Consider the following 57,671-nt stretch of genomic DNA (forward strand, 5'->3'; position numbering starts at 1 on the left):
TGGCCTTGCGCACCCGCCGGCCGATCAAACGCTCGCGCATGTCCGGGGGAAGCCCCGTGCCCGGCCGTCTGATCGCCAGCATATCCGCAGTAAGTAGGCTGCCAGAAGTAATGTCCCGCGCTGCGACGACGCTCTTCCTCGCAACCGCGGCGATCTCCGCCTCCGCGGGAGCCGGCCTCTTCGCGCCGTGTCCCAACGCCTGTTCGATGAGACGAATACCCTTCACCATCTGCGTAAGTTCCCCCGGTTCGAGCGAGGCTCGATGGTCGGGACCCGGCAGCGTCCGGTCGATCGTGATGTGCTTCTCGATCATGGCGGCCCCGAGCGCGACGGCGGCTAGAGCCACTTCGATCCCCTGCGTATGGTCGGAAAACCCGACCGGATAGGAGAAGGTTCGTCTCATCGTCTCCATCGCCCGCAAATTCACGTCACGGGGGTCCGTCGGATAGTTACTGACACAATGCAGCAGGACGATCTGCCGATTGCCCGTCTGTTCCACAGCCTGGACCGCCGCGGACACTTCGTCCATCGTGGCCATTCCCGTGGACAGGATCACGGGCCGTCCCATCCTCGCAACATGGGCAAGAAACGGCACATTCGTCAAATCGCCCGAAGAGATTTTGAAGGCCGGCAGACCCAATGACTGCAGATCATCCGCGCTGAGCTCATCGAACGGCGTCGAGAGAAAGAGAATATGCCGCAACCCGCACGCCGCCTGAAGTTCCGCATGGGCTTCGTCAGGCAATTCCAGGCGACGCAGCAGCTCCAATTGCGACGATTCCCCGCCCGTCGCCTCCCGCTGATACCGTGCCGTCGGGGCGCCGGCGGTCACGAGACGCTCGGCCCGAAAGGTCTGGAACTTGACGGCATCCACGCCGGCTTCGGCGGCGATGTCGATGAGACGTTTCGCCATATCCAAGTCGCCGTTGTGATTGACCCCGGCCTCGGCAATCACGAAACAAGGCTGTCCCGAACCGATCGAGCGGCCGGCGATTTCTACGGTGGTTACCACGCCGTCCATCCTCCGTCGACGACCAAATTCTGTCCCGTCACGTACGAAGATAGATCGCTGACCAAATAAGCCACCGCCCCTTTCATGTCTTCTTCCGTGGCCATCCGCCCGAGCGGTGTCCGAGCGTGATAGCGCTCGACGAACGCCTCTGCCTGATGCCGCCATACCCCGCCCGGCGAGAGGGCATTGACGCGGATGTTCGGAGCGCACACGGTCGACAGGTACCGCATCAATTGCAGGAGTCCCCCCTTTGAGACGCCATAGGCCGCAGGGTTCCCCATGGCGGTTCCCTCGTACAGCCTGGTATCGGGGCCCACCAGCCCGTAAATCGACGACACCAACAATACGCACCCCTTGCCCGAGGCCGCCAGCGACGGCTGAGCCTCCTGCACGATGGCGAAGGCTGCGGTGACATTCACCCGCATCACGGCATCCCACGGCTCATGGGACTGTTGTTCGAAGGGAACGGCCCACCCGGTCAAGCCGCTGGTTCCCACATAGGCTGCGGCATGAACGACGATGTCCAATCCCCCCAACCGCCCGATGACATCTTGCACCATGCGTCGCGTCGCGGACACATCGTTGAGATCGCATCCGAAAAACGCCGTTCGCCCTGTGCTTAACGCGGAGAGTTCCGTCGCCCGCCGTTCACAGGTTGCTGCCTCGCGGTCGCACAACGCGACGGTGGCACCGAGTTCCAACAACGTTTCCGTGATCGCCAGCCCGATATGTCCGGCCGCGCCGGTCACGAGCGCCCTCCGGCCTGTCAGGCTGCTCAATTCGCCGATCGACTTCATGGCCGGCGCTCCGCCCCGGCCAGCCAGGACAACGTCACCAGCTTGGCCTTGACCAACGCTTCCGCCGCCTCGAATTGCTGCAGGTCGTCGATCGACATGGCTCGAATTTCCGGGATCTCCAGCATGAGGTGTTTACCCTGTCCCCGCCAGCCTATTTCCTGCCGACGAACGAAATCGGCCCGCCAGATGTACAGTGCGCCGTTGATCCGATAGACCTTGGGCACATCCTGGCGTCGTGTAAACCCCGAACCGGTCTCCAGCAAATCTTCCATATACCCCCGGCGGTTGACGACACAATGCCAGATCGGATTGAACGGCGGCTCAGAGACGCTCACAATGCCCACGGCGTCGGCATCCTTCGACAGTTGCCGCAGGCCTTCGGTCACATCAGCCGGCTCTCTGGCCGGCGACGTGGGGTCCAGCAGCATGAGAAAGTCGAATGCGGGCGATTCCCGTTCCTCGATGAAGCGGAGCGCATGGCGCAGCACCGGCCACATGGGCGTCTCGCTTCGCGCCAAATCCGCGGGACGAATGAAAGGGACGTCTGCACCGTACGCTCGCGCCACCTGCGCGATCTCCAACGAATCGGTGGACACGACGACCCGATCGATCTCCGGACATTGCCTCGCAAACACAATGGAATGGGCGATCAGCGGCAGGCCGGCAAACAGACGGATGTTCTTGCCCGGCAACCCCTGGGAACCGCCCCTTGCCGGAATGACCGCCAGTACCCGCGCCGGCCTCGTCATGCATACTCCACGGGCTCTTCATGGTGCGACAGGTCCGCCTTGCGCGCCGCATCACACACGGCCAGCGCGTTGGCTCCTTCTTGCCCCGTAGCCAAGCGATCATCGATATCCCCGGCGGCGCAACGCAGAAACGCCTGAGCTTGCGCGGCGAACATCTCCTCACGCGATTGATCGGCCGTCCGTTCCTCGGTCTTGCCGTCCGCCAATTCCAGCCTCACGGACTGCCGAACGGCGTCCCAGTGGAGTGTTCCCCGCTCGCCGCACACAGTCATCCGTCGTCTCGCAGGCCGCGTCACGTAATCCAGCCTCATCGACACGATCGCTCCGGCCGCCGTCTGCCACAACAGATCCGCCGCCTCTTCAGCCTCGATCCCGAGTTTCCCCGAATTGTGCAAGCGGGCCTGCAGCGATGCCGGCCAGCCAAAGAGCCATCCGGCATAATCGATTTCATGGATCACATCGCGCAACACACCACCTTCTTCACGCCGAGCCGAGTAGGACTCGAGGTAGGAACGAGCCGGTCGCCAATCAGGCAAATAGGACTGGCACTCGATGCGAACGCTGGCAAGCGCTCCCAGTGTCGGCAGCCAGGAGCGAGCGATCTCCAGCGACTGGGCGAACCGCATGACGCAGGCCACCCAGAGACCGGCCTCCCCGGCGCGCGCCCGTTTCCGCAACTCCTTGGCCTCAGCCCCATCGACGCAGAGCGGCTTTTCCACCAACGTATGCAGTCCGGATGACAGAGCTGTGAATCCGTCGGCCAGATGGCGAGACGTATCGGACGCAATGATGCAGCTGGACAGGGTCCAAGACTTGATGGCATCGGCCAGGGTCGCGGCGGTCGCATACCCCATCTGTTGCAGATCGGCCTGACGCTCGTGCCGTTTGGGAATCGCGACGGGGACGACCCCGATGCGTTTCAATGCCGTCAGGTGTCGAAGCCCCGCGCTGCCTGTTCCGATAACCGCGACAACCCGGCTACCGTCGTGAATGGCTTGCATGCCTCCGTGTGGAACCCTTTCCGTGAGCCCTGCCCGAACATCGCGCACGGAGAGCCGACCGATCGTCCTGCCGGCATCCGCACCCAACCCCAGCGGGATCGCTCAGTGGCTGGGGCATCATACTCATTTTCCGAACTCAGGGCAAACCAGGAGGGACCGCGGATCGACCGCGCTAGGCTTTGACGGTGGAGCGGCGGACCGCACCACTGAAAGAGATGGAGACACCGAATGCCGCCAAGATCCAAAAAAGGTAGGACAGGCTTCCGGCAAACATATAATCGAAGATATTGCGCACGGCAAACCCCAGGATAGCCATCGCCGCTCCCAACAAGAGTACGCGTTCATCCCTTCCCACACCCTCTCCTCGGGGGATTAAGAACTGGCGCAGGATCGCGGCAAACAACCAGATGAACAGCACCAATGCCGGCACCCCGCCCCCTAACGCCACCATGATGAACGTGCTGTGCATGGCCGGGAGCACCCGTTCGCGTTCATTTCTCGCCCGCTGGACTTCCGGATCGTACTCCGGGTGTCGCTTCAAGAAACTGTTGTTTCCATACCCGATGCCGGTCAAGGGGTGCGCCAGCAATTCATCCGCTCCAAGCTTCCAAACGGCAATCCGAGACTCAAAGGTCCAGGGATCCATGGTCGGCGAGGGTCCCCCCACGCGGGTAAGCAGCATCAATCCGCCGCCGACCAGCGCCAAGCCGATCACCACGATCAGCATCATCCGACGCCCCCATCCCACCATCCCCACGGCGATCGCCTGGACGACATGGGCCAGCCACCCAGCCCTGGTGAGCGAAGCAACCTGTGCGAGCGTAGCGACCGCCGCCGTGCCGACGACGATGATCCGCTGCCGCCATTCACGATACACGAAGCCGGCGGCAATCAGCATGGGCAACGCCAGTACGATATAGGTGCTCAGCCAATTGTAATCCGATGAAGGCGCCCCGGCCCGAATCGCGCGACTCTGCCAGGACCCGCCACGGATCACGAACTCCCCGACCGCATAGACCGACATGCCGAGACACCCGGTCACGATCGCCGCGACCAACAAGGGCTTCCATCTGCCGTCGCGCTGCCGTCCGATGACAGCAGCGGTCCAATAAAACGCGAGCGCATGCGTCACGAACTTTCGCCACTCCGACAGGCTGTATCCGGGGTCGGTGGCAAAAGGCACAGTCCCGAGCACCCAGATCACAAACAGCCCGAGCGGCAGATCGACGGCCGACCGATGCAACGGAAGAGTCCTGTCGCGAATGGAGACGAAGACCACTGCGGCAAGGAGAGAGAACAGCAGATACTCTTGGAGATGGAACCAGCCAGGAAAGAAGCTGGTGAAGGTCACTGCGGCAAGCCCATAGAGTTGGACGTCCCAAAACGAAAGTCGTGCGGTCGAAGACGGAGGATCCTGGGAGGAAGGGATCAGTACCGAAGCGGCGGAAGATGGATTCTCGTCCCGCATCACGGCGAAGACTTACCCCGTCCTTCGAGCCAACGAACGTCGGCTTCGACCATTTCCGAGACGAGATCGTTGAAACTCAACCGGTACGACCAACCCAATGTTGCCTTCGCTTTGGCCGGATCGCCGAGCAACGTCTCCACATCAGCCGGCCGCAGGAACTGCGGATCGATCTGCACATAGTCCCGATAGTCCAATCCTAAATGCCCGAAGGCCGCTTCGGCGAACGCCCGTACCGTATGCTGTTCGCCGGTCGCGATGACGTAGTCGTCCGGTTCATTCTGCTGCAGCATCAGCCACATGGCCTTCACGTATTCACGGGCATGCCCCCAATCCCGTTTCGCCTCCAAATTTCCCAGTTTCAGTTCCTTTGCCAACCCTAACTTGATCCGCGCAGCATGGGACGTGATTTTTCGTGTCACAAACTCATAGCCGCGACGGGGCGATTCATGGTTGTACAAGATGCCCGAGCAGGCGAACAGCCCGTAGGCCTCCCGATAGTTCCTCGTCAGATCGAAGCCCGCAACTTTGGAAATGCCGTAGGCCGACCGGGGATGGAACGGCGTGCGCTCCGTCTGCGGAACTTCCTCCACTTTGCCGAACATCTCGCTGGATGCGGCGAAATAGAAGCGGCAGAGGGGAACCACGTCGCGGAGGGCCGCCAGCATATGGTGCGTGCCGTTGATATTCGCGTTGAGGGTCGAAAATTCGTCCTCGAAGGAATAGGCGACAAAGCTCTGGGCCGCCAGGTGGTAACATTCCTCCGGACGCACCACATTCAAGACCCTATAGAGGCTGGGCAGACTTTCCAGGGAGCCGGCATGCAAATGCAGGCGATCCTTCACATGGGCAATCCGCCACAGGCGGTGTTCAGGGTCCTCCAGCGCGACACGACGGACGATCCCGTGAACCTCATACCCCTTTTCCAGCAGATACTCGGCCAGGTACGATCCGTCTTGTCCCGTGATTCCCGTAATCAACGCTCGTTTCATGCCCTCGTTCCCCCTGAAAGTCCAAGACTGTACCGTTGCAGCCGACCACACCGCGTCCCGCGCTATGCAAACTTCTGCACCGCCTGAAGAATCAGGCCGACCGACTCGGCGGGCGATTCAATGCTGGTATTCACCACCACCTCCGCGCTGGTCGGCTCCTCATAGGGATCGGAAACCCCCGTGAACTGCTGAATCTCTCCACGCAAAGCCTTGGCATACATGCCTTTGACATCGCGCCGGATACATTCTTCGACCGCGCAACGAACCCACACTTCGATGAAGGCCCCCGGGCCTCCGACCTTCTCGATCATGGCCCGTACCTCGTTCCGGCTCTCCCGATAGGGAGAGACGGCCGCGACGATCGGGGTCACGCCATGTTTCGTCAGCACCTGACAGACCCATCCGATACGCAGGACGTTCGTGTCGCGATCCGATCGGGAGAAACCAAGGCCCTTGGAGAGGTGGGTACGCACCACATCACCGTCCAGAACTTCCAGGCGCTGATGTCCGCGTTCGAGTAAGTGGCGAAACAGATGGTTGGCAAGTGTGGTCTTTCCGGCACAGGGCAATCCGGTCAACCAGATGGTCATGGGCTTCATCGCGGCCCCTTCCGACTCAATCCATTACGACGCACGAACCCACCGGTCTTCCGCGGATGGTGATAGACAGAATGATGCGACGATGCAGGAGCAGGTGTGAATGTCGGGCTGCACGCCCGGAGTATAGAGAAAAGCCGAAGGTTCCACAAGAACGACATCATTCCGAGGCATGTCCTGCCGCATGCTTCAACGAGCGCCGATCGAGAAAAGAAACCGATCCGCTGATTAGGAGGCGGATACTCCGACCGATACCGGCTGGAGAAATCGCTTGAGCGCATCCTCCCATGTCGGCATACGCAGCCCCAACTCCAGATGACGATCCGACGCCAGCACGGAATAGGCCGGTCGCCTGGCGAGACGGCCTGCTTCGGCCGTCGTGATCGGCTCGACCGGCACGGACCGCCCGGAAAGGGAGACGATTGCAGCGGCAAATTCCCGCCAGGTGCAGGAGCCGGAGTTCGCCACGTGAAGAATCCCCGTCACCGGCCGATCCAGGAGTTGCCCGATGACGGCCGCCAAGTCCCCCGCGAACGTGGGACAACCGCGCTGGTCCGCAACGACCTTCAACACGGGCCGTTCGGAGGCCAGTTGCAGGATCGTCTTCACGAAATTCTTACCGTGACTCCCATACAGCCAGGCGGTACGGACGACCAACGCATTGCGGCACATCCCCAACACCCGTTCTTCTCCGGCCCGTTTCGAGGCTCCATAGACGCTGACCGGATTCGGAGCGTCCTTCTCCACATACGGACGGTGCGCCCGCCCGTCGAACACATAGTCGGTCGAGATATAGATCATTCGAGCACCGACCTGCTCTGCCGCTCGGGTCACCCGTTCGGTGCCCGAGGCATTGATCGCCATGGCCAACTCGGGATTCCGTTCCGCCCCGTCGACATCGGTATAGGCGCCGGCGTGCACGATGATCTCCGGTGCCGCATCCAGCATCGCGTCGGCGCAGTCCGGCTTGGTCAAGTCGAACGCCGGAAGATCAAGAGGAATGAGTTCGTGCTTTGCCAACACCCGCTGCAACTCATGACCCAGCTGTCCCTGTGCCCCCGTCAGCGCGATTCGCATGCCGTCCCCCGCTGCAAGCGCTGCTGGTACTGTCGCTGATAATATTCCTTAAACTCACCGGACTTAATGGGCTTCCACCACCGCTCATGCGTCCGGTACCATTCCACTGTCTGCCTGAGTCCTTCCTCGAACGGCACTTCAGGCCTCCAACCCAATCCCCGCAGACGGGTGCAGTCGATCGCATATCGCCGATCATGGCCCGGCCGGTCCTCGACGAAGCGAATGAGCGTCCGAGGCTTGTCGAGCGCCGCCAGAATCTGGTCGGCCACCGTCACGTTTTCCCGTTCGTTCCCGCCGCCGACGTTGTAGATCGTGCCCGGCGCTCCCTGTTCGAACGCGTGCTGGATGCCGGCGGCATGGTCATAGACCGACAGCCAGTCGCGGCGCTGTTTTCCGTCTCCGTACAGCGGGAGCGGTTCGTTCTCGATCGCATTGGTCACGAACAGCGGGATGAACTTTTCGGGATATTGGTTGGGCCCATAGGTGTTGCTGCCTCGCGTGATGACCACGGGAAAGCGATACGTCGTCCAATAGCTCAGGACCAACAGATCTCCGCCCGCCTTACTGGCGGAATAGGGACTTCTGGGCTCCAATCGGTCCTCTTCAGTGCTACTCCCCTGCTCGACGCTCCCATAGACCTCATCGGTACTCACCTGAAGGTAGCGCTGCACGCCCTGCTGACGCGCCTCCTCGAGCAAAATACCCGTCCCCACCACGTCGGTCCTGGCAAAGGCACCGGGATCGAGGATGGAGCGGTCGACATGGGTCTCCGCCGCCAAATTGATGATTCCCTCGATGCGATAATCCCGCAGCACCGCGCGCACGGCCGGCTGGTCGCAGATGTCCGCCTGCACGAACGTATACCGCGGATGCGCCGCGAGATCCGTCAGGTTGTTCAGGTTGCCCGAATACTTCAGCGCATCGAGATTGACCACGCTGTGCCCGCCGTTCTCGATCAACCGGCGCACGAGATGGGACCCGATGAAGCCGGCACCGCCTGTCACCAGAATTCTCATCTACACATCCATTCGGTTCGCGCCGGTCTGCGCGACCAGCTGGTTGGCTTGGTACAGGGACTCGATCGTGCCGGCGTCGGTCCACCAGCCCTCAAGCCCGCTCCACGTCAATTCTCCCCGTTCGATGTAGGCGTTATTGACGTCGGTGATTTCCAGTTCGCCGCGCCCGGATGGTTTCAACGTCCGCACGATGTCGAACACCTTGGCATCGTAAAAATAGATTCCGGTGACCGCATAGGAAGACTTAGGTTGGGCTGGCTTCTCCTCGATCTTCACCACCCGGTTTCCCTCCAACACCGGCACGCCGAATCGCTGGGGATCCTTGACCTCTTTGAGCAAAATCTTCGCGCCGGTTTTCTGGGCCCTGAACTCCGTGGTCGCCTTGGCGATGTTGCCCTGGATCAAATTATCCCCCAAGACCACGCACACCGGCCCCTGATCGGCGAAATGTTCGGCCAGGCGTAGGGCATCGGCAATTCCGCCTTCACCCTGCTGATAGGTGTAGCTCAAATGCTTGAGCCCAAACTCCCTTCCGTTCCCCAGGAGCTTGAGGAAATCTCCGGCGCTGTTGCCTCCCGTCACGATCATCACTTCCAGAATCCCTGCGTTGACCAGGCTCTGGATCGGGTAATAGATCATGGGCTGGTTATAGACCGGGAGCAGGTGCTTGTTCGTCACTTTGGTGAGGGGCAACAGACGGGTTCCCAATCCTCCCGCCAACACGACGCCTTTCATTTCGGCACCTCATCTCCTTGGTGCAGTCCGTTCGCCCTGGAGCCAGTGCCCGGCACCGGGCATGCGAACGAGCCCCTGCGCAATGTTCTTGAAGAAGGTTTTCGCATGAGACGGTCGCGTTGCATACAGACTGAAGACAGGACAGGGTCAGCGGTCGGCTGTATGTGGGTCATCCACTATGGGCAGACTTGGAACGACGAAGGATGGAACGTCGGGACAAGTTTCTGTAGGAGCGCCGTCGCGCGGTCTGCCTCACCGTTATGGCAAGACCGTTCCACCTCTCGCAGCAGTTCCTCATCCAGATTCGCAGTCTCCACTGACAGGCTGACCGCCCGTTTCACCTTCAGATGCACGGTATTTTCGACCACCTCGCCCTCGTCGTACAACTGTTCGGCGAGTTTTTCACCAGGCCGCAGACCGATAAAATCAATCTTAACGTCGCGCCCCGGTTGCAGACCAGACATTTCGATCATGCTGCAGGCAAGATCGACGATGCGGATCTGTTCGCCCATGTCGAGGACGAAGACCTCCCCGCCCTGCCCGAGTGTGCTGGCTTGCAGCACCAATTGCACGGCTTGAGAAATGGTCATGAAATACCGTTTGACCTCGGGGTGCGTCACGGTCACCGGACCGCCTCGCCGAATCTGCTCGGCGAACAGCGGGACCACGCTGCCGCTGCTGCCGAAGACATTTCCGAATCTCACGGCGGAGAGTCTGGTCTCAGCGCCATTCATGCTCTGGATGATGCGTTCCGCCACGCGCTTGGTGGCGCCCATCACGCTCGACGGATTGACCGCCTTGTCCGTGGAGAGCAGCACCACCCGCGCCGCCCCCACCGCCACAGCGGCCTCAGCCACGATACGGGTCCCGATGATGTTGTTTCTGACGGCCTCGAGAGGGAACTGCTCCATGAGCGGGACATGCTTATGGGCCGCCGCGTGAAACACCACATCAGGCCGAACTTGCTGAAACGCGGCCGCTACGGTGTGAGGCTGAGTGATGTCGCCGAGCAAGGGCACAACCGTCCCGCTCGAAAGTCGCTGGCGCAGATCACGTTCGAGATGGTAGAGCGCGTTCTCCGATCGCTCGAAGAGAACGAGGCGATCCGGAGCCTGTTGGGCAATCTGCCTGCAGAGCTCAGCCCCGATCGACCCTCCGGCTCCGGTCACCAGCACCCGCTTCCCCTGCAAAAACGATGGGGCAACTATTGCAGGCTTAGGCGAGAAGCTGGAGTCCAGCAAGGTGTCGGCACTAAGGGATGGAGTGCTCAGCGTGCTCGCCTCGGCCCGATGGCGGTCGATAAATTGCTGGACCTGTTGGAGAAGCGTGCTGTCCACGGAACGCTCGAGCCTCCGCCACATGTCGCTGGTTCAGGAATTGGAACGCGAGCGCGCCGTCGAGCCACGCAGCTCAGCAGAACTCCTGATCCTGTAGCAGATTGGAGGGAGAAAACTCAACACCCGCGGGCCAACCGTACGCGGCTACCGCGGCAGCCAGGCCTGGAACATCAGCACGTCCCAGAGGTGATACTGCCAATTGGCGGCACCGGACAGATGCTGAATCCACTTTTCCCTGATCGGAGCGGGATGGAAGTAGCCTTCGCGCCGCAACCGGCCCTCGTCGAGCAAGTCCTCGGCCCACTCCCGCAAGGGGCCGCGCAGCCAGGAATCCAACGGCACCCCAAACCCCATCTTCGGCCGTTCGAAGAGCGGCGGCGGAACATAGCGAGCCAGCATCCGTCGCAGCAGATATTTCCCCATATCGCCGGTGCGGATTTTGAGGGAGAGCGGGAGGCGCCAGGCGAATTCCACCAATTCGTGGTCGAGAAAGGGAATCCTCGCCTCCAAGCCCACCGCCATCGTGGCCCGATCCACCTTCACCAGCAGATCGTCCGGGAGGTAGGTAACCGAATCGAGATACATCATCCGCATCGTGAAATCAGGCAAGGTCGGCCAGCGGGTACGGTCAGTCAGCAGCGTGACAGGCTCCTTTCCGCCGATCACGATCTCCTCCGGATCCTTCCAATGGGACACAAACCCGAAATACAGCTGATCCAGATCGCCGACGTCCAATGTCTGGGCCAGTTTGTACAGCTTCTCCCCCGGCACCTGTACAGAGGGCAACAGGCCGGCAAATCGTTGGAACCATCGATCCCACCCTTGCGGCGAGATCATTCTGATTGCGCGGGCCCCCCACGGGCGGGCGGCCGACGGAATCCATCCAATGCGGTGCCTGAGTGTCCGTCCCCAGAAATACCGGTTGTACCCGCCGAACAGTTCATCCCCCCCATCGCCCGACAGCGCCACCGTAACGTGCTGCCGTGCCAGTTCCGCGACCAGCGTCGTCGGCACCTGGGATGCGTCCGCGAACGGCTCGTCGTACAGAGTCGGCAGCCGGGGAATGACGGCCAGGGCCTGTTCCGGCGTCACGTACAATTCGGTGTGTTCGGTTCCCAGATGACGGGCCACCTCTTGTGCGTAGGGCGCTTCGTTGTACTCGGGTTCCTGATAGCCGATGGAAAAGGTACGAACCGGCTGGGTGCTCTCTGCCTGCATCAACGCCACAACCGCCGAGGAATCAATGCCGCCGGACAAGAAAGCCCCCACCGGCACATCCGCCACCATCCGGTTCCGGACGGAGCGTCGAAGCCGATGGTCTAATTCCTCGACGGCCTCGGCTTCGCTGCCCTGGAATGGATGGCCAAGCCCGCGCTCGACACCGCTGTTCAGCGACCAATAGGCACGGGATGGCGGCATCGTTCCCGGACTCATCGTGGGCCGCGAAAGTGTCACCCAATGCGCAGGCGGAAGCTTTGCGATGCCTTCATAGATGGAATACGGTCCGGGGATACAGTTGTGGCGGAGCAGGAGCGTCAGGGCAGAACGGTCCACGGATCGATTGAAGCGCGGATGGGCTCGGAGGGCCTTCAACTCCGATCCGAACAGAAACTGCTTCCCCATCCAGCCGTAATAGAGCGGCTTCTCCCCCATCCGGTCCCTGGCGAGCATCAAGGCCTTCGCCTCGCGGTCCCACAGCGCCAGCGCAAACATACCGTTGCACCGAACGAGGGTCGGCTCCAGTCCCCACCGCTCGATACCAGCCAGAAGGACCTCGGTGTCGGAATGGCCTCGAAAGCGATGCCCTGCCGTTTCGAGGTCTTTTCTCAGCTCGGCAAAATTGTAGATCTCGCCGTTGTAGACAATGACATAGCGACCCGACGCAGAGCGCATGGGTTGATGGCCGTTGGGCGAGAGATCCAGGATCGAGAGCCTGGCATGTCCCAGGGCAATCCCGCTGGCCGGATCGCGCCAGACACCTGCATCGTCCGGCCCCCGATAGCGAATCGCCTGCACCATCCGATGGATGGTGTCTTCGGGTTCCGGTACATCCAGGCTGAGAAGGCCGACAATGCCGCACATGCAGCGGGAGCTCCGGATTCAGGTGTGAGGACGGGACCTATCCCAGCTTCATCATGCCGACCACGTGTTCGGCGAAGGGGAGCGAGGAGGTAAAGGCCGGCGAGACGGCATTGAGGACATGGGTTGATCGAGGGCCAGGCTCGATGACGAAGTCGCTCAGCAGATCGGCCGTGCGGGTATCGATCAGTTGGGCGCGGATGCCCGGCTCCTTCCCCGGCAACAGATCGGCCATTTCGAACCCCACGCCGAGCGCCTCGGCCTCGCGGTAAAAACCGCCCCTGGTCAGCTTCACCATTTCCGTCAACGCGATCGATCGGAAGTGGTCGCGGTTGCGGCCGAAAAGCCGGATCAAATACTTGAGCATGGTGAGTCCATCGTGTAGGGTCGCGCCGCCGAGTCCGCGGTATTGCTCTCGTCCCAGCAAGGGCAGCGCCGAGGGACCGATCGTCACCTCGCCTTCCGGTCTCCGCGTAAAGTGCACGCCGAGGAATGGGTTACGCAAATCAGGGACCGGATAAATATTCCCTCGCACTTGAAGTTTTGACTCCGGCCGTAGGCGATAGAACTGCCCCCGGAAAGGAAGGATCTGATAGTGAAGACCGACGCCGTAGACATGCGCGATGCGATCGGCAAAGAGCCCGCCGCAGTTGACGAAGTGGCCGTGGGACAGGATGCCTTGGGAAGTCCGAACAGCCCCGTCCCTATCACGTCCCTGCCAGGCACAGCCAAAACGGAACTGGACGCCCTCGTTCTGCGCATCGAGCACCATAGCTTCCATGACCCGCTGGGGATTCACCACCGCCGTATCCCTGACGTACAGCGCATGCTGCACGGTTTTCGCGCAAGGCTCAATTTCCTTCAGCGCCTGCTGATCGACCAAGTCCACGCGGACGCCGTTGGCTTGCGAACGCGCATACAACTCCTTCAGCGCCGGCAGTTCAGATTCGGTCCTCGCGACGATGACTTTACCGTAGGCGTTGAGCTGGATCGATTTGTCCTGGCAGTAGGCCCGCAGGCGTCGATTGCCTTCCACGCACAGCGTCGCCTTCAGCGTGCCGGCCTTATAGTACACACCGGCATGGAGGACGCCGCTGTTGCGCCCGCTTGCGTGGAAGCCTGCAGTCGGCTCCTTTTCGATCACAGTCACGGAAGCGCGATGCCGGCGACGCAGTTCACGGGCGATGGCCACACCGATCACGCCGGCACCGGCGATCACAAAATCACTCGTCTCTCCCGCCATAGATTCTTTTCCCCCCGCTCACATCTTGATTCACCGCGTCCGGTCCGAACTCGCCTCAATACCTGCACCTGATCTGAGCATAGGGTCCCGATGCTGTCAAGGAACTCTCGTCGTTGATCGAATCTGTCTCGATCGCGCGAGGCCCATCACCGTTCCAATGCTCGCCGGTAGGCGGCCACGGTTTCCACCGCCGTCCGGTCCCAGGTAAACGCGCCTGCCCGCGCAAGGCCACGCTCCCGCAGGTCAGTGCGTCGAGCAGGCGATGTCAGCAGGTCCTCCAGGGCGGCCGTCAACTGTTCCGGCTTCCGTGGATCGAAGGTCAGCGCGCTGTCGCCCACCACTTCAGGGAGCGACGACGTGTTGGAGCAGACCACCGGAATTCCGCAGGCCATTGCCTCCAGCACCGGCAATCCGAATCCTTCATACAGCGACGGAAAACAAAAGATCGTGGCGGCCTGATAGAGCTGAATCAACTCCGTATCCGACACCACGCCCACAAGTCTCGTCTGCGATTCCAGGCCGGCCCGTTCAACCGCCGCCCGAATGTCCGCACGCTTGCACACATCCCCGGCCAGGACCAGGTCGACTCCGCCGCGTACGTCCTGGGACAATCGGCCGAATGCGTCAACCAAACACCCCACATTCTTCGTGGGATCGGACCCGGCGACACACAACACGGACGGCTTTCCCTCCGCCTGCCCACCGGCCAGCTTGAATCTGGTCGAGTCAAATCCCATCGGCGTGACGGACACCTGATCAGGGCGCAACGGGAACCGCGCGAGAATGTCCTTCCGCGAATGTTCCGAAATCGTGATGACTTGGTCGATCTTCTTCCAGCGATCCCCAATCAGCCAGGCCTCGAAGCGGCTGGTTAGGTTTGTTTTCGAGCGAAGTTCAGGAAAGAGGAGCGGCTTGATGTCGTGGATTGTAGTGACGAATCGCCCTCGCTTCCAAACCACGCAGGAATCGTAGGGAAAGTGCAGCAGATCGAATCCGCCGCTGAGCCAGGGCGCCACCTGCTCCCAGAACCGGCGTCGGAAGAAGGGAAACCGCACGATTCGATACTCGAAGTTCGGTCTCGCCTGGAACGGATGGGTCGGCGACGGAATGAGAATCCGATACTCGTTCGTCCGATCGACACGGCCGAGCGCATCGATCAGCTCCCGGCAATACCGTCCGATCCCGACGTTTTGATTCTTGAGGTGCCAGGCGGCAATCGTGATCTTCATGCACGGCCCGGCCGGTATTTCACCAGCACGCCCGCCGCCCCGTTGCGGCCCCTCATGAGCACCCGATCGGCGCTCTGCCTGACGGCGGAAGCTTTTCAACGAGCGTATGGCCGAATCGATGCAGCTCTGATCGCCGGACCCATTTGTTCCTCAGATCGGTCCAGCGTCGTTGAAACCAATTTCCACGGATGGTCCGCCCCCACTTGCGCGTAAAGTGTGCCATGTTGTGATTCCAATACTGATTGGTTTCATGCCGTGCCACGGCGTCCTGCGTCACTTTTGAAAAATGATGAATCAGCGCCGAGCCGGTCATCGCCGTCAAAAAGCCGGCGGCGGTCGTCCTCCAGAGAAAGTCCGTGTCTTCGCAGCCGCCGTACTCGAACCCTTCATCGAAGAGTCCAATCCGGTCGAAGACCTCGCGCCGGATCAACATGCAGGGCGCGTACAGCTCACGCCTCACCGCTTCCGCGCAGGCTTTGGTGAAGGTCTTGGCATATTCGGGCAGATCATAGTCAAGCAACCCCTCCCGCGCAGCGGGACAGGCAATGCCCAACTTTTCCTTATCCATGAAGGCCAGGAGCGCTTCCAACCATCCCGGCGTCACCAGAATGTCATTATTGAGAATCCCAACCACCAACCCACGGCTTGCCATGATTCCCTGATTCCAGGCTTTGGCGCATCCAAGGTTGGTCGGGTTCAAAATGGTCGTGGCATCGACGGTACGCAGGTAGTCGGCAGTCCCGTCGGTCGAGCCGTTGTCGACCAAAATGAGTTCGACATCCGCGGGCGAATGTCGCTTGATCGAATCGATGCATTGCCGCGTGTAGCCCAGTTGATTGTAAAGAGCGATGACCAAACTGACTGATGTCACGGGAAACCTCTAAAGCATTTTCCGACACAAATCCAGCATGTATGTGGCTCGCCGGGCCGACGTATGGTGGGCAAGCACATGGTGATAGGCGGCGTGGGCCAGCCGGTTGCGTTCCCCTTCATCGTCGCGAAGGCGCCGAACCCATTCCACCAGATCTCCGAGGTCAGGACGGCAGAAGATCGCATGCACGCCATGTTCGAGGTTGTGAGGAATGAGGATATCCGGCACCTCCGAGATCAGCGGAATTTTCGAAGCCGCAATCTCCCAGTAGCGCAGGGTGTCGAATCCGCCCCCTCGGACAGAGAGGGCCGTCTTAGACCGGGCCAACAGTGCGCGATAGCCCTCACGTCCGAACTTCGTGATTGATCCCTGCCCCGGAGGATCGCCTCGCAACTTGGCGGCCATCATGCCGAACCAGGAATCGGTCAGTTTGGAGGCCCGATCCGTCGATTCGGCATAAATACCCCCTTCGAACCGGATGTCGCGAGCCTCGCGCAGGAGCCTGACGGCACGGACCCGCTTTCTATGGGAGGCGCGGCCTACGAACGACACGTCGACATCGCGGGCCAGGTCGGGAAGCGGTTCAAGCTCGGCAGACGTCACCGAAAACGGCAACGGCTGCACACGCCCTTCCAGCGGCGCCAACCCTTCGCCCGCTTGAGCCCTCCGTTGCTCGTGACCGGTTGATACACTGCTCAACGGAAGTTCTCGCTTGAAATAGAGGCCGGCATGAATCACCCGAGCCAAGTCTTGCCTGATCCGCCGGTCATCCTCTCCATCCAGCAACACAACCGGGGGCAGGGCCACGCAACCGGCAAGATCCCGGCAAGCTTTGACGGCACCCTGCCGCGGAGAAGACACGATGACCAAATCTATGGCCCCTTCGCGAATGAAGCTCGCCTGTTCGTCCAATGCCAGCTCACACGGACGGCTGGATAATGTTCCCTCGGGCGGTTCCGAGTGATAGATAGGCTTCCGGGGAAAGTCGATCACACCCTCCCGGCCAATGACGGCGCACAGACCATCATAGATTTGGTCGGCGAGATAATCCTGCCCCGCATCCGTGAGGTACAGCACCTTCATCCGATGCTCGGGTCGGAGCTATTCGAAACACCTTGGGAGGGAGCCGCGTTGTTCTCGCTCCCTCCTTCGGCCGGTCCCAATCGCCCCGGTCTTCGCCCCAACAGCCTGTCCGCCGCCGCGCAAACCTCTCCCACCCCGATCTGTCTCAGACAACTGTCATCGCCCCGCAGGCAGGTCGGATGAAAGCAGGCACGGCAATCCAGGCCCTTATACAAAATCTCCGTCGCACCGCCGCGCGGCCCCCATCGTTGGGGATAGGTCGGTCCGAACAACGCGACGACCGGTGTTCCCACCGCGGCAGCAATGTGCATCGCGCCCCCATCGTTGCCGACGAACAGCACGCATCGCTTCAGCAAGGCGGCAAACTGAAGCAGCGTAAACCGTCCCGCCACAACCACCGAAGCCGAGCGGGCCTCGCGCGCGACGGCCTCCGCCACCGGACGCTCCCGATCATCCCCGCCCAACAATACGCGAAATCCATACCGCTCCGCCAAATGATCGGCCACTTGCGCATAACGCTCCTGCGGCCACACCTTGAGTGAGTATCGGGCGCCTGGCTGCAACAACACCATCGGCACCGCACGATCTCGAACCGCTTCGCTGGTGCGTAGCCACTCCTCAACCACAGCTTCATCGGACGACGATGGATACACGCGGGGCTGCCCCGGCTTGGGATCGAGACCGATCTCCCTCAGCGAACAGAGATCGTACTCGACGCGGTGGGAATCTGCCGGCCGAGGTTTCGCAACGGAGCTGTAAAGCAGCCCGCGCCAACGATGTTCTCCGTTGAACCCGACTCGCACCGGCGCCCCGGTCACGAGGCTCAGCATGGCGGACCGATCACCGTCCGTCAGGTCGATGACACAATCGAATTGCCGCGCCCGAAGCTGGCGCAAGAATTCGATCTGCGCCGCGAGCGGCCCCTTCTGGACGAAGAGCACGTGGTCCAAATCCGGATTGTTGGCCAGCACCGCCTCTGTTCCCCGATTGAGCAAGATCGTCAATCGAGCGGAGGGATAGGCTTGGCGTATCTCGTGAAGGACAGGAGTCGACAGCAGCACGTCTCCGATATGCCGCAATTTGATGACCAGGATGTTCTGAAATGACATCGATCGATCCGTCAGGAGCACAGGGTCCGGTACAACGCACTGGTTCGGACCGCGGCATCGTGCCAGGTAAAATGCGTGGGGCGTGCGGCCCCGCGTCGGCGAAGGTCGTCACGCAGCCCCTCGTCCGCCAATACCGCCACGATCGCCTGCCCCAATGCCTCGGGGTCTTCCGGGTTCACCAACAACGCGGCGTCTCCCGCCACTTCCGGCAGCGCGGTTGTCGAAGACGTAATGGTCGGGGCCCCGCAAGCCATCGCCTCGAGTACCGGCATCCCGAAGCCTTCATACAGCGACGGAAAGACGAACACATCCGCCAAGGTGTAGAGCACACGGAGATCATCCCGATTCATTCTGCCGGGGCAACACACGAGCGACTCGAGCCCGAACTCGTTCGCCGTCTTGCGATAGCTCCCCATGGCATGCTCCGGATCACCGACCAAGACGACCGCCCGCCCCTTCAACTTGTCTCGACAACGGGCGACGGCCTGAAGAAAGCCGCGATGGTTCTTCCGTGGGTCGGCCCCCCCCACGAACAGGAGAAACCCCGCTTGCGGGAGTTCCAGCCTGCGTCGTACGTCGGCGCACAGCGCTTCATCCCGCACAGGCGCAAAGTCTTCGGACACGCCGTTGTGAATCACCACGATCCGTTCGCGCGAAACCCCGTACAAGGCCTCGATCTCACGCGCGGAGAACTCCGAAACCGTCACGACCGCCCGTGCCCGCCGTGCCGTATCCCGAGCCCGCTGGGTGGAGGCCGCCTGCCCGAACACCTTTGGGGAGTATTCCGGATGCCGCACCAGCCATAGGTCATGGATCGTGACCACGCCACCGCAGCGGCCGGTCGTATGCATTTTGAAATTGGGGCCGTGATACAGATCGAGCCGATCCCATGCTCCACGCCAGCGCATCAGCCAACGCGGCACTTCCATCCATTCGATCTTGTCCGAGCTCGCCCACCCTGCCGGCCGACCATCACGGAGAACCCCGGGCCGCACGTACCCGATATAGCGCAGTTCATCCGGCAAGAGCAGCAGATTCTGCAGAAGGTGGTGCGTGTGCCAACCCACCCCACCCTTATCGCCGACAATCGAGGACGCATCGATGCCGATCCGCATCGACCTTACGTGCCCCCTCTGCCTTCCAACCGGACCTGACTTGCCGGAAGCCTGCCTGCCTCACGGTTTGCCTGCAGCCGCTCCCAAGCCTTCGCATACTTCACGAACGTGTGCAGCCCAGCAAACATCGCGACGATAATTCCATGAACCCCGTCGCGATACCCGCCCCGCATCACATACGTCTTGAAGATCGTCCCCACGTGGTGGGCGGCGATCGCCCAGGCTGAGATCGCGCGGGCATGTTTGAGTTTCTCGTCCGCGCCCAGCGTCGTGTACCACATCATTTTTCTGACATGGTGCCCGATGGTGGGCATGCTGAAATGCACGAACGGTTCATGCAGCCGGACGATTCGCCCGTCAACCGTCAGATGTTCGTGCAGGCGCACGTCGTCATAGCGGCCGGAAGATTTCCGAAACAGACGTAGCTGATAGTCCGGGTAGATCCCCCCGCCTTCGATCCACTTCCCATAAAAGAAGTTTTTTCGGGGGATCTCGTACCCGCCGACGTCGTCGGCCGGTCTGGTCGCCAGCAATGTCTGAATCTCGCGCTGCAGGGAATCAGTCACCCGCTCGTCGGCGTCGACGATCAGGATCCAGTCGGCAGAAGCCTGATCCATGCCGAAATTCTTCTGCGGTCCGTACCCGGGCCAGGCCCTGACAAAGACGCGGGCGCCCACCTGCTCCGCAATCGCCACGGTCCGATCGGTGCTTTCAGCATCGACGACGATACGCTCGTCCGCCCAGGCGACCGAGTCGAGACAGGCTCGGATGTTCGACTCCTCGTTCTTGGCAATGATCACCGCGGCCACGGTCATGGGCATGAGCGCTCCTGCATCGGATGGTTCATGGTCACCCAAGCCCGCCTGACGTGTCGGTACGACGGACCTCTATGACTGCTCCCGGCATAGTTCCCAGAATTTGGCGTATTTTAAAAACGTGTAATAGGCATAGAGGCCGGAGAGAATCAATCCCGGCACGCCGTCGCGAAATCCCTGTCGCTGCAGATACATTTTGGCGAACGCACCGAGCGGATGACTGATGAGCTGGTGCGTGGAAAACCGACGCCCCTGTTCCTTCAGCCGACGCGACATCAAATCCGAATATCGATCCTGCTTTCTCAGGTAATGGTCGATATCCCGAAAGGGATATTGGAGCGCCGGCTGGGTCAAGTACCCCACCGGCCCGTCGCAATCGAAGCTCTCATGCACCAGTTCCTGCCGATAGCGCAGCCGGCTCTTTCGAAAGAGTTGGGGCTGGCGATAGTCCGGATACCATCCGCAATGCCTGATCCACCGCCCCAGAAAATAATTCTTCCGCGGGACGAAATAGGCGTCGGCCTTGGGCCCCTCGTCCAATACCCGCCGAATCTCATCGCGCAGCTCCGGCGTCGAGCGTTCATCCGTATCGAGGCTGAATATCCAGTCGTGCGTCGCGTGGGCGATCGCCTCGTTTCGCAGCCGCCCAAACCCGTGGAAGGCATGTTGGTAGACCTTCTCGGTAAACTCGCGACTGATGGTCGCGGTCGCGTCGGTGCTGTGCGAGTCCACGACGATGAGTTCGTCCGCCCAGCGCACGGATTCCAGGCAAGCCCGCATGTTGGGCTCGTCGTTGAACGCGATCACCACGACCGACACTTTCGGCCCGTTCACGTTAGAGACCATTTTCGAATTGTTTCCACGACCAAATCCGATTCTTCTCCAACAGGGTATGGGCGGTCACCAAAAGCGCCTTCGTCCGGCGGAGCCGGTCGGCGATATCCGCATCGACAGCGTTTCGGTCAGTCGGTAACGAGGCAAGATTCAACGGCACCGTCTGTACCTGATCCCGCACGACGGAATACAGCAAGAGCCCGTCGGCATCGGCCAAGCCGATCTGGTGAATGCCGCACAGCAGCGCCACATTGTTGACCATACAGTCGCCGGACACCAGACAGCTCAGGTCTCGCCCCACGAATGCGGCCTGCTTCGGAGCCAGCCCGGCCAATCCCAGCACGGTCGGGGCGATGTCCACTTGGCTGCCGATGGTCGTGACCACACGCGGCCGGTAACCGAGTTCCTCGCGAAGCGACGGGTCGGCCCACAGAAACAGCGGAATCGTGTGATGGCCGACGAACTGTTCCGCGCCCCCTCGGCCGACCCGCTCATGCCGTCCGTGATCCCCAAGGATCAACACCACCGTGTTCTCGAGCAGGCCATCCTGCCTCAGTGCGTCGAACAACCGTTCGAGTTCCGCATCGACATACCGGAGCGTCGGAACATAGGGATCGGGATCGGACCGCAAAGCCGCCACATCGGGATGACGAAGCGGCACATCGTACGGATGATGGGTGTTCAAGGTCAATGTCGTGAGAAAGTACGGGTGCGTTCCGGATCGCAAGCTGCGGATGCGGTCGGCCATGAAATCAAACAGCGCCCCGTCGCTGATCCCAAGCCCCAGCCGCTCCGCATCGGCCGGAAAGCGACTCTCATCCAGAAAACGCTTCACGCCATTTCGACCCAGGAACAGCGCGGTATGGTCCTGGTGATAGTCACGGTTGTAGCCCAGCACCATCTCCGTCTCGTAACCGGCCCGCTCCAGTACCGAAGGCAAACACAGATACTCATGGGTGTAGCGGGATTTGATCGGGGATCGGCCGTAGCCGGAATAGAAAGAGCACAGAGTCGAAAAAATACCATGGTGCGTCTTGTCGCCGGGCGAGAAGAAATTCTCGAAGTAGAGACCGTCCGCGCCCAGACGATCCAGAAACGGGGTCAGCCGTATCGCCCCTGGTTGATCCGCCGGCAGGAGGCGACCCAGCCCGTCGCGGTAGAGTTCCGTCACGTCGCTGTCCGTCGGAACATGCGGCCGGTAGGTCTGATCCACGCGTACGGATTTCCCGAGAAACCGCCGATCAAGCCCTTCGATGAAGAACAGGATGACGTTCGGCGGCTTCCGAAGCGTCCGTCCGCGCGGCGCTTCCCGCTTGCGCACGAGGGGATAGTCCTCCGACACGAACTCCTGACCGTCTCCGAGGGTCGCACGGGCCAGACGAATCGCTTCCGGTACCTCCATGAGCGCTGCCACGCGGCTGGCCGCATTGCCCAGCCTGGTCGAGTAGCTGCCGTAAAGTACATCACCCGTGTACCACAGGGGATTTTGAGCCAACAAGTAGTAGGCGGAACTGGGGATATCAGCCCGCGCGATGGACCAAGGCCCCATGGGATGGAACCCTGAAAAGCCGATCAGGACTGCCGCGAATGTCCCGGTGACGGTGCCGGTATGGCGAGCCGACTCTCGTTGCGCGAGGAACGGCGCGAGGACTCTGATAAAGAATGCGCGCCAGCAGAGAAACACCCCTACCTGTGCCAGCGCAAACCCCAGGACCCTTGGTCCCCACTTCGCAAGATCGCCGGCCTCTGCTTGGGTCTGCTTGCCGGCCTGACTCACCATCTGAGCAGATGATGCTGTGCCCCCCTCGCTCACAGACTTCGACAGAACATCCTCGAGATATTCGAAAAAGACAAGGTCGGGATGCTGCCGATTGTAGGTGTAGTACCCCATGTCGATCAGGAGGAAGAGGAGGAAGAACAGGCCGAGGACGGAGGCCGCTCCCCGTAGGATTCGAACCAGGAGCCTGTGCGGAAGATGGGCGCGGGATATTCGTCCGATGCCCCAGACCGGCAACCAGATACAGACCGTCGCCAAAGCCGCAAGGAGAATGGCGAGACTCGAGACGGTGAGGTCGGCACGAAACCCCGTGGCTAAGGTGTGCAGGAGTGTCCCGGCATCGGCCGGTTCAACCGCAAGGGTATCCGGCAACAGCACCAGCCGGTGAGCCTGCTGCATCAGGAACAGCAGTCCCCACCAAAAGACCGCCACCCTCGCCAGCGACCAACGCTCTCCCGACCCGACCATGCGTCTCCATTCACCTTGTCCCGCAGGACGTTCCACTCCCTAACAGCCCGCCGCCGCACAGGTCTGTGAGCCGTCGCGCACCAATCCGTCGTCGGTCATCGTGAGTCCGAGCCCTCGCAGGTAGCGCTGCACATCCTGATTGCGTTCGACCGCCCGCGCATCCTCCGGCGTCAGGAACGTCTTCCATCGCTGATCGAAGTAGTGAGCCTGCTTCTGCTTGATCCACTCGTAATCTTGCTTTTGAGTCCCATGGTGATCGCGATGCCAGTACTCGAGCTGCGACGGTTCATAGGGCAATCCGAGCCAGTCCATGGTGCGCTGCACCTGCACAGCCTGGTCCGTCGCCAGCTCTTCGTACGTGCAAAGGAGCGTATCCGTTTGCCGGCGATGAAGAAACTCCGTAATGCGTTGGTTCTCGGCCAACCACCGGTAGAGATAGACCTGAGTTTGCGGCATGGTTGCCAGCGGCAAGGCCCGGTGGGGGAATGCCCGCAGCGCTTGCCACCGCTGCTTCAGCTGACCCGGCCACGCAGGATAATACAGCGCCCAGCGTCGCAGCAGCGCTCTGGGATCCCGTATCAAATGGAGGTACTTGATGGCGTATCGTCGATCGTCGACAAATCGCCCCGCCCAGGGGAGGCGTTTACTGTTATCGACCAGGAGGCTGATTCCGGCCCCGACACGTGAGAGCACGATGTCGTACACCTGATCCACCTGCTCGGGGGCGATTCCGCCCAAGAGTCTGCACGCATCAAGAGAGCCGCAGGTGTGACACGTTCCACGATCCACGCGCTTGCGGAGATGATTGACCTCTCCGATATGCACTGCGCGACTGTGGCTCCCCACCAGCAACGAAAGAAAATGGGAGCCGGCGTAGTTGGTCGAGAGGATATAGAGAATCGTTGGTTTCATACGTATCGGCGACAAGTGAGCCGTCACGAGTTCTGCCGGCCTGTCTCTTTCCTCACGCGCAACCACCGCGCGTGGGCTAAGGGGGCAAACTCTTCGTGACGCAGGGCCTCCGTTTTGAGCGCCTGCCACCAACTTCGACGCTTGCGGATCCCTCGCACGTCACAATAGGCCGAGACCAGCCTGGCTGAATCCACCGGGCGGAGACGGGCCAGCTCCACGACACGTCTCCCCAATTTGACCAAATCACCCACCGCCCTGGCTTGGGAGAGAGCCGCGACCCGACTCACCCCATCCAAATCAATCAGGCAGGCCTCGCCGTTCGGCAGTAGTCGAATGTTGGAGGGCTTGAGATCCCGATGCGCGAAGCCGGCGTGATGCAGCGAGCCGACCAGCCGCCCGATCGCGGCAAACCGCCCCACCCGGCCGCCATCCAATGCAACCAGGTCCGCCTCCCCTACGATCTCCTCCGTCACCAGATAGTTGGGTTTCGGCGGCAACCCCGACTCGGCAACGCCCCATGCCAAGGGACACGCGGTCCTGACCCCGACAGACTCGAGCGCCAGCGCCATACGCCCGGCCCGCTCCGCCTGAGGCCCACGCCCCAACATCTTGAGTGCCTGCACCCATCCGCGCGGGCGCCACCGTTTAATGACCAGGCCGTCTACCAAACCGACCGTGCAGGCATCGGAGTCTTTCAGCAGGATCGCCCGACCAAGCGCGCCATCAGGATTCTGCAAGAGGGGCGAAAGTCTGTGATCGAACCCTGACGAGCGGACCGACCACAGCACCGAACCGAACCGAGCGGACCGATACACGCTTGTCGATCGTTCAGGCACAGCTCGCTCCCCGTCGAGCACCGGGCATCGAACCTAGGCAGGACACAGCGCTTCGGCCTGCGCACGGCGAGCCACGATCTCGTGATACAACCCGAACAATTCTCTCGCATGGCGACGCATCGACAGGACTGAGGCCAAATCCGAAGCCTTGGCCGACATGGCCCCGAGGACGCGGTCGTCCCCTAACTGCTGCAAGGCGCGGGCAATCATCGGAACCTGATCCGGCGATTCGACGACGAACCCCGTTTCTCCGTCGCGAATACATTCGGACGAACCGTCGAACGAGGTCGTGACGCAGGGCACCCCGAGCGACAAGGCCTCCAACACGGTGCGGGAGCAGGGATCGTTATATGTCGGCAGCAGGCAGGCATCCGAGGCCCAGTAGAGTTCGGCCACATCATCCCTGCCGCCGAGAAACTGCACCCGATCCGCCAGCCCCTGCTGCTGCGCGTAGCGTTGGTAATACCCGATAGCGCCGCGCCCGACGACCAAGAGCCGCCAGCCCTGCCCCTCGGATAGGGCCATGGCGTCCATCACGCGAGCCAAACCTTTGCGTCGGAAATTGTGACCGACGAAGATGGCGACCCGCTCCTGCGCTGCGATTCCGAGTCGCCGCCTATAATCCAACCGAATCTGCCGTCGATTCCCGGCCAACGGTTCCCGCACCCGGACTCCGTTAAACACTCGACGAAGCGACCGGCCCGACAGCCCGTAGGTCCGTTCAACTTGCCTCCCCACGTAGTCGCTCGGCACCACGACCAGCGGCGGATTGGCACCGCTGAGCAGGCGACGCTCCAGCCCGATCAACAGCCGATCCTTTCCATGGAACAGCTGACCGGCCTGCTTCAACAATCGCGCGACCAACCCGCGCCGGGCCGCCACCGTCCGCTCCTGCCCCACCCGGACGAGCCCGCCCCGCGGCTGATAGACATCGCAACGCAAGCAGGGACGGATGGCATGGACGATATCCCATCGCCCGCCTGCCACAAAGTGATCGGCGCGCGAGACAAAGTTGCGATATTGCAGTTCATCGGTCCAACCCTCCATGCCCAGCGCGTGCACGTGCACACCGGCGGGAACATCGGCGCTGGTCTGCGTGATGACATGCGCCTCCACACCCAGGGCTGCAATCTCCGTCAGATAGTCGGCAGCGGATCGTTCCATGCCTCCGCGATTGGGGTCCAGATGCTCGATCAGGAAGGCCAGCTTGATGGGTGTGTCGGGAGCCATATCGTTACAACCGTTGACCGAACTCCCGCCAAGACCAAATATGATTGGAATCCAACGCCACGTTTGCAACCTCGTAGAGCGCCATCAGTTCCCGATAGGGCGGAAGCGAGAGCAATCGATCGGCCCCCCGCCATTCCTGGCGCAAGGAGAAATCCAACCCCACGTCCTGGAGCGTTTCGGTCCGGAAGGAATAGACGACCACGCCCTCGCGCGACACATGACCCACGAGGTTGTCATACACACTCGACACATAGGCACGGTTATCATCCAGGCAGTCACGCACCAGGGTACAGGACAGATCACGGCCGACGAAAGGGGCCACCGCAGGCAGCAACCCTATCAGCGCCAATGCGGTCGGCGCCACGTCGACTTGACTGGCAACCGTCGGAACCGTGCGAGGACGATAGCGATCAGGACTGCGAAGCGTGGGATCCACCCAGATCATGAGCGGCGCGGAAAAATGCCCCACCGCCCGTTCCACATCCGTCTTGCCGATCGCTTCATGGCGCCCGTGATCCCCGAGCACGAAGAGGACCGTGTTCCGGAGCAGTCCCCTTCCGGCCAGATCCGTAAACACGCGCTCGAGTTCCAAATCCGTATACCGAAGGGCCGCGACATATTTATCGTCGACCAGCTGCTGCAGCCGCTGCACGTCGGGATGATTCGAGGGCGCCGCGAACGGATGGTGGGTCGCCAGCGTCAGCGTCGTGAGGAAAAACGGCTGTTGGCTCCCCTGCAGCCGCTCAACGCGTTGAGCCCACAGATCGAACAATGCACCGTCGGCCAGCCCCAGCCTCGTACGCTCGGCATCGGGAGGAAAATCGCCCTCGTCCAATAATTGATGCAATCCGTTCCGTGACAGGAATGTCTGGAGGCGATTGAGGTCCCGATGCTGCCCGATCACCATCTCGGTGCGGTATCCGCCCCGCTGGAGCAAGGACGGCAGACAGAGATAGTCGTGGGCATAACGCGTCTTCATCGCCGCCGCACCCTGCCGCGGGTAGGTGCTGCAGAGGGTCGCGAACAACCCTCGCGAGGTCTGCACACCATTGGAGAAAAAATTCTCGAAATAGACGCTGTCGCTCCGCAACCGGTCGAGGAACGGGGTTCCCTGGATGCCGTTGTAGGTCTGTCCCAGATATCGGCGGTCCAACCCTTCGATGAAGAGAATCATCACATCCGGCTGCCCCTTGAGCCGAACGGCGCCGGAGTCGGGCCTCACCGGGCGGACCAATGGGTAGCGAGCATCCAACACGCTGCCTTCGGCTCGAAGCATGTGCTGCGTGGTCCGCAGGGCCTCCTCGTAGGGAATCGCGTCGAGCCCGGCAATCCGTTCCTTGGAGTGGCGAGAGGTGAAGGCCACACGGAACGCTTCAGCCGCAAAGAGGAGCGGATTCTGTGCCAGCGTGTAGTAAACGGAACTGCCGATGTGCGCGATGCGGATTCCGTAGGGGCCGGTATGGTGAAACCCGGCGCCTCCTGCGACCAACCCGACGCAAAGCAAGGCGTTCGCCTGGAAACCCGACGCCGGACGCCAGCGAATGATGGCGGGTCGGACCGCCGCCGAAAACAGCCACCACCACAATCCCACCGCAATGCCCTGCAACAGGAAGAAAGAGCTTACCCGTACGGCCCACTTGGCGCCTTCGCCCAACTCGGCGCCGGTTTGCTTGGCCGCCTGATCATTCGTTTCCGACGGGGTTGAGGGCGACGTCAGCAAATCGCCCACGTATTCCAGAAAGACAAAATCCATATGCTGCCGGTTGAAGGTGTAGTACCCCATATCGACACAGAGCAGGATGAGCAGCAGAAGCGCCAACGATACACAGGCCGGTTGCAATGCCCGTTGAAACAGCCGTGCCGGAGCCGCTACCGTACCGCGGACTCGCTGCCAGCCCCATGACAACAGTGTCCCGAGACCGGCAAGGATCAGCGCCAGTACCAGCGCAGATGTCGCGGAGATGAAATCTCCCCGCAATCCCACCACGAATGTGTGCAGGAGGAGAGGAACGGTGGGCGTTTCCTGGGTCCAGGCGTCACGAAGGAGAAATAGGCGTTCGGCTACCTGCAGAACTACGAAAAGAATCCACCAAAACAGCACGCTTCTTCTGATCGTACCAGCCATCGCTGTTCAACGGATTCCTAGGAGTTCGTGACACGCCGGTAGACACGCTCGAGTTCGTCGACCATGCGATCGAGGGAATAGCACCGCTCGACGGTGAGGCGACCTTCCCGCCCCAGCGACGCGCAGCGCGAGGGATCATCCAGCAAGAGACCGATCCGGTCGGCAAGGGCTTCGGCATCCCGCGGCGGAACGATCAACCCGGATACCCCGTCCTTGACCACGTCGGGAATCGACCCGGTCGTGGTCGACACCACCGGCAACCCGATCGCCAGGGCCTGCATGAGCACCTGTGGAATGGTGTCGCCTTCGATCGTCGGGATCGCAAAAATCGTCAGGGAACGGAAGATATCCAGGAGATCGTCGCGGAAACCCAGCATCCGCACGTGCTGCGCGATGCCAAGCCGTTCGATCTGCGCCCGGATGTTTCGTTCCTCAGGTCCCTCTCCGACGATCAGAAACGTGACGCGCTGATGCTGTTTGAGCACTCGCGCGGCCGCCTCGACGAAGTAGGTGTGGCCTTTGTAGTCACGCAAATACGAAATCAGCCCGACCAGTCGCTGGTCGGATGGCAGCCCCAGCTCTTTGCGGATGTCCCGTAGCGGAGGCGCCGGGGAAAATTGCTCGACATCCAACCCGATGGGGAAGGCCGCTACGCGGTCCGGCGCCAGACCATCGCGCTGGATCAGGTCCTGCCGCGTGCGCTCGCCGCCCGTCACGATCACCATGTCGAACAGCCGGCGATAGAGCAGATGCGTCGCCGCGTTGTTCGTCAGCGGCGCGGAGATGTGCCGAGTCCGGATGACTTTCGGACGCGCCGAAAGGAGCTGCGCAGCCAGCGTCGCGATCCAACTGTCTCGCGAACTGTTGACGTGTACGATATCGGGCCGCTCACGGGCGATGAGGTTCCGGAAGGCCAAGATCGCCACCGGCATCCGCCATTGCCGCATGACCATCGGCTCCACATCGAGGCCCTTCTCCTTCGCCATGGCCATAATGGGACTGTTCGGTTCGAGCACCAACAGGACACGGTGGCCCCGCCGCACGAGCCGTTCCGCGTGCAACAGCACGGCCAATTCCTGGCCCCCGACCGTGGTGCTGGACTCAGCGATCACAATCTTCACAAGCGTGCTACCTCTAAGTCCGAACGAGTTGTTGTCGCACCGCCCGCTCGACCTGCTCCGGGGTCACCCCGCCTAAGCACTCGAGCGGCACGGCATGGTTACAGCGGCGGCTTAAGCAAGGACGACAGGCCACCGGATGCGAGAGCACGATATGCCGGCTTCCATAGGGACCGGTTCGCTTTTCGTCTGTGGGACCGAACAGCGACACGACCGGTGTCCCGACCGCGGCGGCAATATGCATCGGGCCCGAGTCATTTGTCACCAGGACCGCAGCCCTTCGAAGAAAACCGGGCAGTAAGCCTACAGGGGTCTGTCCGGTGAGATCAACCGCTTTCGTCTGCATCAGGCTCTTCACGGCATCGGATTCCGGCTGTTCGGCCGGACCGCCGATCAGAACGACCGGCCCCGCCCCGCTCTTCTGCAACAGATCGGCCAACTGCGCAAAATGCCCGGCCGGCCACCGCTTGGTAAGCCAGCGGGCCGAGACGTTCATGGCGATCCACCTCGTGCCGGAGATGCCGGCACGGTCCAGCAGAACCTCGATCGCCGCTTCATCGTCAGGCCGCCGGAGAAATTCGAATTGCGGCACGGTGGGACGCGGTGCCCCCAGGGCATCCGACACCAGCAGGTACCGGTCGACGGCATGCAGAGTGGCGCTGGGAACCGGGACCCGTTGCGTATAAAAAAAGGGACTGCCCTCTCGGGCATTGGCGAAGCCGATCCGCCGCGGGCAACCGGTCAGCCAGGTCATCGCCCCGCTTCGGAACAGGCCCTGAAGATCCACGACCAGGTCGAACGCTGCGGCGCGCAGGGCAGGAACGTGGTTCAGCCACCCCGAAAGCCCGCCGCTTACGGCGCAGACTTCGTCCACGCCGCCGATTCGCTCCACGATCGGCGCCCATTGCTGCTTGACCAACCAGGTGACGCGCGCCTCCGGAAATCCGCGGCGTAACGACGCCACGGTCGGCATCGCATGCACGATATCCCCGAGGGAACTGGGCTTGACCATCAGCAGACGCCGCAAGGTGCCCATCGGCTGTGTGGAGGTAGCGGGCGTCATGGCTGGTTCTGTGCGGAGACGGGCGGCGAGGGATCGGACTGCCCCCGGCCCAGGATCCATCCAACCGCGTCCGCCAGCCCTTCGGCTACATGGTCCGGTGCCATGCCCCGCTCCCGCAACTCAGCCAACGCCTCTGCTCCGGACGGACCGCTCATGACGAGAACGCTGCGTGCGCCGATGCGTTTCGCCAACTCGATATCGCGCGCGCTGTCTCCTACCATATAGGCACGAGTCGGATCGATTCGGAGCTCCTCAACGGCACGGTCGACCATCCCCGTCGCCGGCTTCCGGCAGTCGCAGCCGTCATTCGGGTGATGCGGACAGACATAGAGCCCATCGAGCCGGACGCCTTCGGCCGCGAGACGGTCCACGAGCTTCCCATGAATGATCTCAAGCGCTTCCAGAGTGAGGTATCCGCGTGCGACGCCGGATTGATTCGTGACCACGACCAGCCTCGCCCCGGCCTTCTGCAATTCAGCGAGCGCCGGTCCGACTCCCGGCAGGAGTCGCAATTCCTCCGGGGTCTTGATGTACCCCGTATCTTCGTTGATCGTCCCGTCACGATCCAAAAACACCGTGACACCCGCCAGGCTCCCCCCTGCCGACTCGCGAGCAGGCGCCTGGGGCGCGGTTTCCACTGTCGGGACCACGAGGGGCAGCAGAGTCGCCGCCTGGTACACCTGATCGACCGTCACGGCCGTCATGCACCGGTGATCGATCGGACATTCCCGCAGCAGGCAGGGGGCGCAGGCGACAGGCTGCCGCATGAGTTGCGCCGCCACGCGGTAAGGCGACGTGGCCTGCCAGTCGGTCGGCCCGAACACCGCGACGAGCGGCACATCGAACGCCGCGGCGACGTGCATAGGGCCGGTATCATTGGTCAAAAAGAGTTGGCAGCGTTTGACGAGCGCGAGCAATTCGCGGACCGTCGTCTGCCCCGAACACACGACGGTGCGGGCCTTGATCTGTGCTGCGATGGATTTCCCCAGCTGTTCTTCCCCTTTTGCGCCGAGAATCGCCACGGCTACGCGCCCTCGCACCCTGGCTTGCGTATCCTTCACCAAGCGATTGACGACCTCGGCATACCGCTCCGGCAGCCACCGCTTCGCTTGCCCATAGGTCGAGCCGGGGTTCACGCCGATCACGACATCCCCCGGCGCGATACCGGCGTCGGCCAGACGGATCTTCATCGCCTCCGCTTCCTCTTGAGTGACGAAGAGGCGCGGTGCCGGAGGCGTCCCTTGCCCGCCCAGCGGCTTCAACATATCCCAGTAGTACTCGACTTGATGTTTGCCGCTCTTGCGGCCGGGCGGCGAAACCGGGTCCGTCAACAGCAGGCCACGCCCGTCGGTGGCATAGCCGAAGCGGCGGGGGATGCCGGCCAGGAAACTCAACAGCGCCGCCTCGAACGCGTTTTGAAACAGGATGGCCAAGTCGAAACGATGACGGCGCAGGACACCAGCCAGCGTCCACTTCCCGGCCAGGCCTGCGTGCCGGCCGCGATCGTCGTAGACCAGCATGCGATTCACGGCAGGATGGTTGGCCAGCAGTTCGGCAATGCCCGGTTTCACCAACAGCGTGACGTCGGCTTCCGGAAACAACGCACGGACAAGATCCAAGGCCGGCTCGCACATGACGGCGTCGCCAAGCCAATTCGGCCCTCGCACGACGATCCGACGGACAGCTTCCTTACGCACGCCCCTCCTGCATGACCACGGCGAGCTTCAGCCGCAATAGTTGTGTCAACCGTTCCCGCCCCACCACGATCTCCGTCTGTAAACGCACCGCCCACCAGACATCGTCGGGGGACAAGAACGGCACGACTTTCCCGGCATCCTTTTCGGTCGTCACCGCCAATTCAGCGCCACAGGCCTTCGTCCGTTGCCGAATTCGTTCGACGATCTCAGCGGTATAGTGCGCATGGTCCCGAAAGTCCAGAGTCTCCCGCACGACAATCCCAAGCGCCTTTGCCAGCGCGTGGAATGAGCCCGAGTTGCCCACCCCGCTGAACAGCAAGGCCGGGGCATCCTTCAACGCATCCGCCGTTTTCGTCTCGTTTCCCCCGATCCGTTGAAACGAGTCGGCCCGGAATTGCACGAGCACCGGCGCGGGCAAAGGCCCACAGGCTTGCGTCAAACACCGCCAAACCGGTTCAGCTTCGACCGCGCTCCCGGCGCGTGTGATCAGGATGGCATCGGCGCGTCGTGCAGCCGTGATCGGCTCCCGCAATCGTCCGAAGGGCAAGGCAGCCTGAATTCCCTCGGGATCGCTTGCATCCACGAGCAACAAATCCACATCCCGATGGAGGCGCAGGTGCTGAAACCCGTCGTCCAGCACGAAACAGTCGACGGGAGCCTGCTGCAACACCCATGTTCCGAGTGCGACGCGATCCGCCCCGACCGCCACGATCGCCCCGGGACAGCGGGACGCGATCAGGTAAGGCTCATCCCCCGCTTCCTCAGCGGACGCCAGCAACCTTCGTCCATCGGACACGAGCAACTGCGCCGCCGAGCTGCGCCGGCGATAGCCCCGGCTCAACACGGCAACCCGCTTGCCTTGCCCGGTCAACTGCTCGACGAGATGGATCACGACCGGCGTCTTTCCGGTGCCCCCGACCGTCAGATTGCCGACGCTGACCACCGGCCTCGGAAGCCGAGTCCTGGTAGGCCAACCCCTTCGATACAGCCAGGCCCTGAATCTTGCCGCAACTTCGTAGGGTACCCCGGCCCACCGGCGCCAAGAACTACCCGCCCGCCCCTGCCCCATGCTCATGGCCTGCGGCGCTCCGACCGCTCCACTACCGCTCCTTCCGCGGTACCGAGATGCGGCGATTCAATCGGAAGGTACGACGAAATGACGTCGAGCGTCCGCTCGAGCGCCCCCTGGTTCCGGCGCACCACCTCTCTAGCCGATTCACCCATGTGGCGCGCGGCGGCGGGATCGCGCAACAGGGACGCCACGGCACGGATCAGTTCGTCCGCGGTATGGACCACGCGACCGCCACCCGATTGGACCAGCAACCCCGCCACCTCGGCGCAATGGTCGGTGTAGGGTCCGAATAACACCGGCGTCCCCCAGGCCGACGGTTCCAACAGATTGTGGCCGCCGATCGGAACCAGCGTACCCCCCACCAGGCTCACAGCCGCATCCCGATAGAGTAAGGCGAGTTCGCCTCGCGTATCCAACACCATCGCACGAGGGCCGGTCCCCGGCATGCGTCCGTCACCTTGGCTACGCCGGAACACGGGCAAGCCGGCCGCCCGGAGCGCCTCTTCCACCTGCGACGCTCGCTCGATATGTCGCGGCGCCAGCACGAGCAGCAGATCGGGAAACTCTTCCGTCAAGGTCCTATAGGCCGCGATGAGGACGTCTTCCTCTCCGGGATGGGTGCTACCTGCCACGAATAATCGTTCCTTTTCGCCGACCCCGAGCGATGCGCGCGAGACGGTCGTGCCGGACGCGCTCGCGGTCGGCATCGGCTGATCGAACTTGATGTTGCCGGTACAACGGACGCGAGACTTGTCGGCTCCGAGATCGATCACCCGTTGCGCGTCACGATCCGATTGCATGAGACATACGTCGACCATGGAGAGCATGGTTCGATAGAAATCCCGAATCACCGGCAACCGCTGGCGCTCGTAGGATCGGGTGGAGAGCCGACCATTGACCAGGATCGAGGGAATGCCGCGCCGGCGAAGGGCCCGCAGGATATTGGGCCACAACTCCGTTTCGACGAAAAGGTAGAGATTCGGGCGAACCTGATCCAGCGCCTGCTCCACGACCCAAGAAAAGTCGAGCGGCGCGTACCGATGTTCGGCAATCCCGGCGAGCCGTTGCTCCACCGCTTCCCGGCCCGTCTCGGTGACGGTCGACACGACCAACCTTGCATGGGAATAGCGGTCCCGAAGGCGCCGGACGAGCGGAACGACCGCCACGACCTCGCCGAGCGACACGGCGTGAATCCAGATAACCACCGGCGGTCCATCGGCCGTGGACCGTCCGGTTGCTTCGGACGCGAGACCCAACCGCTGGGGCAGACCGCGGCGACAACGCTGCTTCGACAGGAGCACGAGAAGGATGACGGGGGAAATCGCGATGAGGAGAGCGTTATAGAGCAGATACCACATTACGGACTCGTCCCGAGGACGGCGGCCTCAGCCTCGTTGGTCATGCGGTTCAGCCGGAACTCCAACTCCTGACGCACGCGCTCCATTTCCTCAGGCGACGAGTCGCGCGACACCGTGAGGGGCTCCCCCCAAAGAAAGACTCCTTGCGCGAACGGATAGGGCATGATGAAACGGTCCCAGCTCGCAAAGAGTTTTTTTTTGAGCAGCCGAACGCCAACGGGACGATCGGCAACCCCGTGGCCTTCGCCAGCTGAATGACGCCCAGCTTGGCGACCTGCCGAGGGCCTTTCGGGCCGTCCGGCGTGATTACAAGGTCTACCCCGGATCGTCCGAGCCGGATCAACTCACGCAACGCCTCGGTGCCGCCGCGGGTACTCGAGCCACGGACAGCCTGCAGTCCGAATCTCGCGATGATCCGGCAAATCAATTCTCCGTCGCCGTGCCGGCTGATGAGCACATGGGCCTCGGATCCACGGTAGGCATAGGGCATCATCAGCTGCTGCGCGTGCCAGAAGGTAATGATCATGCGCTTGCCCTGTCTCAGAAGACCGTCGACATGCTCCGCGCCTTCAACTCGCCACCGCATCGAGGCATGGAGACTGCGGATCACCCCGTAGCCGAACGGCGGCACCAGCGCAAACTTGAGGCGCGTGATCACCGGTTTCATGAGACTACCCACTCGACGTTCCCCCCGGAACCTACTGCGACAACATATCTGCGAACTGCAGGCTGTGCAGCCGCTTGTACATTCCGCCCTTGCGCAACAATTCCTCGTGTGAGCCGATCTCGACAACCCTGCCCCGATCCAAGACGACGATGCGGTCGGCGTTTTGGATCGTCGAGAGCCGGTGCGCCACCACCAGCGTCGTGCGGTTCTTCATCAAGTTGGCCAGCGCCATCTGCACGACCCGTTCGGATTGCGTGTCCAACGCCGAGGTGGCTTCATCCAAGATCAGAATCGGCGGATCCCGCAGGATGGCGCGGGCGATCGCGAGTCGTTGACGTTCACCGCCGGAAAGTTTCAGACCGCGTTCGCCGATCACGGTTTCGTACCCCTGCGGCAGCTTCTCGATGAACTCGTGGGCGAAGGCCAGCCGGGCCGCCGCTTCCACTTCGGCCGGCGTCGCACTGGCTCTGCCGTAGCCGATGTTGTTGCGGATCGTGTCATCGAACAGGACGACTTCCTGGGAGACGATGCCGATTTGCGCCCTCACGGAACGGAGCGTGCACTCGCGCAGGTCGATGTCGTCGATCAGGATTTGGCCCTCGGTCGGCTCATAATATCGCGGGAGCAGGCTGACCAGGGTCGTCTTGCCGCTGCCGCTGCTGCCGACGAAAGCCAGCACCTCCCCGGCCCGGATCGTGAGATCGATCTTGTCGAGGGCCACCATGGCCTGGCCTTCGTAGCGGAACGACACGCCGCGGAATTCGATGGATCGGCTGATCGGAGGAATATCCTTCGTCCCGGCGTTGGATTCCTGTTCCGTCTGAAGATCCAGGACCTCGAATACCCGCTCTGCCGCGGCCAGCGCCTGCTGCACCGTGTTGTTCGCGCCGGAGAGTCGCCGAATCGGCGCATAGGCCATGAACATGGCGGCGAGGAAGGAGAAGAATGCGCCCGGGGTCATTTCGTCATGGATCACCAAGTACCCACCGTACCAGATGATACCGGCTACGCCCAATACGCCGATGACCTCCATGTGCGAAGAGCCCAACGACGAGACTTGAATCGCCTTCATGGTCGTGTGGATGAAGGCGTCGTTGCTCCGGCGGAACCGTTTGGCCTCTTCCTCCTCCCGGCCGAAGGACTTCACCATCCGAATCCCGGACAGCGCTTCCTGCAGCGTCGAAGCCATGTCACCCATGCGCTCCTGCCCGCGTGTCGCGAGTTTGCGCAGCCGCTGCCCCATCCGCACCATCGTGACTACGGCCAACGGCACCACGACGATGGAGATCATCGCCAGTTTCCAATTTTGGTAGATGATCACCCCGATCATGGCCAGGAAGGTCAGGCCTTGCTGAAAGATATCCTTCAACACGCCGGCGATGGCATTCGCCATTAAACTCACGTCGTTGATGACCCGCGATACCAGGCGGCCCGAGGTATTCGTGTCGTGAAAGCGGACCGGCAGATGCACCAACTTCGTGAACAACTGTTCACGGATGTCGCCGATGACCTGGTTCCCGACATAATTCATCAAATAATTTTGACCATAGTTGAAGATACCCTTCAGCACCGCCACGGCCAGGATGGCCAGCGGGAGGACGACCAACAACCGTTCGTCGCGGCTGATGAACAGGCCGTCGAGGACGGGCTTTACCAGCCACGCATAGGCCGCCGAAAGCCCGGCGACGAGAATCGCGCAAATGAAAGCCGCTCCCAACCGGAACCGGTAGGGGTCCAAATAACGGACCAGTCGCAAATACTGCTTCATGCCCGACATTCCGCCAGGACGACATCCGCCGCCCGTTCCGAAGCCCCCGGCCCGCCCAGGGCTTCACGCACCTTCGCCAACGAAGCCCTCATGCGATCATAGGCCGTGCGATCGCCGAGGAGCCGTTCGATCTCGACCACCAGCCGCTCTCCGGTCGCTTCATCGTGAATGAGTTCCGGCACGACCGTCTCACCGGCCACCAGATTCGCCAGCCCGATCCAGGGCACGCGGATCAGAAGCCGGGCCAACAGATAGGTCACGCGCGACGACGCGCGGTAGAAGAGAATCATCGGGGTGCCGATGACCGCGGCCTGCAGCGTCGAGGTCCCGGACTTCACCAACAGGAGATCGGAGGCCGCCATCACTTCACTCGACTGGTCGCGCACGATGCGAATCGGCGAGGGACTGTCCCGCACCAGCTCGTCCAAGGCGCCTTCCGGGACCGAGGATGCCTGCGCCACGAGGAATTGCATCTTCGGGTTTCGAGCCGCCAAGCGGCGCACGGCATCGCGCAGAATGGGAATGTGTTGTTCCAATTCTCCCCTGCGACTGCCGGGGAACAGCCCGATCACAGGTCCATCGGACAGGCCCAGCCGATTCCTGATGGCAGCCCGATCGTACGAGGGCGCCACTTCGTCCAGCAATGGATTCCCGACGAAGGTACAGGGAACACCGGCCCGACGGTACAACTCACGCTCAAAGGGCAGAATGGAGACCACGTGGTCGACGCGCCGCTGAATCCAGCGGATGCGTCCTTTGCGCCAGGCCCAGACTTGGGGAGCGATGTAGTACAGGACCCGCCGCCCCGCCGCCTTGGCGACGCGCGCGAAATGAAAGTTCAAGCCGGGATTGTCGATCAAGACCACGAGATCCCAGGCCTCTGAGGCAATGACGTTCCTAATGCGACGAACCCGGTTGACCAGTGCGGCCACCTTGGACGGCCCGATCAGGCCCATGACATCGAGCTGCGGAATTCCCGATACCAACTCGGCCCCGGCCTCCTGCATGTGCTTCCCGCCGATTCCGACGATCCGGAGCGAAGGAGCCTTCCGTTTAAGCGCCTGCACCAAGTGAGCGCCATGGAGATCCCCGGAGGCCTCGCCGGTGATGATCAGGACATTCGGCATACCCACCCCTTGGCGGCAGCACTCGCCCGAGGCTGCCTCACGTCGCGGACCGAACGGAAGCGCCGCCGGCAACCGAAACGTCGCCGTCCGCCTGCCGCTGCACGAACGCGCCAATCGCCGCCAAGATCCGATGAGCCAGCTCAAGCGCGGCGGCTCCGTCTTCGCCGGAGACCACCGGGCGAGTCCCTGACGCCACCGAACCCACAAACGACTCCAACTCCATCCGCAGGGGTTCCTCATCACCGCCTTTGAACTGTTCCACCTCGATGGTCGGCTTGGTCCCCTCGCCCTGGACACGCTTGGAGATGGCGGCTTGCCGGGTCTGAAAATCGATGGACAGGTAATGCTGCTTTTGGAAGACCCGCAACCGGCGCATCTTCGTGGCCGAAATCCGGCTGGCCGTCAGGTTGGCCACACAACCGCCGGCGAAGGCGATCCGGGCGTTGGCAATATCGATACTGGAAGACAGCACCGCCACACCGGCGGCCCGCACGTCCTCCACCGGTCCGGGGTTGAACGACAGCACGAGGTCCAGATCATGAATCATCAGGTCCGACACGACGTCCACGTCCGTCCCCCGTTCGACGAACGGACTGAGCCGGTGGCACTCGATGAACGCTGGCCGAACGATGTGGGGACGCATCAACTGCATGATCGGGTTGAACCGCTCGCTGTGCCCGACCTGCAGCACGGATCTCTGTCGCTTCGCCAGATCGACCAACTCGCGGGCTTCGGCCACGGTCACGGCGATGGGCTTTTCGACGAGGACATGTTTTCCAGCCTCAAGACAGGCCTTGGCCGCAGCGTAGTGCGCGGAGGTCGGCGCGGCGACACTTACAATTTCGACGTCGTTCAACAAATCCTTGATGCGTTGATAGGAGGAGACACCGTGGCGATCCGCGATCAGTTTCGCACGACTCGGGTCCGTGTCGTACACCCCGACCAAGCTCACCCCCGGCAACGTCGCATAGTGCCGGGCATGGTGCTGCCCTAAGTGCCCCACACCGATTACGCCGGCCCGCAACCGCTTCATGCCCCTTCCATCCCCACCGGCCACTCTATCCTTGTCTTTCGGCATCCGCCCCATACCCGACGATCGCGATGCCGGCCCGGTCGGCCTTCTCGATTGTCACTTCCCGATCCAGCAGAATGCTCCGTCCCGCCTCGAGCGCCAGCACCGATGCCTTGACCGCTTCCATGGTTTCGATGGTGCGCGGCCCGACGGCCGGCAGATCGAACCGCAGATCCTGCTGCGGCTTGCACCGTTTCACGACGACGGCCCCGCCATGGGCCAACTCGCCTCCGCGGCGAATCGCCCCGTCGGTCCCTTCGACCGCTTCTACGGCCACGATGACCCGGTCCTTCACCACCACACATTGCCCGATGTCCAGCAAACCGATCTGCTTCCCGATGTCCCATCCGTAGCGGATGTCGTCCCATTCCTTCTTGTTGGGCTCGCGCGAGGTCAAGGTGCCTGGTTCGACAAGGATGCCGGACAAACCGAACGTCGACTCCCTGATCCGGATCCCCTCTTTTTCGATTTCCTCCGCCACCGCGCGCAGGATCTCATCGTCCTTCAGATTGACGAGCCGGGCAGCCAAGGCCAGGGCGCGAAAATCCGGCCGCATCGTAGTGAACACATGGGTCTTGCGAATACCGCCGAGCATGACCGCTTGGCTGACGCCGTCGCCCTTGAGCGCTTCGATCAGTTTGTTGAACTGGCCGATTTTGATCCAGTGGATGCGCTCGACATGCCGTTCCAACTCCGGTTCGGTTTCGCCTTCATGGGCGACCGCAGAGACCGCATACCCCAGCTTCCTTGCATTTTCCGCAAAGATAATGGGAAACCGGCCGTTGCCGGCGATCAGACCGATTCGCTGCCCTGCGCCGCCCGGCATATTCCCGGCGGGCCCGGCATCAAACTGCTTACTCATCCTCGCCTTCCTGCTCCTTGCCGACCGACCGGCAAATGCCCCGCTTCGTGCCTTCCATGAAGCGCACCACCTGCATGACGTCCTGATTCTGTCCGTAGGACGCTTTGGCCAATTTCACGGCTTCGGCGACACGATGACCGGAACGAAACAGTACCTCATAGGCATGTTTCAGGGCGGAGATGCGGTCCGAAGAAAATCCGTGTCGCCGCAACCCGATCGAATTCAATCCGTACATTCGGGCACGGTACCCTCCGGCGGCGCGCATGAACGGCGGAAGATCCTGCCCGAGCGCGCAACAGCCGCCCACCATCGAGTAGGGCCCGATCCGGACGAACTGGTGGATTCCCGAGAGGCCCCCGATAATCGCATGGTCGCCGATCTCGATATGTCCGGCCAGACTTGCGGCATTCGCCAGGATCAGGTGATTTCCCAAGTGACAATCATGCGCCACGTGGACATACGCCATGAGAAAGTTGTGATCGCCGATCGTCGTACTGCCGCCGCCCTGCACCGTGGCCCGATTGACGGTCACATATTCGCGCAGCACGTTGTCATGACCGATCACGACCTTGGTCGGCTCACCTTTGTAGTGCGTGTGTTGCGGCGGCCCCCCCACCGACACGAAGGGATGCAGCTCGCATCGCTCCCCGATGTCCGTCCACCCGTCGATGCAGACATGGGCGAGCACTCGAGTCCCCTTGCCGATGGTGACGTGTTCGCCGACGACGGAATAGGGTCCCACTTCGACATCGTCCGCCAGCACCGCCTTGGGATGAATCACCGCGGTTGGATGTATTCTCACTCAACTCCTCCTCGCACTGGCCTGGATCGCGGTCACAACTTCGCGGCCCACCGCGCCTCCGGCCGGCTGTCTCTGGTTGGTCGGAACCCGCGCAGGCGCGCTCCGTGGTCGGTACGATCCCGGTGCCGGCTCATGCCCCTTGGGCCGGCTTTTCATCCGTGACCATCGCCGTGACTTCCGCCTCGCAGACCAACTCGGATTCCACGTAGGCCTTGCCCTGCATCTTCCAGAACGGCGCCCGCTTCTTCAGCACGTCGACCTCGAGACGCAACACGTCGCCCGGCAGGACCGGCTTGCGGAACTTGGCGGCGTCGATGCCGGTGAGATACACCACCGGCCGCCCCACGTTTCCGAGCGATTTGAAGGCCAACACGCCGCCCACCTGAGCCAACGCTTCCAGAATTAGGACGCCGGGCATCACCGGACGCCCGGGAAAATGGCCCGTGAAAAACGGTTCGTTGACCGTGACATTCTTGATCCCCACGATCCGGCGATCCGGATCCAGCTCTTGAATCTTGTCGACGAGCAGAAACGGATAGCGGTGGGGAAGCACCGCCTGTACCTGCACATTGTCCATCACTGACATCAGCCCGCCTCCCTGGTTACCGACGACGAGGGCGTCGTCGCCCGGCTCATTTGTTCTGGCGATCGAATTCCTTGATCACCTTCTCGGTCAGATCGACCGAGGGATGCCCATAGATGATGATCTTGATCGTGGCCTCGTTGCCTTTGTCGATGATCGCCGTGAAGCCTTCCTTCTGAGCGACCGCGGACGCCGCGCCCTGAATCTTCTGCGCGAACTCGGCGACCATGGCCCGCTGCTTCTCCTGGACCTCGCGGTTGAAATCCTGAATCCGCCGTTGATAGGCCTCGAGCTTGGTCCGGAACTGCGCCTGCCGGTCCTTCTTGGCATCCTCGGTCAAGCTGGCGTCCTGCATACCGGCTTCGAGTTCCTTGAGCTCCTGATCATCCGAATCGATGATCTTCTGGCGCGTCGTCGAATAGGTTTTCAACTCCTCCAGCGCCCGCTTGCCCGCGACGGATCGTTCGACCACCGCTTGCTGATCCATCATCGCCACCTTAAACGAGTCCGCCGCCGACGCCGATGACGTCAGCCACAGCGCGATCGCCGCGCCCGCACCCGCAATGACCCCAAGTCGTACCTTCATAGGGCTCCTCATGGATACTGCCGATTGAATTCCTCGATCACTTGAGCCGACACATCGACCGTATCGTCGAAAAAGATCGTCGGCCCACCCCGGCCCCGATCCAGTACGAGTTGCAGGCTCAGGCGCTTCGCGACCTTGCCCGAGATGCCCTCCAACTTGTCCCGGAAGCCGTCCAACACTTCCTTCTGCTTATCCGCCACTTCCCGGTTCAGATCCCCGACCTTCTGCTGATACTCCGCCATCCGCCGGCGGAATTGCTCCTCTCGCTCGCGCTTCGCGGTCGGGCTGAGCACGCTGCCCTGCTTCATGAAATCTTCTTCCATCCGGCGCAGCTCTTTCTCTTCCATTTCGATCAGCGCCTGCCGGTTCTTCGTGAACGAGGCCAGCGCGTCCTTCGCCTTCTTGCCGACGTTGGTGTCGTTCAACACCCGCTGAGGATCGACGACCCCGACCCGGACAGACGAGGGCACAGTGACATTGCTCGAGCGACAGCCGCCGCTCACCAAGGCCCAGGCGACAATCACCGCGCAAAGTGAAGCCCGTAGGAACACCGACTGATTCAGACTGACGTGTGCAGGTAGCATGTATCAACCTATCCTGATCAGAACAGCGACCCGATCGTAAATTCAAACACGCCCCTCCGCTCGGTGGGGCGTGGTTCCAAATTGATGCCGTAGGCGGCCCGCAACGGACCGAACGGCGAAATCCAGCGCGCTTCGAACCCCACGGTTTTCCGAAGCTTGTTGAGACTGACGGTCTCGTGGTCGTCGAAACCGGTCCCATAGTCGAAAAAGAGGACCCCGTTGAGCTTGGCCTCGGAACTGATCGTAAAAATGAAGTCGTTGTTGAAGATCAGTTCCTTGGCGGAGCCCAGCAATGAGCCCGACGGCGTGACGGGCCCCGCTCGGCCGAACACGAATCCGCGCATCGTGTTGATGCCGCCGACAAAGAAACGCTCGGTCAACGGAATGGGTTTCCCCTCGAGCCCTTGCGTGAACCCATAGCGGGCATGGATGGAAAAGCGCGTGTCATAGAGCAACGGCGTGTACTTAATGACATCGAAGAACATCTTATAGAAGTGGTTCGTCCCCCCCAGCGCCGGTGTGCCGTAGTCGGCACCGATTTGCATCCGCCACCCGGTCCGCGGATCGAGGTAATAGTCGCGGGTGTCCCGGAAGATCGACGTCCGGATGCCGGTGGAGGACTGATTGCCGAGCTGGCGGCAAATCAAGGGAATGACGTCGGGGCAAAGCCCTTCCTGCGGGTCTCTGTAGGTAATCTGCTCCGCGAACAGGCTGACGCTGCCGTTCACATATTCGGACAACCACCGGCTCCAAGTTGCGCTGGCGCCCGCCTTGGATTCGAAATAGGAAATATAATTGGTAATGGTCCGATAGATGTCCAGCTGCAAGGCATTGTACGAATCGTTCACGTACGGATTGCGGAACGTCACCAACCCCAATGACCGTTGCTGGCCCAACTGCCCCCGGATACGCCCCAACCACCCGTTGCCGCCCAGATTGCCTTCCGTGATATCCGCGATCGCCACCAATTTGTCGAGCGTACTGAACCCGCCGCCGATGCTGAACTGTCCGGTCGGCTTTTCTTTCACCTTCACGTTCAAGTCGACCTTGTCGGCATCGACCTGCTGCGGCAAGATTTCGACGGTCTCGAAGAAGTTGAGGTTGTTCAAACGCTGGAAGCTTCGCTTCAAAGCCAGCGTGTCGATCACATCCTGCTCGTCCAGCCGGAGTTCCCGCCGGATCACGTTGTCGCGGGTCTTGTCATTGCCGTTGATGTGGATCTCGCGAATCCGCATCATCTCGCCTTCCTTGACGTTCAGCAGGATCGATGCGGTCTTGGTGTTGTTGTCTGGATTGACGTTCGGGACGACGTCCGCAAACGCATACCCTTTCGCTCCGTAGAGGTCGGTGATGCGGGTGATTTCACCGCGAATCTTGGCGCGCTGGAAGATCTCGCCCGGCTTGATCCCCAGTCCTTCCCGTAATTCGTGATCCTCAAAGACCGTATTGCCCCGGAACCCGATCTCGGCCACCGTGTAGGGTTCACCCTCGACGATCGTATAACTGACCTCGAACCACTTCTTGTCGTTGCTCAACTCGATCGCAGGCTGGCCGATCTGAACGTTCAAGTAGCCTTTGTTCAGATACACCTCCCGCATACGCTCGATGTCGTTGGCCACCTCTTCCCGTTTGAGCACCCCGGCATCCGACAGAATCGACGGAACCTTCAGCTGCGTGACCAGGCCATACCAGGGGATCCACTCGCGGGTGGCCATCACCTTGAACATTTCTTCCTTGGTCGCCGCCCGCATGCCGTCGAATTTTACCGCCCGCACCTTGGCCTTGGTCCCCTCCTTGATGAAGAAGGTCAGGCGTTTCCGGTCCTCATCGACGGTTTGAATAACCGGCACGACCTGGCAATTGAAATATCCGTCTTCCTGATAGGCCAGCCGGACCTTGTCCGCGCTTTCTTTCGCCTGCTGTTGATCGAGAAACGTCTGGCTCTTGATCGTAACTTTTTCTTTGAGCTTGTCGTCGCTGAGTTCCTCGTTCCCATCAAACACGATTTCGGTGATGAACGGCTTCTCGCGCACGACGAACATGATCGCGACGCCTTGAGGCCCCGGCTCGGTCTCGACCTGCACGTCTTCGAAGTAGCCCGTGTCATAGAGGATCTTGACTTGAGCGCGAAGCGCGTCCGCCGTGTACGGATCGTTCGCCTTCAGCGTCAGCCGGCCTTCGATGGCCTGCAGTTCGATACGCTTGTTGCCCTTGATCGTGACCGAGGCCACACGCGAAGCGCCCTCCTCCGCCAGCAACATGCTTGCCGCGCCGGCCGCGTAGAGCGCTACAATCGTCGATATAAGTATCAACACCCAGTGCGTGCGTCCCGTCTGTCCCACTACGATCCTTTTATTACGCGACGGGAATGCAGGCAATGATGGCCCAAGAGGTCGAGAGCGGAACCAAGGGACGAACGGCCGTCGTGCGTCGCGCGACGTTCAGCGCAACGTCCCGCCGCCGACTTCCGCCATCGAAGGCACCAGGGTGCCGTTCTGTGCGCAGCACAACCGCGAGTTCGAAAAGATTTCTAAAACTCCCGGATTATATTGACCACATTTTGCAATGTAAAGGAGTTTCCCCGCGCGGCAAGCGGCGAATACGACGCGGCGCGAGAGGGCGTGAAATCTTGACTTCATTCAGTTCATCACATACTATCCGGCGTATGGCACGTACAGACGTTCGGAAAGCTATCATCCCCGCAGCCGGTCTTGGCACACGATTTCTTCCCGCCACGAAAGCTTCTCCAAAAGAGATGCTGCCGTTGGTCGACAAGCCCCTCATTCAATATGTCGTCGAGGAAGCGGTCGCGTCGGGCATCGAAGACATCATCGTCATCACGGGGCGCGGCAAACGCGCCATCGAAGACCACTTCGACCGCTCGCTCGAACTGGAAGAAAATCTCAAAGGCAGCGGGAAGGCGCAGGTTCTCAACCAGATTCGGCACATTTCGAATCTCGCCAACTTTTGTTACGTCCGGCAATCGGAAGCGTTGGGCCTGGGGCATGCCGTCTTGTGCGCCCAACACCTGATCGGCGACGAACCCTTCGCCGTCATTCTCGGCGATGAAATCATCGACGCGCCGGTCCCCGGACTCGCCCAGCTCATCCACATTTACAAGAAACGCAAAGGCGCCGTGCTGGGCGTGCAGGAAGTTCCGCACCAGGAAGTGAGCCGATACGGCATCGTCTCCGCGCGACGAATGGGCACGGGCCTCCACCGTGTCAGCGACCTCGTTGAAAAACCGGCGCCCGCGGACGCACCGTCCAATCTCGCCGTCATCGGAAGGTACGTGTTGCCTCCGGAGATCTTCCCCATTCTGCGCAAGACCCCCCCGGGAAAAAACGGCGAGATCCAGCTGACCGACGCGCTCCGACAGCTCGTGCGGCAGGCCCCGATGTTCGCGCATGAGGTGCAGGGGCAGCGCCACGACGCGGGCGACAAGTTGGGCTTCCTGATCGCAACCGTCGAATTCGCACTCAAGAACCCGTCATTGGGGCCGGCGTTCGGCGACTATCTCCAACAGCGCCTTCGATCCTCGGTCGCCGAAAATCGCCGCAGGACAAACGGCCGGGCGAACCAGGCCCGGGAACGCGCCTCCAGTTAATTCCTCACGCGGATGGCCCACACTCAACGCGTTGTGGCCGCGCAACAGCGAACCCTAGACCTTCCACCCACGATACGGGAGTCTCATGGCTGAAGCATCTGAGCAGGAATTCTCGAGCAATCAGAACTTGGAACCGCCGGACCAACTCCCCTTGCTGCCCGTGCGGGACATCGTCGTGTTCCCCTACATGGTGCTGCCGCTGTTCGTCGGGCGCGAGATGTCGATCAAGGCGATCGAGGCCGCGCTGGCGGGCAACCGCATGATCTTCCTCGCTACCCAGAAATCGCTCGACGTCGAAAATCCTCAACCGGACGACATCCATGCCGTGGGCACCGTCGGCATCATCATGCGGATGCTGAAACTGCCCGACGAACGCATCAAGATCCTGGTGCAGGGTCTCGCCAAAGGCCGGATCGAGGAATACATCCAGAACGATCCTTATTACTCAGTGCGGATCGAGAAATTGGTTGAGACGAAACAGGCCGGGTCCACGCTCGAGACCGAGGCGGTCATGCGCACCGTCAAGGAGCAGATCGAACGGATCGTCAGCCTCGGCAAAGTGTTGATCCCCGACGTCATGGTCGTGATCGAGAACCTGGAGGACCCGGGACGCCTCGCCGACATGGTGGCCTCCAACCTCGGACTCAAGGTCGACGTGACGCAAGCCGTGCTCGAAATCGTCGATCCGATCCAGCGCCTTCGCCATGTCAGCGAAATTCTCGCGAAGGAAATCGAAGTCCTCTCCATGCAGCAAAAGATCCAGGCGCAAGCCAAGGGGGAGATGGACAAGACCCAGCGGGAATACTTCCTGCGCGAGCAGCTCAAGGCGATCCAAAAGGAACTCGGCGAGTTGGACGAACGGGCCGAAGAGGTCGCGGAATTTCGCAAGCGCATCAAAGACGCGAAGATGCCCGAGAAGGTCCTCAAGGAAACCGAGAAACAACTCAAGCGCCTTGAAAAGATGCACCCCGATACGGCGGAATCCGCCACGGTCCGGACCTATCTGGAATGGATGGTCGAGCTTCCCTGGGCCAAGAAGTCCAAGGACAACCTCGATCTGAAAGCCGCCATGAAGGTTCTGAACGAGGACCATTACGATCTCGAAAAGGTCAAGGAACGGATCATCGAGTACCTCGCCGTCCGCAAGCTCAAAGAAAAGATGAAGGGTCCGATCCTCTGTTTCGTCGGACCTCCCGGCGTCGGGAAAACTTCGTTGGGCAAATCAATCGCCCGCGCCCTCGGCCGCGAATTCGTTCGTATCAGCCTGGGCGGCGTCCGAGATGAGGCGGAGATCCGAGGCCACCGGCGGACCTACGTCGGCGCCCTGCCCGGCCGCATCATTCAAGGAATGAAACAAGCCGGGACGAACAACCCCGTTTTCATGCTGGACGAAGTCGACAAGGTCGGCATGGACTTCCGTGGCGATCCCTCGGCGGCCCTGCTCGAGGTCCTGGACCCCGAACAAAACAACACCTTCACCGACCACTACCTGGGCGTGCCGTTCGACTTGACCGAAGTGATGTTCGTGACGACGGCCAACCTGATCGATCCCATCCTGCCCGCCCTGCGGGATCGAATGGAGGTCATCGATATCCCGGGCTATACGGAGGAAGAGAAACTCGGCATCGCGCAAAAGTATCTGATTCCCCGCCAGATGAACGAACACGGTATCACGGAAAAGCACGTGCGCATCGGCGAACCGGCCATCCGGCAAGTCGTGACGCATTACACCCGCGAGGCCGGTGTACGGAACCTGGAACGCGAAATCGCCAACCTCATGCGGAAGGTGGCCAAGAAAGTCGCCGAAGGGAAGACGCAGTGCCAGATCATTGATGAGTCCAATCTGCACAAGTTCCTCGGCGTGCCCAAATACGTGCCCGAAGCCGAACTCGAAAAGGACGAGATCGGGGTCGCCACGGGTCTCGCTTGGACAGAAAGCGGCGGTGACGTGCTGTACATCGAGGCTACGGTCATGAAGGGCAAAGGACAGCTCACGCTCACCGGACATTTGGGTGACGTGATGAAGGAATCCGCCCAGGCGGCATTGAGCTATGTCCGGTCCCGCGAGAAGACGCTGGGCATCAATCCGGACATGTTCGCCAAGAACGATATCCATATCCACGTGCCGGCCGGTGCCATTCCGAAGGACGGACCTTCGGCCGGCATCACAATGGCCACCGCCATTGCGTCGGCGCTGGCTCAGATTCCCACCCGGCGGGACCTGGCCATGACCGGTGAGATCACGCTGCGCGGTCGAGTCCTGCCGATCGGCGGTCTGAAGGAGAAGATCCTCGCGGCCAAACGCGCGAAACTTTCGACGGTCGTACTCCCGAAACGCAATAAGAAGGACCTAGAGGAAATCCCGAAGCACTTGCTGAAGGGAATCGACCTCTGCTTCGTCGATACCATGGACGACGTCATTCACGCCGCATTGCGCCGGACTCCGTCCGGCAAAGCCAATGCCGCCACACCGAAGGGCGCGAGAGAGAAGGCCGCCCGTGCCGGCAAATCCAAGCGCGGTGCGGTCCCGGCTCGCCGAGGTATGCAGATGCCTGCGGCATCGCCGTCCCTCTCGCACTGAGACGACCACGATGACGGGCGCGTGCGAATGGAACGGGCCGCGTCGGATACAGGACGCGGGCCGTAGGACCAGCTGATATGCCGGCTCGCGCCGCCCGTCCATCATCACCCCTGGCCAGCGAATTCGCTCTCATCCGCTCCCTGCAGCGGCACTACGCGCGTGCGGATCGCGATATCGTACGGGGAATCGGCGACGACACAGCCGTACTCCGCTGCTCCTCCGCCAACCAGCTGTTGATCACGACGGATCTCCTGGCGGAAGGCGTGCACTTTGATCTCCGCTCCTCATCCTTGGAAGACATCGGCTACCGCGCCGCCATGGCCAACCTGAGCGACATCGCCGCCATGGGCGGCATCCCTCGGTTTCTCCTGGTCGCCCTCGCTATCCCATCGACCTGCTCGGGTGCGCAGATCCGCCGTCTTTACCGAGGCATGATGCAAGCAGCCACCCCCCACAGGGTCCGCCTCATCGGCGGGGATACGTCCTCCTCCCGGCAGGGACTGTTCCTCAGTATTACGTTGACCGGCACGGCACGTCCGGGTCGAGCGCTGCTGCGATCAGGCGCCAGCGCCGGAGACTTTCTCTACGTCACGGGGACGATCGGAGATTCCCATGCCGGCCTGAGCCTCCTCGGCGCGCACGGTTCGCTTCGGCAAACGCTCCGCCAGTCCGACGTCCGGTTTCTGCTGCGTCGGCACCATCGCCCGACCGCACGGGTCGCCGAAGGGCAATGGCTTGCGTCCCATTCCCTGGCCTCGTCAGCCATCGACCTCTCGGACGGATTGAGCGGCGATGTGCGTCACATTTGCGAGGAGAGCGGCGTCGGTGTCGCCGTACAGGCTACGGCGCTTCCTGTCTCACCGGCTTGTCGTGCGTTCGCGCGGGCAGCCGGGTTGGTGCCGGAAGAGGTGGCCCTCACGGGGGGCGAAGACTATGAATTGTTGTTCACCGTGCCCCGCGGGAAGCATGCACGTTTCAAGAGGTTGGCGGCAGGGACGGCCTTCCGCTTTACCTGCATCGGTGAAATGACAACCATGCGTGAAGGTCTGCGCCTCCACGCGTCTACCGGCGAGCGCCTGCCGCTGCCGGCCTTGAGTTACGAACACTTCTCGAGACCGTCCACGACCTGAGTGGACCAACGAAATCGGCGCACTAGTGGCGGACGTTCGCTCACTCTTTCGACAACTGCTGCATCTGGATGAATCCCCGCATCGTACGGCCCTCGCCTTCGCGATCGGCGCCTTCATCGCATTTTCGCCGACCTACGGCTTGCACATGATCATGGTCGGGTTCTGCACCTGGGCGTTTCGCCTGAATGTAGTCGCCTTGCTGGCCGGAGCCTTCATCAACAACCCCTGGACCCTGATTCCCATCCTTGGCGCAACCTACTGGACGGGAGCCGTCATCCTCGGCCGCTCGGAGGTCCCGTCCTTCGAATGGCACGACTTGAGTTTCATGGGCATTTACCATCAAGTGAGTCCGCATGCCTGGCCATTTTTTCTGGGCGGTACCATCCTCAGCATCCTCGGCGGCCTCTGTTCCTACCCCCTGGCCTATTGGCTGATCCGCCGTTACCGCAAAGCCAGACAGTCGACCCTCCACACGCCATTGCCCCCTTCTCGCAACCTGGGCTAAGATCCCCACAGGCTATGAAACTTCCTCCCGCACAACCTCCCGCTCCCTACGACGGGTCGGCCTTGATTGCCGATCCAATCCATGAATATGTCTCATTCACGGTCCCCTTTGCGACGCCGGACCCGACGGAACGGACGGAAAAGGATCTGATCGATTCCCCCTGGGTCCAACGCTTGCGCTACATCTACCAGTTGCAGAGCGCGCGCTGGGTCTATCCGTCCGCCGAACATACGCGATTCGTGCACTCGCTGGGCACGATGCACGTGGCCGGACGTTTTGCCCGGCACCTCTACCCGTTCCTCAAGAAAGCGGCGCCCGATACGCCCTCGGCGGCGTTTGTGGAAGAGTTCCTGCGCATTACCGCGCTGGTCCATGACATCGGCCACGGGCCGTTTTGTCATTTCTTCGACGACAATTTTCTTCACGGCTTCGGCTTGTCCCACGAGAAACTTGGACAGATCATCGTGCGCGACCATCTTGGTCCCATCATCCGCAAGCTCCGTCGTAGCCCCTCCGGTCCCTTCGACCGCGGCGAAGAGTTGAACCCGGATCTCATTGCGCACGTCATCCTCAAGGAGAAGGGCAAGGACAACTCTCGCATTCCGCGCTGGATCAACATGCTCCAGCCGGTGATCTCGGGAAGCTATACGGCGGATAACCTGGACTATGTCCTACGCGATTCCTATATGTGCGGGGTGGCCGTCGGCCCGGTGGATCTCACGCGGCTGATCCACTACACGATCATCACCGGCAAGGGCTTCACGATTCACAAGACGGGCCTCCCGGCGTTACAGATGTTCCTCAACACCCGGATGTATCTCTACTCGAACGTCTACTATCACCGGACGACAAGAGCCATCGACATCCACCTGCGGGACATCTTCGGTGAGACGATGAAACTCCTCTTTCCCGGCGATCCGCGGAAACGAATGGGCGACTACTTGACGCTGACCGACTGGTCGCTGCTCGAAGAGGTGCGGAACTGGAAACGCGCGGGCCGCGGCATCAAACGGCGGCTGCATCAGGAATGGTCGCGCATCCTGCATCGGGACGTAAAATGGAAGATGGCCTACAGCACGGTTCTGAAGGAGAAGGGGAAAGAGCGCGGGCTCGACTTTCCCAGCCATGAACAGTTCCAGCAACAGATCCAAAAGGAACTGCCCCCTTCTCTCCGCAACGTGCAGTTCCGGGTCGACATGGCGCCGCTTGACCCACGCCCGGACCCGAAAGACACCCGAGGCATTCCACTGTTCGTCTACGACCCCGGGACCACGGGCGTCTCCACAGAACCATTGGAGGAATTCTTAGACCTCCTCCCCACCAGGCTCGTACAATTCCGCCTGTACGCGCTGGACCATGACCAGGATGCCGCGCTGTCTCGTGCCGCCGCCACGGTCCTCAATAAGACTCCTTCGAGCCTCGAAACGAACTTCTAGCTCCCCAAGCCAATCTTGCGGCGCCGGACAAAATCTGACAGGCCCTAGGATTTGTACTAAGTACTAATATCTCTAACTCAGCCGCAAAATCCCCTACATAATGCTCGCGCATAATTGGTACGATAGGCACGCTTGGCGATGCGCCGGCAACTTTTCATCTCGTGCCTCAAGCACCCGAGCCCGACGGCAAGATACGCCATCCGGGTGGGCATCTCCGCCAAGGAGGACGGATGATGGACCATCCATCGACCGTAGGCGACCGGTGGGCCTTCACTCCATCGATCCGACTCGGATATGCGGCGATCATCGCCCTGATCGCCGCTATCTTTCTGTTGGACGGGTTCACACCGCTCGGGATCCCCATCTGGGTCCTGTATCTTGTTCCACTGGCACTCGCGTCCCGGCGGGGAGCCGATAGCAACACCTACGTGGTTGCGGGAACCTGTGCCTTCCTGACCGCATTGGGCTTCGTCATTTCTCCTCAAATCGGGGGCGTTCCGCTTTGGGTCCCGATCATCAATCGCGCGCTGTTTTCCTTACTCCTTCCCTTGCTCGCCTTCCTGATCACCCGCCATCAGAAGCTCACGCAGGAATTGATCGCCCATGCTGCGCTGCAAGTCGAACACAGGGCGCTCCAAGCGCAGGAATCCGCCCTTCAAAAAGCCGCGGCCGACATTCAAGACCTATACGACCACGCTCCCTGCGGGTACCACTCCCTCGATGCCCAGACTAAGATCATATCGATCAACCAAACAGAGCTCGACTGGCTCGGCTATAGTCGGGAAGAACTAGTCGGCAAAATCTGTTTCCTCGATTTGGTCACTCCCGCCTCTGCCCGCATCATTCAACAGCGGTTCCCTCGCTTTATCGAGGACGGGTTGATCCAGGATGTGGAACTCGAGCTCGTTCGCAAGAACGGAACGATCCTTCCCGTCCTCCTCAGCGGCACAGCCATCAAAAATTCCGAAGGCCGCTTCATCGCCAGCCGGTCGATCCTCATCGACAACACCGCGCGCAGGGCAGCCGAAACTGTGCTACGGCGCAGCCACGAGGCACTCGAGGCGACCGTCGCCGAGCGAGCGGCCGAACTCGTAACCGTCAATGATCGGCTGGAGACTGAGTTGCGGCAAGGACGGGCCATGGCGGAGATTCTACGAGTCAGCGAGGCCCGCTTCCGCGAACTCGTCGAATCGCTGCCGCAACTCATTTGGACTGCTCAATCCGACGGGCTCTGCGACTACTTGAGCCCGCAGTGGATTCGCTATACCGGCTTGGCCGCCACCGGCCTGTTGGGATCAGGTCTAACCGACGCGGTGCACCCGGACGACCGCCGGACTGTCTCGGAGAGTTGGGCCGCCGCAGTGGCCAGAGGGAAGCCCTTTGAGGGGGAATGTCGTCTGAGGGGCGCCGATGGCTGCTACCGCTGGTTTCACACGAAGGCAGTCCCCCTGCACGATGGAACAGGCTCCGTCGCGAAATGGCTCGGCAGCAGCACCGACATCGACGATCGGAAACGCGGCGAAGCCAACCAGGCTAGGCTGGCCGCCATCGTGGAATCCTCATCCGACGCCATCATCAGCACCACTCTGGACGACCATATCCTAACCTGGAACCAAGCGGCGGAGCGCATGTTCGGATACCGCACGGAGGAGGTGCTCGGCCGGTCCGCTTCAGTGATAGTTCCTGCCCAACACCGCGACCACATCACGACCGTCATTGAGCAGGTGAAGATGGGGGCGCAGATCAGCCAACTCGAAACCCAGCGCCAGCGCCGAGACGGAGAGGGCCTTGAGGTGTCCTTGGCCATCTCTCCCATCAAAGATGCGGATGGCCGGCTGCTTGGCATCTCCACGATCGCACGTGATATTACCGAGCGGAAACGAACCGAGCGGGAACTGACGCAGCTCCGTCGGCTGATCGAGCTGTCCCACGATCCCATCTTCGCCTGGGATCTGCATCAGGGCATCGTGGAATGGAACCGCGGCTGCGAACTCCTTTACGGCTACAGCAAGGCGGAAGCCGTCGGCTGCCCCAGCCCTGTGCTGCTGCGATCCATCTTTCCTCAGCCGTTGGACGAGATAGTCGCCACCATGGAACGCACCGGCGAATGGACCGGCGAGATCCGACAACGGACCAAGGACGGACGTGAGGTGATCGTGGAGAGCCGTCTGAGCTTGCGGCACACCGACGACCGCAGCCTGATCCTCGAAACCAGCCGCGATATCACCGAACAACGACAGGCCGAACTGACGATTCTTCGCAAGAACAAGGACCTGGAAACCCTGCTGTTCGTCACCTCCCACGACTTGAAAGAGCCGCTGCGAGCCATTGAGAGCTTCTCTCTGCTGCTGGAGGAACGATACGCCGACCGACTCGACGACAAGGGACGCGATTTTCTTCGGCGCACCATCCGGGCGACGCAACGGCTGGATCAGCTGCTCACCGACATCCTCAACCTCTCGCGAGCCCAACGCATGGACGTACCCGCGCAAGACGTGGAGGCCGAAGCCCTCGTCAAGGAGGTCCTTCGCCAGCTCGAACCCCGAATCAAGGAGACCCGGGCTCGAATCGTGATCCGATCGCCGTTGCCCCGACTCCGGGTCAATCCGACTTGGGCCACGCAAGGGCTCTATAACCTGATCGCGAATGCCTTGAAGTTTTCCCGCCCCGGCGAGTCTCCCGACATCGAAATCGCCGCCTATGAAAGCGAAGGAAATGCCGAAGAAAAGATGCGAGGCTTGGTCGTCAGCGATCGCGGTCCCGGTATACCCTCAGAGCATCGGGAAAGAATCTTCCAGTTGTTTGCCCGCATTGTCGGCCGAGAGGTGGAGGGTACGGGGGCGGGCCTCGCGATCGTTCGTCAGGTTGCGGAACGGCACGGTGGGCGGGCTTGGGTGGAAGACCGTCAGGGTGGCGGATCGAATTTCATCATGACCTTCGCCCAATCGAACCCGGAGAGCGAGACGCTGCGACAGGCGGAGGCTGCAGGATGACGGCCGATCCCTGGCTCTCCCGATCAACCAATCCAGCTCTCAACAATCCGATGACGACGCCAAGCGACCGTGTCGGTCATTTTTATCGGTCACCGCCCCGAACGACCATTTCAGTTCAAACGGCGGCGACTCCCCTACACAAGCCCTTTCTTGGTGACGTATGCATGTGCTGCTGATAGAGGATAACGAGGACGACGCGCGACTGATCCAAGAAGCCCTATCCGAACACTCGCCCTACTTTTTCACGTTGGATTGGGTCGACCGGCTCGACGCCGCCTTTCTCCGGCTGCAACACAAGGCCGCCGACGCCATCCTGCTCGACCTGTCGCTCCCCGATAGTCGCGGTCTCGCCACCCTGGACAAAGTCAGGGCCCAAGTAGCCGAGGCGCCCGTCGTCGTCCTCACCGGTCTGGACGATGAAGTCGTCGCCGAGGAAGCCCTGCGTCATGGCGCACAGGACTACCTGGTCAAGGGCCGCTTCAACGGCGACTCACTGCGACGCTCGATCAGATACGCGCTGGGAAGACACCAGGTCGAACAGGCCCTTCGCAAAAGCGAGGAGCAGTTTCAATTGGTCTGCCTGGCCACGCGGGACGTGATCTGGGACTGGGACATCGAAACGGATACATCCCAGAGGAACGAGGCATACGAAACCGAATTCGGCTACGACCAGCGGACGCAGCACAACGGGTGGTCCGTCTGGTCGGAGCGACTGCATCCGGACGACCGGCCCGGCATCGTGGCGGACATGACGAAGATCCTGCGTTCAGGCCAACATATCTGGAGCGGCGAATATCGGTTCCGCCGGGCGGACGGGACCTATGCGTACGTGATCGATCGCGCCTACGTCGTCCGGAAGCCCGACGGCACGCCCCGCCGCATGATCGGCGCGATGACGGATATTACGGAGCGCCATCAGGCCGCCACGTTGACTGCCACTCAAGTAGCAATCTCGTTCGCGCTCGAGGAGGCCGTGTCCTTGAGCGAAGCGGTCCCCAAGATCATTCGTGCGGTCTGCGAACTCAAAGGGTGGGCACTCGGTGCGTTTTGGGTGGTCAACACGAAGACGAAGGTCTTGCGCTGCAACGCCCTTTGGCATCAGGCGGAGTTTCAGGCGGAGGAGTTTGCGGTCCTGTATCGGTCGCTCTCTCTGACGCCGGGGATGGGCTTGGCAGGACAGGTGTTGAAATCAGGGAATGCCCTGCTGACGGCGGATATTTTAAGCGACCCCACCTTTCCAGCAGCAAACGAAGCGAAGCGGATCGGCCTACGCGGGGGGATCGCCTTCCCTATCCATAAGGGCAATGATATTCTCGGCATCATGGAATTCCTGACGCAAGACGTCCTCCACCCGACCGACAACACCCTGCACGTGGTCTCCGACCTCGGCGATAAAGTCAGCCAGTTTCTGGAACAGAAAGACCTGGAGCGGCAATTGCGTCAGGCCCAAAAAATGGACGCTCTCGGCCGAATGGCGGGTGGCATCGCGCATGACTTCAATAATTTGCTCACGGTCATCAACAGTTGGAGCGAGTTGTTGCTTGCCGATCCCAACGCAGACCCTCGCGCGCGACGCGGTCTCCTGCAGATTCGCGACGCCGGAACAAAAGCGGCGGGCCTGACGCGCCAACTCCTGGCCTTTACCCGCCATCAAGTCACCATGACGCAGGTCCTGAATCTCAATGACCGTGTGACGGATATCGTCGAACTGATGCGGCGCGTGATCGGCGAAGACATCGACCTGGTCGTGACGCTGGACCCAACGCTGGGCATGATCGAGGCCGACCCAGGCCAGATCGAACAGGTCGTCATGAACCTGGTGGTGAACGCCCGCGATGCCATGCCGAAGGGCGGACGGCTCGATCTTCAGACAAAGGAGGTCGAGATTTCCGGACCCGATCCATCCTGGCACGATCCGCTACAGCCAGGCGCCTACGTGACGCTGTCGGTTCGGGACAACGGCTGCGGGATGGATGCGGAGACGATGTCGCACATCTTCGAGCCGTTCTACACGACGAAGGATCTGGGCAAAGGCACCGGGCTCGGCCTCTCGACGGTCTATGGGATCGTCAAGCAGGGAGGCGGCACGATCGGCGTGCAGAGCGAACCGGGGATCGGCACCACCTTCACGATTTACCTGCCAAGAGTGGTCAAAGAGCCGGCAGCCTTGCCGCGTCCGAAACCGGAACCCGAGCGTGCGAGCACCGGGGGGACGATCCTGCTCATCGAGGACGACGATATGGTCCGGACGCTCGCCCAGTCCGTGCTCGCCGACCAGCGATATTCGGTCATTTCAGCCCGCAACGCGGAAGAAGCCCTCTCCATCTCCCGCCGGCCGGATACAAACATCGCGCTGCTGGTGACGGATGTCACCATGCCCGGCACGGTCGGTACAGCCTTGGCGACGGAAATCACCGCCTCACGGCCGGACGTGAAGGTGATCATTACATCGGGTGATGGAAACCGGAACCCCGAGGTTGAGACGACTTTCGGAAGCCGGGTCACTTTTCTCGAGAAGCCCTATACGCCCGACTCGCTGATGCGCGCGGTGCGGGAG

Annotated in this window: 47 protein-coding genes (2 of these 47 only partly in view); 7 read left to right on the top strand and 40 right to left on the bottom strand. The window is 61.6% G+C overall.

Going from position 1 to position 57,671, the window contains the following annotated elements:
- From neuB to bamA, 40 genes are all read right to left on the bottom strand, one after another.
- Positions 1-1,012: the 5' portion of an N-acetylneuraminate synthase gene (gene neuB / locus KF814_14795; GenBank protein MBX3237414.1), read on the bottom strand. The gene continues 41 nt to the left of window position 1, outside the view; 1,012 of the gene's 1,053 nt are visible here — the first part of the coding sequence; its start codon is at positions 1,010-1,012; its stop codon lies beyond the left edge, outside the window.
- Positions 1,006-1,809: an SDR family oxidoreductase gene (locus tag KF814_14800; GenBank protein ID MBX3237415.1), complete on the bottom strand. Its 804-nt coding sequence runs from the start codon at positions 1,807-1,809 to the stop codon at positions 1,006-1,008. The genes neuB and KF814_14800 overlap by 7 nt, the downstream gene beginning before the upstream one ends.
- Positions 1,806-2,558 carry an acylneuraminate cytidylyltransferase family protein gene (locus KF814_14805; GenBank protein MBX3237416.1) on the bottom strand — a complete coding sequence of 251 codons (753 nt, stop codon included), beginning with the start codon at positions 2,556-2,558 and terminating at the stop codon, positions 1,806-1,808. The genes KF814_14800 and KF814_14805 overlap by 4 nt, the downstream gene beginning before the upstream one ends.
- The gene (locus KF814_14810; GenBank protein ID MBX3237417.1) at positions 2,555-3,559 is read right to left on the bottom strand and encodes a Gfo/Idh/MocA family oxidoreductase; all 1,005 of its coding nucleotides are present in this window, start codon (positions 3,557-3,559) and stop codon (positions 2,555-2,557) included. The genes KF814_14805 and KF814_14810 overlap by 4 nt, the downstream gene beginning before the upstream one ends.
- A gap of 172 nt (positions 3,560-3,731) precedes the next feature.
- Positions 3,732-5,030, bottom strand: a complete 1,299-nt coding sequence (locus KF814_14815) for an O-antigen ligase family protein (protein MBX3237418.1) — start codon at positions 5,028-5,030, stop codon at positions 3,732-3,734.
- Positions 5,027-6,016, bottom strand: coding sequence for a GDP-mannose 4,6-dehydratase (locus tag KF814_14820; GenBank protein ID MBX3237419.1), 990 nt, complete (start codon positions 6,014-6,016; stop codon positions 5,027-5,029). Before KF814_14820 ends, KF814_14815 begins: the two co-directional genes overlap by 4 nt.
- Positions 6,017-6,078: 62 nt before the next feature.
- The gene (gene cysC / locus KF814_14825; protein ID MBX3237420.1) at positions 6,079-6,615 is read right to left on the bottom strand and encodes an adenylyl-sulfate kinase; all 537 of its coding nucleotides are present in this window, start codon (positions 6,613-6,615) and stop codon (positions 6,079-6,081) included.
- A gap of 225 nt (positions 6,616-6,840) precedes the next feature.
- Positions 6,841-7,689: a dTDP-4-dehydrorhamnose reductase gene (gene rfbD / locus KF814_14830; protein ID MBX3237421.1), complete on the bottom strand. Its 849-nt coding sequence runs from the start codon at positions 7,687-7,689 to the stop codon at positions 6,841-6,843.
- Positions 7,674-8,705, bottom strand: a complete 1,032-nt coding sequence (gene rfbB, locus KF814_14835; protein ID MBX3237422.1) for a dTDP-glucose 4,6-dehydratase — start codon at positions 8,703-8,705, stop codon at positions 7,674-7,676. The genes rfbD and rfbB overlap by 16 nt, the downstream gene beginning before the upstream one ends.
- The gene (locus KF814_14840) at positions 8,706-9,440 is read right to left on the bottom strand and encodes an NTP transferase domain-containing protein (GenBank protein MBX3237423.1); all 735 of its coding nucleotides are present in this window, start codon (positions 9,438-9,440) and stop codon (positions 8,706-8,708) included.
- Between the two features lie 176 nt (positions 9,441-9,616).
- Complete coding sequence (locus tag KF814_14845) at positions 9,617-10,777, bottom strand: polysaccharide biosynthesis protein (GenBank protein MBX3237424.1); 1,161 nt, start codon at positions 10,775-10,777, stop codon at positions 9,617-9,619.
- 144 nt (positions 10,778-10,921) lie between these two features.
- Positions 10,922-12,859 (bottom strand): asparagine synthase (glutamine-hydrolyzing), encoded by a 1,938-nt coding sequence (asnB, locus tag KF814_14850; GenBank protein ID MBX3237425.1) that lies wholly within the window; start codon positions 12,857-12,859, stop codon positions 10,922-10,924.
- 37 nt (positions 12,860-12,896) lie between these two features.
- On the bottom strand, positions 12,897-14,099 hold the full coding sequence (lhgO, locus tag KF814_14855; GenBank protein ID MBX3237426.1) for an L-2-hydroxyglutarate oxidase: 1,203 nt from the start codon (positions 14,097-14,099) through the stop codon (positions 12,897-12,899).
- Between the two features lie 146 nt (positions 14,100-14,245).
- Positions 14,246-15,328, bottom strand: coding sequence for a glycosyltransferase family 4 protein (locus KF814_14860; protein MBX3237427.1), 1,083 nt, complete (start codon positions 15,326-15,328; stop codon positions 14,246-14,248).
- 52 nt (positions 15,329-15,380) lie between these two features.
- Positions 15,381-16,199, bottom strand: a complete 819-nt coding sequence (locus tag KF814_14865) for a glycosyltransferase family 2 protein (protein MBX3237428.1) — start codon at positions 16,197-16,199, stop codon at positions 15,381-15,383.
- Positions 16,200-16,208: 9 nt separating this feature from the next.
- The gene (locus KF814_14870; GenBank protein MBX3237429.1) at positions 16,209-17,282 is read right to left on the bottom strand and encodes a glycosyltransferase family 1 protein; all 1,074 of its coding nucleotides are present in this window, start codon (positions 17,280-17,282) and stop codon (positions 16,209-16,211) included.
- The gene (gene rfaQ / locus KF814_14875; protein ID MBX3237430.1) at positions 17,279-18,391 is read right to left on the bottom strand and encodes a putative lipopolysaccharide heptosyltransferase III; all 1,113 of its coding nucleotides are present in this window, start codon (positions 18,389-18,391) and stop codon (positions 17,279-17,281) included. The genes KF814_14870 and rfaQ overlap by 4 nt, the downstream gene beginning before the upstream one ends.
- Before the next feature lie 11 nt (positions 18,392-18,402).
- Positions 18,403-19,506, bottom strand: a complete 1,104-nt coding sequence (locus KF814_14880) for a glycosyltransferase family 4 protein (protein ID MBX3237431.1) — start codon at positions 19,504-19,506, stop codon at positions 18,403-18,405.
- Positions 19,507-19,511: 5 nt separating this feature from the next.
- Complete coding sequence (locus tag KF814_14885; GenBank protein ID MBX3237432.1) at positions 19,512-20,327, bottom strand: glycosyltransferase family 2 protein; 816 nt, start codon at positions 20,325-20,327, stop codon at positions 19,512-19,514.
- Between the two features lie 66 nt (positions 20,328-20,393).
- Positions 20,394-21,167, bottom strand: coding sequence for a glycosyltransferase family 2 protein (locus tag KF814_14890; protein MBX3237433.1), 774 nt, complete (start codon positions 21,165-21,167; stop codon positions 20,394-20,396).
- Entirely contained in the window at positions 21,157-23,400 is a 2,244-nt protein-coding gene (locus tag KF814_14895; protein ID MBX3237434.1) for an LTA synthase family protein, read from the bottom strand. The genes KF814_14890 and KF814_14895 overlap by 11 nt, the downstream gene beginning before the upstream one ends.
- Positions 23,401-23,439: 39 nt before the next feature.
- Positions 23,440-24,312, bottom strand: coding sequence for a hypothetical protein (locus tag KF814_14900; GenBank protein ID MBX3237435.1), 873 nt, complete (start codon positions 24,310-24,312; stop codon positions 23,440-23,442).
- 23 nt (positions 24,313-24,335) lie between these two features.
- Positions 24,336-25,148 (bottom strand): hypothetical protein, encoded by an 813-nt coding sequence (locus tag KF814_14905; protein MBX3237436.1) that lies wholly within the window; start codon positions 25,146-25,148, stop codon positions 24,336-24,338.
- 33 nt (positions 25,149-25,181) lie between these two features.
- Positions 25,182-26,378, bottom strand: coding sequence for a glycosyltransferase family 4 protein (locus tag KF814_14910; protein ID MBX3237437.1), 1,197 nt, complete (start codon positions 26,376-26,378; stop codon positions 25,182-25,184).
- 4 nt (positions 26,379-26,382) lie between these two features.
- On the bottom strand, positions 26,383-28,503 hold the full coding sequence (locus tag KF814_14915; protein ID MBX3237438.1) for an LTA synthase family protein: 2,121 nt from the start codon (positions 28,501-28,503) through the stop codon (positions 26,383-26,385).
- Between the two features lie 17 nt (positions 28,504-28,520).
- Positions 28,521-29,624, bottom strand: coding sequence for a glycosyltransferase family 4 protein (locus tag KF814_14920; GenBank protein ID MBX3237439.1), 1,104 nt, complete (start codon positions 29,622-29,624; stop codon positions 28,521-28,523).
- A 13-nt stretch (positions 29,625-29,637) separates the two neighbouring features.
- Entirely contained in the window at positions 29,638-30,684 is a 1,047-nt protein-coding gene (locus KF814_14925) for a glycosyltransferase family 9 protein (GenBank protein ID MBX3237440.1), read from the bottom strand.
- Positions 30,681-32,381, bottom strand: coding sequence for a lipopolysaccharide heptosyltransferase II (gene waaF / locus KF814_14930; GenBank protein ID MBX3237441.1), 1,701 nt, complete (start codon positions 32,379-32,381; stop codon positions 30,681-30,683). Before waaF ends, KF814_14925 begins: the two co-directional genes overlap by 4 nt.
- Positions 32,374-33,456, bottom strand: a complete 1,083-nt coding sequence (gene lpxK, locus KF814_14935; GenBank protein MBX3237442.1) for a tetraacyldisaccharide 4'-kinase — start codon at positions 33,454-33,456, stop codon at positions 32,374-32,376. The genes waaF and lpxK overlap by 8 nt, the downstream gene beginning before the upstream one ends.
- Positions 33,453-34,811: a 3-deoxy-D-manno-octulosonic acid transferase gene (locus KF814_14940; protein MBX3237443.1), complete on the bottom strand. Its 1,359-nt coding sequence runs from the start codon at positions 34,809-34,811 to the stop codon at positions 33,453-33,455. The genes lpxK and KF814_14940 overlap by 4 nt, the downstream gene beginning before the upstream one ends.
- A gap of 49 nt (positions 34,812-34,860) precedes the next feature.
- Positions 34,861-35,478 (bottom strand): lysophospholipid acyltransferase family protein, encoded by a 618-nt coding sequence (locus KF814_14945; GenBank protein ID MBX3237444.1) that lies wholly within the window; start codon positions 35,476-35,478, stop codon positions 34,861-34,863.
- Between the two features lie 31 nt (positions 35,479-35,509).
- Positions 35,510-37,255, bottom strand: coding sequence for a lipid A export permease/ATP-binding protein MsbA (gene msbA / locus KF814_14950; protein MBX3237445.1), 1,746 nt, complete (start codon positions 37,253-37,255; stop codon positions 35,510-35,512).
- Positions 37,243-38,373: a lipid-A-disaccharide synthase gene (gene lpxB, locus KF814_14955; protein MBX3237446.1), complete on the bottom strand. Its 1,131-nt coding sequence runs from the start codon at positions 38,371-38,373 to the stop codon at positions 37,243-37,245. Before lpxB ends, msbA begins: the two co-directional genes overlap by 13 nt.
- A 37-nt stretch (positions 38,374-38,410) precedes the next feature.
- Positions 38,411-39,406: a Gfo/Idh/MocA family oxidoreductase gene (locus KF814_14960; GenBank protein ID MBX3237447.1), complete on the bottom strand. Its 996-nt coding sequence runs from the start codon at positions 39,404-39,406 to the stop codon at positions 38,411-38,413.
- Between the two features lie 25 nt (positions 39,407-39,431).
- Positions 39,432-40,271 carry a UDP-2,3-diacylglucosamine diphosphatase LpxI gene (lpxI, locus tag KF814_14965; GenBank protein MBX3237448.1) on the bottom strand — a complete coding sequence of 280 codons (840 nt, stop codon included), beginning with the start codon at positions 40,269-40,271 and terminating at the stop codon, positions 39,432-39,434.
- Between the two features lie 28 nt (positions 40,272-40,299).
- Positions 40,300-41,109, bottom strand: coding sequence for an acyl-ACP--UDP-N-acetylglucosamine O-acyltransferase (gene lpxA / locus KF814_14970; GenBank protein ID MBX3237449.1), 810 nt, complete (start codon positions 41,107-41,109; stop codon positions 40,300-40,302).
- 130 nt (positions 41,110-41,239) lie between these two features.
- On the bottom strand, positions 41,240-41,695 hold the full coding sequence (gene fabZ / locus KF814_14975) for a 3-hydroxyacyl-ACP dehydratase FabZ (GenBank protein MBX3237450.1): 456 nt from the start codon (positions 41,693-41,695) through the stop codon (positions 41,240-41,242).
- A 46-nt stretch (positions 41,696-41,741) separates the two neighbouring features.
- Positions 41,742-42,278 carry an OmpH family outer membrane protein gene (locus KF814_14980; protein ID MBX3237451.1) on the bottom strand — a complete coding sequence of 179 codons (537 nt, stop codon included), beginning with the start codon at positions 42,276-42,278 and terminating at the stop codon, positions 41,742-41,744.
- Between the two features lie 8 nt (positions 42,279-42,286).
- Positions 42,287-42,862, bottom strand: a complete 576-nt coding sequence (locus KF814_14985; protein ID MBX3237452.1) for an OmpH family outer membrane protein — start codon at positions 42,860-42,862, stop codon at positions 42,287-42,289.
- 17 nt (positions 42,863-42,879) lie between these two features.
- Positions 42,880-45,204 (bottom strand): outer membrane protein assembly factor BamA, encoded by a 2,325-nt coding sequence (gene bamA / locus KF814_14990; protein ID MBX3237453.1) that lies wholly within the window; start codon positions 45,202-45,204, stop codon positions 42,880-42,882.
- A gap of 323 nt (positions 45,205-45,527) precedes the next feature.
- On the opposite strand from bamA, the gene galU reads away from it, so the two are divergent.
- From galU to KF814_15025, 7 genes are all read left to right on the top strand, one after another.
- The gene (gene galU / locus KF814_14995; protein ID MBX3237454.1) at positions 45,528-46,469 is read left to right on the top strand and encodes a UTP--glucose-1-phosphate uridylyltransferase GalU; all 942 of its coding nucleotides are present in this window, start codon (positions 45,528-45,530) and stop codon (positions 46,467-46,469) included.
- Between the two features lie 85 nt (positions 46,470-46,554).
- Positions 46,555-49,050: an endopeptidase La gene (gene lon, locus KF814_15000; GenBank protein ID MBX3237455.1), complete on the top strand. Its 2,496-nt coding sequence runs from the start codon at positions 46,555-46,557 to the stop codon at positions 49,048-49,050.
- A 77-nt stretch (positions 49,051-49,127) separates the two neighbouring features.
- On the top strand, positions 49,128-50,180 hold the full coding sequence (gene thiL / locus KF814_15005) for a thiamine-phosphate kinase (protein MBX3237456.1): 1,053 nt from the start codon (positions 49,128-49,130) through the stop codon (positions 50,178-50,180).
- Positions 50,181-50,205: 25 nt separating this feature from the next.
- Positions 50,206-50,685 (top strand): DUF2062 domain-containing protein, encoded by a 480-nt coding sequence (locus tag KF814_15010; GenBank protein ID MBX3237457.1) that lies wholly within the window; start codon positions 50,206-50,208, stop codon positions 50,683-50,685.
- A gap of 14 nt (positions 50,686-50,699) precedes the next feature.
- Positions 50,700-52,121 (top strand): HD domain-containing protein, encoded by a 1,422-nt coding sequence (locus tag KF814_15015; protein MBX3237458.1) that lies wholly within the window; start codon positions 50,700-50,702, stop codon positions 52,119-52,121.
- A 230-nt stretch (positions 52,122-52,351) separates the two neighbouring features.
- Positions 52,352-55,114 carry a PAS domain S-box protein gene (locus KF814_15020; protein ID MBX3237459.1) on the top strand — a complete coding sequence of 921 codons (2,763 nt, stop codon included), beginning with the start codon at positions 52,352-52,354 and terminating at the stop codon, positions 55,112-55,114.
- 160 nt (positions 55,115-55,274) lie between these two features.
- On the top strand, positions 55,275-57,671 hold the 5' portion of the coding sequence (locus tag KF814_15025) for a response regulator (protein MBX3237460.1). 54 nt of this gene lie beyond the right edge of the window; 2,397 of the gene's 2,451 nt are visible here — the first part of the coding sequence; it begins with the start codon at positions 55,275-55,277; its stop codon lies beyond the right edge, outside the window.

This window comes from Nitrospiraceae bacterium, assembly GCA_019637075.1.
Taxonomy (GTDB): domain Bacteria; phylum Nitrospirota; class Nitrospiria; order Nitrospirales; family Nitrospiraceae; genus JAHBWI01.

What these genes read in the sequence shown, in the direction of transcription:
- KF814_14800 (MBX3237415.1), bottom strand. Translation starts at nt 1,809, where the DNA reads ATGAAGTCGATCGGCGAATTGAGCAGCCTGACAGGCCGGAGGGCGCTC.
- KF814_14805 (MBX3237416.1), bottom strand. Translation starts at nt 2,558, where the DNA reads ATGACGAGGCCGGCGCGGGTACTGGCGGTCATTCCGGCAAGGGGCGGT.
- KF814_14810 (MBX3237417.1), bottom strand. Translation starts at nt 3,559, where the DNA reads ATGCAAGCCATTCACGACGGTAGCCGGGTTGTCGCGGTTATCGGAACA.
- KF814_14820 (MBX3237419.1), bottom strand. Translation starts at nt 6,016, where the DNA reads ATGAAACGAGCGTTGATTACGGGAATCACGGGACAAGACGGATCGTAC.
- cysC (MBX3237420.1), bottom strand. Translation starts at nt 6,615, where the DNA reads ATGAAGCCCATGACCATCTGGTTGACCGGATTGCCCTGTGCCGGAAAG.
- rfbD (MBX3237421.1), bottom strand. Translation starts at nt 7,689, where the DNA reads ATGCGAATCGCGCTGACGGGGGCACAGGGACAGCTGGGTCATGAGTTG.
- rfbB (MBX3237422.1), bottom strand. Translation starts at nt 8,705, where the DNA reads ATGAGAATTCTGGTGACAGGCGGTGCCGGCTTCATCGGGTCCCATCTC.
- KF814_14840 (MBX3237423.1), bottom strand. Translation starts at nt 9,440, where the DNA reads ATGAAAGGCGTCGTGTTGGCGGGAGGATTGGGAACCCGTCTGTTGCCC.
- asnB (MBX3237425.1), bottom strand. Translation starts at nt 12,859, where the DNA reads ATGTGCGGCATTGTCGGCCTTCTCAGCCTGGATGTACCGGAACCCGAA.
- lhgO (MBX3237426.1), bottom strand. Translation starts at nt 14,099, where the DNA reads ATGGCGGGAGAGACGAGTGATTTTGTGATCGCCGGTGCCGGCGTGATC.
- KF814_14860 (MBX3237427.1), bottom strand. Translation starts at nt 15,328, where the DNA reads ATGAAGATCACGATTGCCGCCTGGCACCTCAAGAATCAAAACGTCGGG.
- KF814_14870 (MBX3237429.1), bottom strand. Translation starts at nt 17,282, where the DNA reads ATGAAGGTGCTGTACCTCACGGATGCGGGGCAGGATTATCTCGCCGAC.
- rfaQ (MBX3237430.1), bottom strand. Translation starts at nt 18,391, where the DNA reads ATGTCATTTCAGAACATCCTGGTCATCAAATTGCGGCATATCGGAGAC.
- KF814_14880 (MBX3237431.1), bottom strand. Translation starts at nt 19,506, where the DNA reads ATGCGGATCGGCATCGATGCGTCCTCGATTGTCGGCGATAAGGGTGGG.
- KF814_14885 (MBX3237432.1), bottom strand. Translation starts at nt 20,327, where the DNA reads ATGCCCATGACCGTGGCCGCGGTGATCATTGCCAAGAACGAGGAGTCG.
- KF814_14890 (MBX3237433.1), bottom strand. Translation starts at nt 21,167, where the DNA reads ATGGTCTCTAACGTGAACGGGCCGAAAGTGTCGGTCGTGGTGATCGCG.
- KF814_14895 (MBX3237434.1), bottom strand. Translation starts at nt 23,400, where the DNA reads ATGGTCGGGTCGGGAGAGCGTTGGTCGCTGGCGAGGGTGGCGGTCTTT.
- KF814_14900 (MBX3237435.1), bottom strand. Translation starts at nt 24,312, where the DNA reads ATGAAACCAACGATTCTCTATATCCTCTCGACCAACTACGCCGGCTCC.
- KF814_14910 (MBX3237437.1), bottom strand. Translation starts at nt 26,378, where the DNA reads ATGGCTCCCGACACACCCATCAAGCTGGCCTTCCTGATCGAGCATCTG.
- KF814_14915 (MBX3237438.1), bottom strand. Translation starts at nt 28,503, where the DNA reads ATGGCTGGTACGATCAGAAGAAGCGTGCTGTTTTGGTGGATTCTTTTC.
- KF814_14925 (MBX3237440.1), bottom strand. Translation starts at nt 30,684, where the DNA reads ATGACGCCCGCTACCTCCACACAGCCGATGGGCACCTTGCGGCGTCTG.
- lpxK (MBX3237442.1), bottom strand. Translation starts at nt 33,456, where the DNA reads ATGAGCATGGGGCAGGGGCGGGCGGGTAGTTCTTGGCGCCGGTGGGCC.
- KF814_14940 (MBX3237443.1), bottom strand. Translation starts at nt 34,811, where the DNA reads ATGTGGTATCTGCTCTATAACGCTCTCCTCATCGCGATTTCCCCCGTC.
- KF814_14945 (MBX3237444.1), bottom strand. Translation starts at nt 35,478, where the DNA reads ATGAAACCGGTGATCACGCGCCTCAAGTTTGCGCTGGTGCCGCCGTTC.
- msbA (MBX3237445.1), bottom strand. Translation starts at nt 37,255, where the DNA reads ATGTCGGGCATGAAGCAGTATTTGCGACTGGTCCGTTATTTGGACCCC.
- lpxB (MBX3237446.1), bottom strand. Translation starts at nt 38,373, where the DNA reads ATGCCGAATGTCCTGATCATCACCGGCGAGGCCTCCGGGGATCTCCAT.
- KF814_14960 (MBX3237447.1), bottom strand. Translation starts at nt 39,406, where the DNA reads ATGAAGCGGTTGCGGGCCGGCGTAATCGGTGTGGGGCACTTAGGGCAG.
- lpxI (MBX3237448.1), bottom strand. Translation starts at nt 40,271, where the DNA reads ATGCCGGGCGGCGCAGGGCAGCGAATCGGTCTGATCGCCGGCAACGGC.
- fabZ (MBX3237450.1), bottom strand. Translation starts at nt 41,695, where the DNA reads ATGTCAGTGATGGACAATGTGCAGGTACAGGCGGTGCTTCCCCACCGC.
- KF814_14980 (MBX3237451.1), bottom strand. Translation starts at nt 42,278, where the DNA reads ATGAAGGTACGACTTGGGGTCATTGCGGGTGCGGGCGCGGCGATCGCG.
- KF814_14985 (MBX3237452.1), bottom strand. Translation starts at nt 42,862, where the DNA reads ATGCTACCTGCACACGTCAGTCTGAATCAGTCGGTGTTCCTACGGGCT.
- galU (MBX3237454.1), top strand. Translation starts at nt 45,528, where the DNA reads ATGGCACGTACAGACGTTCGGAAAGCTATCATCCCCGCAGCCGGTCTT.
- lon (MBX3237455.1), top strand. Translation starts at nt 46,555, where the DNA reads ATGGCTGAAGCATCTGAGCAGGAATTCTCGAGCAATCAGAACTTGGAA.
- thiL (MBX3237456.1), top strand. Translation starts at nt 49,128, where the DNA reads ATGCCGGCTCGCGCCGCCCGTCCATCATCACCCCTGGCCAGCGAATTC.
- KF814_15015 (MBX3237458.1), top strand. Translation starts at nt 50,700, where the DNA reads ATGAAACTTCCTCCCGCACAACCTCCCGCTCCCTACGACGGGTCGGCC.
- KF814_15020 (MBX3237459.1), top strand. Translation starts at nt 52,352, where the DNA reads ATGATGGACCATCCATCGACCGTAGGCGACCGGTGGGCCTTCACTCCA.